General features: G+C 40.2%; 45 protein-coding genes and 2 pseudogenes. 20 read left to right on the top strand and 27 right to left on the bottom strand.

Features of this window, described 5'->3' with window-relative positions; all coding sequences use genetic code 11:
* Positions 1-70: 70 nt before the first annotated feature.
* Together UYI_RS0109680 and UYI_RS0109675 are read right to left on the bottom strand one after the other, a co-directional pair.
* Positions 71-742, bottom strand: a complete 672-nt coding sequence (locus UYI_RS0109680) for a DUF2232 domain-containing protein (RefSeq protein ID WP_016866466.1) — start codon at positions 740-742, stop codon at positions 71-73.
* Positions 743-842: 100 nt separating this feature from the next.
* On the bottom strand, positions 843-1541 hold the full coding sequence (locus tag UYI_RS0109675; RefSeq protein ID WP_016866465.1) for a Crp/Fnr family transcriptional regulator: 699 nt from the start codon (positions 1539-1541) through the stop codon (positions 843-845).
* A gap of 430 nt (positions 1542-1971) precedes the next feature.
* Between UYI_RS0109675 and UYI_RS0109670 the strand changes: the two genes are divergently transcribed.
* The 7 genes from UYI_RS0109670 (at position 1972) to UYI_RS0109635 (ending at position 12906) form a co-directional block, all read left to right on the top strand.
* Positions 1972-6180: an acetate and sugar kinases/Hsc70/actin family protein gene (locus UYI_RS0109670; protein WP_016866464.1), complete on the top strand. Its 4209-nt coding sequence runs from the start codon at positions 1972-1974 to the stop codon at positions 6178-6180.
* 63 nt (positions 6181-6243) lie between these two features.
* Positions 6244-7641, top strand: coding sequence for an amidase (locus tag UYI_RS0109665; protein WP_016866463.1), 1398 nt, complete (start codon positions 6244-6246; stop codon positions 7639-7641).
* Between the two features lie 469 nt (positions 7642-8110).
* Positions 8111-8419 carry a hypothetical protein gene (locus UYI_RS0109660; RefSeq protein WP_016866462.1) on the top strand — a complete coding sequence of 103 codons (309 nt, stop codon included), beginning with the start codon at positions 8111-8113 and terminating at the stop codon, positions 8417-8419.
* Positions 8420-8477: 58 nt separating this feature from the next.
* The gene (locus UYI_RS0109655; protein WP_016866461.1) at positions 8478-8855 is read left to right on the top strand and encodes a YtxH domain-containing protein; all 378 of its coding nucleotides are present in this window, start codon (positions 8478-8480) and stop codon (positions 8853-8855) included.
* Between the two features lie 14 nt (positions 8856-8869).
* Entirely contained in the window at positions 8870-9418 is a 549-nt protein-coding gene (locus UYI_RS0109650; protein ID WP_016866460.1) for a DUF948 domain-containing protein, read from the top strand.
* A 1121-nt stretch (positions 9419-10539) separates the two neighbouring features.
* Complete coding sequence (locus tag UYI_RS0109640; RefSeq protein ID WP_016866458.1) at positions 10540-11784, top strand: aminoglycoside phosphotransferase family protein; 1245 nt, start codon at positions 10540-10542, stop codon at positions 11782-11784.
* Between the two features lie 33 nt (positions 11785-11817).
* A complete protein-coding gene (locus UYI_RS0109635) occupies positions 11818-12906 on the top strand; it encodes a T3SS effector HopA1 family protein (RefSeq protein ID WP_016866457.1) in 1089 nt (362 codons plus the stop codon).
* Positions 12907-12924: 18 nt separating this feature from the next.
* Here the strand turns inward: UYI_RS0109635 and cobS are convergent, their stop codons facing one another.
* Positions 12925-13698 carry an adenosylcobinamide-GDP ribazoletransferase gene (gene cobS / locus UYI_RS0109630; RefSeq protein WP_016866456.1) on the bottom strand — a complete coding sequence of 258 codons (774 nt, stop codon included), beginning with the start codon at positions 13696-13698 and terminating at the stop codon, positions 12925-12927.
* Positions 13699-14142: 444 nt separating this feature from the next.
* Between cobS and UYI_RS0109625 the strand changes: the two genes are divergently transcribed.
* The 3 genes from UYI_RS0109625 (at position 14143) to UYI_RS0109615 (ending at position 17758) form a co-directional block, all read left to right on the top strand.
* A complete protein-coding gene (locus UYI_RS0109625; protein ID WP_026085852.1) occupies positions 14143-14595 on the top strand; it encodes a hypothetical protein in 453 nt (150 codons plus the stop codon).
* Between the two features lie 376 nt (positions 14596-14971).
* Positions 14972-15400 carry a transposase gene (locus tag UYI_RS32355; RefSeq protein ID WP_016866454.1) on the top strand — a complete coding sequence of 143 codons (429 nt, stop codon included), beginning with the start codon at positions 14972-14974 and terminating at the stop codon, positions 15398-15400.
* 165 nt (positions 15401-15565) lie between these two features.
* A complete protein-coding gene (locus tag UYI_RS0109615) occupies positions 15566-17758 on the top strand; it encodes a CHASE2 domain-containing protein (RefSeq protein WP_016866453.1) in 2193 nt (730 codons plus the stop codon).
* Positions 17759-17944: 186 nt separating this feature from the next.
* Here UYI_RS0109615 and UYI_RS32350 read toward each other — a convergent pair whose 3' ends face one another.
* From UYI_RS32350 to trxB, 4 genes are all read right to left on the bottom strand, one after another.
* On the bottom strand, positions 17945-18862 hold the full coding sequence (locus tag UYI_RS32350; protein WP_016866452.1) for an ROK family protein: 918 nt from the start codon (positions 18860-18862) through the stop codon (positions 17945-17947).
* A 160-nt stretch (positions 18863-19022) separates the two neighbouring features.
* The gene (locus UYI_RS0109605) at positions 19023-19220 is read right to left on the bottom strand and encodes a hypothetical protein (protein WP_016866451.1); all 198 of its coding nucleotides are present in this window, start codon (positions 19218-19220) and stop codon (positions 19023-19025) included.
* Positions 19221-19343: 123 nt separating this feature from the next.
* Positions 19344-20240: an ABC transporter permease gene (locus UYI_RS0109600; RefSeq protein ID WP_016866450.1), complete on the bottom strand. Its 897-nt coding sequence runs from the start codon at positions 20238-20240 to the stop codon at positions 19344-19346.
* 374 nt (positions 20241-20614) lie between these two features.
* Entirely contained in the window at positions 20615-21982 is a 1368-nt protein-coding gene (gene trxB, locus UYI_RS0109595; protein ID WP_026085851.1) for a thioredoxin-disulfide reductase, read from the bottom strand.
* Between the two features lie 457 nt (positions 21983-22439).
* Between trxB and UYI_RS0109590 the strand changes: the two genes are divergently transcribed.
* Together UYI_RS0109590 and UYI_RS0109585 are read left to right on the top strand one after the other, a co-directional pair.
* Positions 22440-23006, top strand: coding sequence for a type IV pilin-like G/H family protein (locus tag UYI_RS0109590; RefSeq protein WP_016866448.1), 567 nt, complete (start codon positions 22440-22442; stop codon positions 23004-23006).
* A 307-nt stretch (positions 23007-23313) separates the two neighbouring features.
* Positions 23314-25539, top strand: coding sequence for an O-linked N-acetylglucosamine transferase, SPINDLY family protein (locus tag UYI_RS0109585; protein WP_016866447.1), 2226 nt, complete (start codon positions 23314-23316; stop codon positions 25537-25539).
* A gap of 8 nt (positions 25540-25547) precedes the next feature.
* Here UYI_RS0109585 and UYI_RS0109580 read toward each other — a convergent pair whose 3' ends face one another.
* The 8 genes and pseudogenes from UYI_RS0109580 to UYI_RS0109545 form a co-directional block, all read right to left on the bottom strand.
* Positions 25548-28589, bottom strand: a complete 3042-nt coding sequence (locus UYI_RS0109580) for a tetratricopeptide repeat protein (RefSeq protein WP_016866446.1) — start codon at positions 28587-28589, stop codon at positions 25548-25550.
* Between the two features lie 78 nt (positions 28590-28667).
* Positions 28668-31226 carry a glycosyltransferase gene (locus tag UYI_RS32345; protein ID WP_051035556.1) on the bottom strand — a complete coding sequence of 853 codons (2559 nt, stop codon included), beginning with the start codon at positions 31224-31226 and terminating at the stop codon, positions 28668-28670.
* A 19-nt stretch (positions 31227-31245) separates the two neighbouring features.
* On the bottom strand, positions 31246-31839 hold the full coding sequence (locus UYI_RS0109570; protein WP_026085849.1) for a hypothetical protein: 594 nt from the start codon (positions 31837-31839) through the stop codon (positions 31246-31248).
* A 105-nt stretch (positions 31840-31944) separates the two neighbouring features.
* Positions 31945-32346, bottom strand: a complete 402-nt coding sequence (locus UYI_RS0109565; protein WP_016866445.1) for a tetratricopeptide repeat protein — start codon at positions 32344-32346, stop codon at positions 31945-31947.
* 100 nt (positions 32347-32446) lie between these two features.
* The gene (locus tag UYI_RS38290) at positions 32447-32686 is read right to left on the bottom strand and encodes a hypothetical protein (protein ID WP_219725360.1); all 240 of its coding nucleotides are present in this window, start codon (positions 32684-32686) and stop codon (positions 32447-32449) included.
* A gap of 173 nt (positions 32687-32859) precedes the next feature.
* A pseudogene (locus UYI_RS38285) lies at positions 32860-33003 on the bottom strand (DUF2887 domain-containing protein); the annotation flags it as partial.
* A gap of 217 nt (positions 33004-33220) precedes the next feature.
* Positions 33221-37177 carry a hypothetical protein gene (locus UYI_RS0109550; protein WP_016866442.1) on the bottom strand — a complete coding sequence of 1319 codons (3957 nt, stop codon included), beginning with the start codon at positions 37175-37177 and terminating at the stop codon, positions 33221-33223.
* Positions 37178-37319: 142 nt separating this feature from the next.
* Positions 37320-38252: a hypothetical protein gene (locus UYI_RS0109545; RefSeq protein ID WP_016866441.1), complete on the bottom strand. Its 933-nt coding sequence runs from the start codon at positions 38250-38252 to the stop codon at positions 37320-37322.
* Positions 38253-38585: 333 nt separating this feature from the next.
* Here UYI_RS0109545 and UYI_RS38280 point away from each other — a divergent pair, with 333 nt between their 5' ends.
* The 4 genes from UYI_RS38280 (at position 38586) to UYI_RS0109525 (ending at position 41826) form a co-directional block, all read left to right on the top strand.
* Positions 38586-40010 (top strand): caspase family protein, encoded by a 1425-nt coding sequence (locus tag UYI_RS38280; RefSeq protein WP_016866440.1) that lies wholly within the window; start codon positions 38586-38588, stop codon positions 40008-40010.
* A 69-nt stretch (positions 40011-40079) separates the two neighbouring features.
* On the top strand, positions 40080-40895 hold the full coding sequence (locus UYI_RS38275; RefSeq protein ID WP_016866439.1) for an nSTAND1 domain-containing NTPase: 816 nt from the start codon (positions 40080-40082) through the stop codon (positions 40893-40895).
* A gap of 15 nt (positions 40896-40910) precedes the next feature.
* Positions 40911-41258 carry a DUF4258 domain-containing protein gene (locus UYI_RS0109530; protein ID WP_016866438.1) on the top strand — a complete coding sequence of 116 codons (348 nt, stop codon included), beginning with the start codon at positions 40911-40913 and terminating at the stop codon, positions 41256-41258.
* 202 nt (positions 41259-41460) lie between these two features.
* Entirely contained in the window at positions 41461-41826 is a 366-nt protein-coding gene (locus UYI_RS0109525) for a hypothetical protein (RefSeq protein WP_200860550.1), read from the top strand.
* Positions 41827-41958: 132 nt separating this feature from the next.
* Here UYI_RS0109525 and UYI_RS0109520 read toward each other — a convergent pair whose 3' ends face one another.
* The 4 genes from UYI_RS0109520 to UYI_RS0109505 all read right to left on the bottom strand — a co-directional run bounded on the left by UYI_RS0109520 (position 41959) and on the right by UYI_RS0109505 (position 47497).
* Entirely contained in the window at positions 41959-42792 is an 834-nt protein-coding gene (locus tag UYI_RS0109520) for a DUF2382 domain-containing protein (protein WP_016866436.1), read from the bottom strand.
* Positions 42793-43125: 333 nt separating this feature from the next.
* Complete coding sequence (mgtE, locus tag UYI_RS0109515; protein ID WP_026085847.1) at positions 43126-44523, bottom strand: magnesium transporter; 1398 nt, start codon at positions 44521-44523, stop codon at positions 43126-43128.
* A 43-nt stretch (positions 44524-44566) separates the two neighbouring features.
* On the bottom strand, positions 44567-45718 hold the full coding sequence (locus UYI_RS0109510; RefSeq protein ID WP_016866434.1) for a baeRF7 domain-containing protein: 1152 nt from the start codon (positions 45716-45718) through the stop codon (positions 44567-44569).
* A gap of 501 nt (positions 45719-46219) precedes the next feature.
* Positions 46220-47497, bottom strand: coding sequence for a sensor histidine kinase (locus UYI_RS0109505; protein WP_016866433.1), 1278 nt, complete (start codon positions 47495-47497; stop codon positions 46220-46222).
* A 337-nt stretch (positions 47498-47834) separates the two neighbouring features.
* On the opposite strand from UYI_RS0109505, the gene UYI_RS0109500 reads away from it, so the two are divergent.
* A complete protein-coding gene (locus UYI_RS0109500; RefSeq protein ID WP_051035555.1) occupies positions 47835-48500 on the top strand; it encodes a hypothetical protein in 666 nt (221 codons plus the stop codon).
* On the opposite strand, the gene rppA is transcribed toward UYI_RS0109500, so the two are convergent.
* From rppA to UYI_RS0109475, 4 genes are all read right to left on the bottom strand, one after another.
* Complete coding sequence (gene rppA / locus UYI_RS0109495) at positions 48497-49186, bottom strand: two-component system response regulator RppA (protein ID WP_016866431.1); 690 nt, start codon at positions 49184-49186, stop codon at positions 48497-48499. The two genes, UYI_RS0109500 and rppA, sit on opposite strands and share 4 nt — an antisense overlap.
* Before the next feature lie 199 nt (positions 49187-49385).
* Positions 49386-49823 carry a YidH family protein gene (locus UYI_RS0109490; RefSeq protein ID WP_016866430.1) on the bottom strand — a complete coding sequence of 146 codons (438 nt, stop codon included), beginning with the start codon at positions 49821-49823 and terminating at the stop codon, positions 49386-49388.
* Between the two features lie 188 nt (positions 49824-50011).
* Positions 50012-50227, bottom strand: coding sequence for a chlorophyll a/b-binding protein (locus tag UYI_RS0109480; protein WP_016866428.1), 216 nt, complete (start codon positions 50225-50227; stop codon positions 50012-50014).
* Positions 50228-50400: 173 nt separating this feature from the next.
* Positions 50401-51072, bottom strand: a complete 672-nt coding sequence (locus UYI_RS0109475; RefSeq protein ID WP_035138377.1) for a hypothetical protein — start codon at positions 51070-51072, stop codon at positions 50401-50403.
* Positions 51073-51664: 592 nt separating this feature from the next.
* On the opposite strand from UYI_RS0109475, the gene UYI_RS0109465 reads away from it, so the two are divergent.
* The 3 genes from UYI_RS0109465 to UYI_RS32335 all read left to right on the top strand — a co-directional run bounded on the left by UYI_RS0109465 (position 51665) and on the right by UYI_RS32335 (position 53851).
* On the top strand, positions 51665-52051 hold the full coding sequence (locus UYI_RS0109465; protein WP_235147926.1) for a hypothetical protein: 387 nt from the start codon (positions 51665-51667) through the stop codon (positions 52049-52051).
* 597 nt (positions 52052-52648) lie between these two features.
* Entirely contained in the window at positions 52649-52852 is a 204-nt protein-coding gene (locus UYI_RS0109460) for an NblA/ycf18 family protein (protein ID WP_373278969.1), read from the top strand.
* 111 nt (positions 52853-52963) lie between these two features.
* The gene (locus UYI_RS32335; protein WP_016866423.1) at positions 52964-53851 is read left to right on the top strand and encodes a trypsin-like peptidase domain-containing protein; all 888 of its coding nucleotides are present in this window, start codon (positions 52964-52966) and stop codon (positions 53849-53851) included.
* Here UYI_RS32335 and UYI_RS38865 read toward each other — a convergent pair.
* From UYI_RS38865 to crtW, 4 genes and pseudogenes are all read right to left on the bottom strand, one after another.
* Positions 53768-54064, bottom strand: a pseudogene (locus UYI_RS38865) (vitamin K epoxide reductase family protein); the annotation flags it as partial. The gene UYI_RS32335 and the pseudogene UYI_RS38865 overlap by 84 nt on opposite strands.
* Positions 54065-54786: 722 nt before the next feature.
* A complete protein-coding gene (locus UYI_RS34705) occupies positions 54787-54936 on the bottom strand; it encodes a PsaJ protein (protein WP_071588823.1) in 150 nt (49 codons plus the stop codon).
* 500 nt (positions 54937-55436) lie between these two features.
* Positions 55437-56735: a glycosyltransferase gene (locus UYI_RS0109445; RefSeq protein ID WP_016866420.1), complete on the bottom strand. Its 1299-nt coding sequence runs from the start codon at positions 56733-56735 to the stop codon at positions 55437-55439.
* Positions 56736-56800: 65 nt separating this feature from the next.
* Positions 56801-57592, bottom strand: coding sequence for a beta-carotene ketolase CrtW (gene crtW, locus UYI_RS0109440; protein ID WP_016866419.1), 792 nt, complete (start codon positions 57590-57592; stop codon positions 56801-56803).
* Positions 57593-57671 lie beyond the last annotated feature (79 nt).

Raw genomic sequence — 57671 nt, 5'->3', positions numbered from 1 at the left:
TTAGTTGTTAGTTGTTAGTTGTTTGTTGGTAGGTACAAACAACAACCAACAAACAACCAGTAACTAACTATTATTCATAATCCATCAGAACTTGTACCCAGTGGGGAGGACGAGGGATGGGATTACCAAGGCGATCAAGTAATAGCCAGGCTGCTATATGGACGATAAATAGGTACAAAAAATTATTGAATATAATTAACGCGATCGCTCCCAAATTAATCAACGATGTACTGGGGGATGACAAAATTCCCAGCCTTAGGAAGATCCACTCTACTATTTCTGTAACTTGGTTAATAACATAGACCCAAAGGTCTTCCCCTGATAACAAAGACAGCAACCACAACCGAAAAAATACGCCCAAAGTACCCAATACAGTACCCAAGCTGATAGAAACAATCCAGGGGACGCGGCGATACCAAGCAGCCCCTAAAAGTACTCCCATAAAAGCAAAGGGCATGACAAACAACAAACTGCGGATTGGCCCCATTAATACCGACAACAGTAACCCAGAAGTTACAGCCGCCATCCATGCAGCTCTTTTGCCCCAACGTAGATAGACGAGAGCGATCGGCACTGGAAAAAATATCCGCAGTAATGGCCCTAAAGGAAAATAAAAATTAATAAACCAAATCAAGCTAGCAGTACTTGCTAAAAACGCCGTTTCCATCATCCGTAAAGGCGCATCTAGCTTTAATTGTGGTCGTCTTAAATTATCTTGTTGATCTACGGGTTTTTCTGTCATTAGTAATTAGTAATTAGTCATTGGTCAATTGTCAATAGTTAATAGTTTGTTGCTAATTACTAATTTATTGCGATTAACTATTAGCCATTCACAACTAACTTTACACAATCATTCTTTCTAAGGCTGACAAATCAGGGATACAAATTAGTTCCTGATCTCGTTTGATCAAGCCTTTTTTTTCTAACTTCGTTAATACTCTGGTTACAGTTTCCCGCGCCAGTCCACTTAAACTACTCAATTCCCGGTGAGGTAAATTAGGAATTTCGGTTCCTGTTTGCCCTTTTTTACCCTGTCCCTCTGCTAAAAACAATAACGTGTCTGCTACGCGAGACTGACTGTCAGATTCTCGCAACCGTAACCGCCGATTTACTTGTCGTAGGCGTCGTGCCATTAATTGTGCTAACCTTACTCCTGCCAAAGGTTCTGTTTGAAGTAACTTCAAAAAATCTTGGGCAGGCATACTACCAATGATGGTTCCAGTTAAAGTAATTACATCTGTAGAACGAGGCACTTCATCTAGTGCCGCCATTTCGCCAAATAATTCTCCCTTGCCGAGAATATTCAGCGTTACTTCTTTACCTTCAAGATTGTAAGTGCGAATTTTTACCCATCCCTCAATGATAAAATAAACAGAACCTCCCCAGTCGTTTTCCAGCAAAATCACCTGATTAGCTGGGTGAGTGCGAGTAACAAGATGAGTTAAAGCTACCTCGACAACAGTTTCGGGCAACCCTTGAAAAAAAGGAGCCGAATAAATCCAGGGATTGGCGGGTGTTTGCACGCTATATCGCTCTTCCATTACAACGTCTTATTGATCATTGATCAACACTGCAATCTACACAATAGACTTCATACAAAAAGTCAGTTGGTTTCTCTTTTCCTGCTTCTGCAAGAAGTTTAATACACAAAGCACGATTTTGAGCCTTAGCTTTTTCAACACAAGACTATCCAAGATCAACAATACTCAAGCTACTTAATTTTTGCTAGCTTAAGATTTTTAGTAAATATGTCCAATGCCAATGCCTTGTTGTCAAGTTAGACTCTCACGGCTAATTGCCCACAATGAGGAGATAAAGATTTGAACGAACACTCATGGAACACAGATGGATTAATCCCCGATCCCTGTTAAGACTCGCCTGATGCGTAACATAATGGCAGTAGTTATAACAAAGTAAAGTAATTCGCGCACCACCAGACGTGACGTACAGTTCTAGTTAAGGTGAATCAACGTGACTTTCCGCACAACCGAAATTCAAACACTAATCGCAGACATTGACAGCTTACTTTCCAACAAGCGCCTCTCCCGGTTTCTTGCCAGTGAGAAGGAACAGCCAAGACAGATATTAGAAAGAATTCGTAACTTTCTAGTTAGCTGTGCGGAAACAGAGGACAGCAGTACCCTAAAGGAGCAACAGCTAAAATCGCAGTCATCACCTTTATTAACAAAATTTATTAATCAAAATAATTACTCTTTGGCGGCACAACCAAATCAACCCAGCCAACAAGCAGGTAGCGAAGCCAACATACTATCGTCCTTGTTAGCACCATTGCAAGCAGAGTTACAAACACTGTTGCAAGAACGAGCAAATCTTGTTCAAGAAATTAAAGAGTTAGAGCAAAGGCGACTACAAAACTTTTCTCTAGCACAGCAGTTGGCAAATCAAGAACAGCTAATAGCAAATTTTTTGCAGGTGCTGAGTAATCGTCTCGGGGGCAATACACAGCCCAAAATGCCAATAAATATTCTCAATTCAACACCAGAAACTCCCCTGGCGCTTGGGGAGGCTAGTTCTTCCAGTACGAGTAATAAGGATAATACAGAACAATTTGCTTTTGCTAATTCACCTACATTAGAGCCACAGGATCAGTTAGAGCGATTAACACGCCTTGCTAGTGAATTAGATCAAAAATTACTCGCACTTGATGGAACGGTAAATGTAGTTTTTGAAGCTTTACAACGTAATATTCACACCTATCATGAGTCTCTTTCCCAAGCACTAGCAAGAATGTATAGCCAAGGCTTGCAAGGAGAACAGTTATTTAGCAATTTGATCAATAATTTGGCACAGCAGGCACAGCTACAATTTACTGCTAAAGAACCATTTACTATTGATATTCAAAAACAAACACTGGCAAATGACTCAAGAACTTTACAATCCAGCAATAAAATTGAGCAATTAAAAACTGATGGTCAAACAGCAGAAATTGATACAGTTATTGCTCAGCTTAATCAGGATACACCAAACTCTCCAGACACTGCTAGTGATTTCGCGATTGATCAATTACACCAAGATAGTTCTGTATCAATTCGTGACGAAGTAGATCAACTATATGCCAGTTTGTTTGGGGTTGACAATTTAGCTACAAGCAACCCAGAATTTTCTTCCCAACAGACAAATTTTGAAGTCATAGATTCAATCGAAAATTTGCTTGTAGAAGAGACAGCCACTAATCAAGAAAAGTCAGATTTCACAGAAGCATTATCTGTCGATGAGGTAAAACTTGCCAATCAAGAACAAGCAGAGACGTTTCTCCAAGAAGTCCTATTTGAAGTTGCAGACCCCACAGAATTACCTGTAGATGAACAAGCAAGCATCAATCAAGATGAAGGAGAATTAATTCTCCAAGAAGTCCTATTTGAAGTGGCAGAACCTAGAGATTTTTCTGTAGATGAACAAGCAACTATTAATCAAGATGAAGGAGAATTAATTCTCCAAGAAGTTCTGTTTGAAGTGGCAGAATCTACAGAATTATCTACAGATGAACAAGTCACTAATAATCAAGAAGAATTAGATTTAATTCTGCAAGAAGTGCTTTTTGAATGTGCAGATCCTACTGAAGAATTACCTGTAGATGCTGCTGCTTCTTCAGATAATATGAGTATTATTGATACTCAATCTGCACCTACAATTAATGAAATACAACCAGTTCAACCTCCTGTGTCTGCATCCGATCCTTGGTTTGACGAGCCAGATGCAGGGCTTTTAGAAGGTGGCAACATTCAGGTAGAAGATACACAAAAAGCTACTAATGAAAAGATTAGAGAGCAACTATTAGAATTATGGGAAAAAATCACGTTTACGGAAGCAGAGAATGAAACTCCGTCTTTACCAGTTGAAGAACCAACTGCTGATCAAATTACGAGTTTGAATAATTTATCGTTCAATACAAGCAATGAGCAGCCTTTAACGGTAAATTCTGTTCACGAATCTGTAATTTCGACAACGCCAGACCTAACTCCAACAGAAGAAAACAGTGGCGATCGCACTTTAAATGATTCTTCAGATAACTATATTCCGGCGTCACCACAAGAAAATTTATTAATCCAAGCAGAAAACCAGAATGCAGCTATCCCAGAAATTGCTTTGGATGCAGAACAATTGCTGCAATTAGACCAAGATTTGGCTAATTTTGGTGAACAGACTAATCCTCAATTACAACCTCTGACTGATTTAGAAATTCCAGACTCCGCTCATAGCGCTCAATCAGTTGAAACTGAAAATAAGGAATCTACAACAGTTTCTTCTGAACAGATGTTGTCAAGAGATTCTAACTTTGGAGACGATACGGAAATTAGATCCAATATAGGAGATTACGTTTGGTATCTGGGAATTGATATAGGGACAACGGGAATTTCTGCAACTTTATTAAATCGCTCCACAAACGAGATTTATCCTCTCTATTGGTCAACAGAGAACCAAGCAGAAACTGTATCTAAAACACGAACATTCCGTTTACCCGCAGAAGTTTATTTACCACCCGCACAGGAACAAGACACTACAACCTCTAATCTTTTTTCCGCGCAATTAAAACCTTATTTACAAATAGCCCTTCCCTACAAAAATGAACAGCAAAAATGGGAGCCAATATTGCAATTTAATGAAGTTGCTACGGTTCCTCTGGTTTGGGTTATACGATCGCTCTCCAAATTACTATCAACCCTAAAATTAGACCGCAGTAGCACCACTTTAGGTTTAACTGCGGCGGGAGTGGGTTTAAACCAACAAATCTTCCACAGTGCTATCAACAATTTAGCTGGCGTGATCTGTACCTGTCCATCTCACTGGGCAGAACAATATCGCTTTAATATCCGCGAAGCTTTGCTACTCAGTAAAATTATTCAGCATCCCCAACAAGTATTTTTTGTGGAAGAAGCGATCGCTAGTTTACTTTCTGAATTGGATGGCGCTAATGGTGAAATTATTCAATTTGGTAATAGCCAAGAATCTCATTCTGCCAAAACTAGTGAGTATCCTTTAGTGGGTAACACCCTTGTGATGAATATCGGTGCAGCAGCAACGGAAATGGCACTAGTTGATTTACCAGAAAGTCTGGAAGAATTAACTCACAGCGATTTTATGCTCCACAATTTTGCTTACGCTGGTAAGGGAATTGAGCAAGATATTATCTGCCAGTTGCTACTACCAACTAAATGGCGCAAACCACGTAATTCTTCCCATGAGGGTAACAACACAACCATTACCAGTAGTCCCTTGCAATGGCAACCGATGATTGCTGGTGTAGAACAGATGAGTTTTGCGAGTTTGGGGTTAGAAGAATTAAAATTACCACGACCAGGGGAACCAGACACAAGCGATCGCATTAAGTTACAGCAACGCCTAGAAAGTTCTGTTTTGGGCAAAGCGGTTTTGGACGCGGCAGTAGCCCTTAAGTTAATTTTACAACATCAAGAATCGTTTACTTTGGAATTGGCAGATCAGTGCTGGGTCTTGCAAAGGCGAGATTTAGAGAGCCAGGTATTTGTACCATTTGTGCGGCGGCTTAACCGTGAACTCAACAAATTATTAGTAGCAAAAGGCATACCTACAGAAGCAATTAATCAAGCGATCCTAACTGGTGGAACATCTAGTTTAGCTGCTGTTTCTCGTTGGCTGCGACAAAAACTCCCCAATGCAAAGATCATTCAGGATTTGTATTTGAATGAAAACGGTACTCCTAGTTGCAGTCGTGTAGCCTACGGTTTAGCTATGCTTCCTTTGCATCCCCAAGTTTTAGAAGTACCTAGACAACAGTACACTGACTATTTCCTGTTTACAGAATTGCTGCGACTCATACCAGACCGAGCCTTATCTTTTAATGAAATAATTCAGTTATTTGAGGCACGTGGTATCAACACCCGTAGTTGTCAACAACGCCTGTTAGCTTTCTTGGAGGGTGAACTACCTCCGGGTTTGCTCCCCAGCAATGTAGACTTTTCCTGGCTGAGTCTCACCTCGAGAGAAAATTTTGATTATAAAGCGATCGCTAATGCGCCTTTATTTGAAAAACAAGGAAGTCTCACATATCGTCCCAATTCTTCACAATTACAATCTCTACGTCGTCATCTTGATGCCATCAAGGGTAGTACTCAACAATCCTTAGAGGAACCCTATACAGTAAATTTTGTTATAAATGTTTCTTCACAACGTGTCCCCTGAATTCAGTGATCAGTAATAATATACCTTTTTACCTAGTCTGTAGCCCTTAGTTCCTTTTTGCTAATGAACTCAATCGACTTAGCCTTTACCCCAGCCCTTGAACAAGCACAATTGATCCGTCGTCGGGAAGTGTCGCCGCTAGAGTTGGTGCAGATATATCTAGAACGAATTCAACGTCTCAATCCTGAACTGGGGAGTTATTTTACGGTAACGGCAGAACAAGCGATCGCTGATGCTAAAGCCAAGACAGAAATGTTGGCAAATAGCAATGAACTACCACCGTTTTTTGGTGTACCAATTTCGATTAAAGACCTGAATCCGGTGGCGGGTGTCCCTTGTAGCTTTGGTAATCCGGCGTTAGTCAACAACATTCTTGATTTTGATGATGGTGTAGTAACGCGGATTAAGCAAGCCGGGTTTATTCTGCTTGGGAAAACTGCTACTTCCGAAATTGGTTCGTTTCCTTACACAGAGCCTACGGGTTTTCCGCCAGCGAGAAATCCTTGGAATTTAGAATATACTCCCGGTGGTTCTAGTGGTGGTGCAGCCGCAGCAGTTGCAGCTGGGTTGTGTGCGATCGCTCAAGGTTCTGATGGTGGTGGTTCAATTCGTGGTCCTGCGGCTTGTTGTGGTTTGGTGGGCATCAAGCCAGCCAGAGGACGAGTAACCCATGCACCTGTGGGCGATCGCCTCAGTGGAATTGCGACTAATGGCCCTATTGCCCGTACTGTGGCTGATGCAGCTGCCCTTTTAGATGTAATGTCTGGTTATGTCACAGGCGATCCTTATTGGTTAAGCGATCCTGAACCATCATTTTTGGTTGCCAGTAAAGAAAGAATTGGCAGACTGCGTATTGCCTATGGTACAGCTATTCCACCGATTGGTACAGCAGACGCTAATTGTCAGCAGGGCGTACTGCAAACAGTGAAATTACTAGAAGAACTTGGGCACACAGTCGAAGAAAAAAGCCCAGATTTTAGCGGTTTAGTAGAACCATTTCAGACCGTATGGCAAACGAGTGTAGCAACTTCCGGTCTTCCCCCTGAAGTTTTACAGCCGATGAATCGTTGGTTACTGGCACGCAATGGCTCTGCTGGCGAATACCTGCAAGCAGTTTATCAAATGCAGATGGTGTCGCGGCAAATTGTTGCCTTTTTTGATTCAGTAGATATACTATTGTTACCAGTATATTTACACTCACCTATTCGTGTGGGTGAATGGGCACACCTCACCCCGGAAGAAACATTTCAAAAGATCGTGAATTGGGTTGCTCCGTGTCCACCAGCCAATGCCACTGGCCTACCTGCGATCGCAATTCCAGTTGGTTTTGACACTAATGGCCTACCTATGAGTGTGCAGCTAGTTGGCAAACCTGCTGCCGAAGCCACTCTGATCAGTTTAGCCGCTCAAATAGAAATTGCAAAACCTTGGATTGAGCATCGTCCTACATTTGCTACTTGAATCATAAAATACCTCGTTAGGAAATCCACCCCTTCTAGGGGTGTAGGAGAAAAAACCTCTTTCATCTTTGGCGGTGAAACTTGTTTCATTTGGACTGCCTTGAAAATGGGTGTGGGGGAGCCACTGCGGGGGGTTCCAAGAGTTGTAGCACGTGGCGTCACCTGGCGTCACCTGGCGTTGTAGGGGAAGAGAAATTTTGATCCTTCATTGTGAACTTTGTTCATGGAGTCTCTTGCAAAAGTACCTTTTACAAGAGGTAGAGAACAGGCAACTCTTAAGACTTGGCACTGTTCCCTGTTTCCCGTTAACAGTTCCCGACTTCTGCAAGAAGTCTATTGCTAAAACCATTGCTCTACAGAGATTTTCAATGTAGGTTAAATGATGAATTGAAGCTCTGTCGCTATGATGAAGTCAGAACCTAGTCAAGCCCAAAAATTTTTCTCAATGCTGGTGCTGGAAAAGGTAAGCAATGGTTAAAGTGGTTGTCGGAATCAACACGCTCATCTCGCTAATCTTACTGTACGCCACTTGGCGAATATGGCGACTGCGGTTGAAACTAGCTAGGCTCACTAACTGGTTTATTCTGGCTGAGCGTTGCAGCCATATGTTATTTTCTCCAGCACCCCAGGCTCTTGACATCAGCCGACAGAGTATTCATAACCTGCGGCAAACCAACCAAGCGCTAGAGCTACAAATTCAACAATTGCAGCAATTTTATAGCATATTATCTGTTGGACAGAGATTCTGGCGTTGGTATTTTCCGAGAAAAGTTAAATAATTCAGGGCTTGCAAGGCGTGAAAACCCCATAAAATGGGTGTAAGGAGAGAAGAGTAAAATGTCTAATAACCGTTCTGGAGAATTTATTGGCGGTTTAATGCTAGGAGCAACCATCGGTGCTTTGACTGGTTTGCTTATGGCTCCGCGTACAGGCCGCGAAACGCGTAAACTGTTGAAAAAATCTGCTGACGCACTGCCAGAATTGGCAGAAGATTTATCAACTAGTGTCCAGATTCAGGCTGATCGCCTGTCTGCCAATGCACTGCGAAACTGGGATGAGACTTTAGAACGACTACGGGAAGCGATCGCAGCTGGTATTGATGCTAGTCAACGGGAAAGCCAAGCAATGAAACGGAAAAATCCACCAGACGTGCAAACTACGACTAGTAGCACCGTGGCTGACTCAGATTCTCTTCCCAAGCATGTAGATAACTAATAAACGACATAATTGTGAGTGAACCGCTGTTTTGGCTGGGACTATCTATACTCCTGGTGGCCATCAGTCTGACTGCTGTTTTGGTGGTGGCGATACCAGCTTTGCAGGAGTTAGCACGTGCTGCTCGTAGTGCTGAAAAGTTATTTGATACCCTCTCGCGAGAGTTACCACCGACTCTGGATGCTATTCGCACGACAGGCTTGGAAATTACTGAGTTGACTGATGATGTGAGTGAAGGAGTTAAAAGTGCTTCTGGGGTTGTCAAACAAGTTGATCAAAGCTTGAACAGCGCCAAACAGCAGGCTCAAAATATTCAAATCAATACGCGCAGTGTATTTGTTGGCATCAAAGCAGCATGGAAAAGTTTTACCCGCTCTAAACCTGCAAAAAGGACAAGCGATCGCTTGTTGATGAATCAAAAAGGAACACTAAAATCAAGAGAAAGAGAATCACTCAGACAGTATAATCGCTCTACAAAATCAGAACTGTATCGAAATCAAGAAAGCTACAAAGATACCGCCGACTGGGAAAGTAATGACACCCAGGATTGGCAAGAAGAATAGAGCCATTGTCAATGGTCAATGGTCAATTGTCAATTGTCATTTGTCATTAGTTGTTATTTCCACTCCTCACACTCCTCACACCTCCCACACTCCTCACACCCCCTATCTCCCCCATCTCCCCACCGCCCCTAATCCCCAGAGGGGACCCCGAGTTCCCCATTGCCCCCCAACCCCACAAAGTGGGGACCCCTAGCCCCCCACTGCCCCTAATCCCCACGACCGACAGGGAGTGGGGGCCCCGAGTTCCCCACCTCCCACTCTCTTCCATAGATTCAGTAATTACTACACTGCTGAAAGGTTCTATGGTGAATTAATATTTCTTTATAAAATAAGTATTTAATATCAAGCAACTTGCCTTCTCCAGTTGTTTATCTGTTTTTTTCAATGTTTATTCAGGTTATTAAAAAGCATGAAAAGAAATCAAAATCAATGTTCAGTAATGCAAAAATAATATAGTGTAAGGGTAATTACTTATTTATTAATTAGCTATTCTAGCTAGTAGATTTACAAAAAAATTGAAGTTCATCCGGAACTACGCAATAATTCCTGTACTAGCAAATGCTCTTTAAAGTAAGTTTCAGTTAATCTCTCTTTATTGAAACTTAAAAATATAATTACTAAACCTAGTGCAGAATCGCGGCAATAAACCGACAGCTTACAATAAATAAGTCAAAAGCTTAGAAGAAAGAGATTTTGACTTTTTTACAGACGTGAACCCATAACGTCTGTAAAGACATTTAACTGACTCGGTAGCAGTATTAGCTTGAGCATAGGAGTGGGTTTGAGTGTACATTTGGTGATTGAGATTTAAAAATTTAACTTCTAGACCTATATGTACAGTAGTGATTGATCAATAAATTACTATCCATAACCGGCAAATATCAACTAGATATCATTCAAAGAATTTAAAATTTTAAATTTTTCAAGAAGCAAAATTTAAAGGTGAGTAAAGGCTGCATTGCCATTTTGGCAAGTTTTTATTGACAATATAGGATATTAGTAGATAGTAACAAACAATATTCTTACTCACGCGTTTTTACTACTTAGCTAATACTACTTAAACCAAGCGAATAACAAGATAGCTACTTCTCTAAGCAGTTTTACGAGTTAGGAAATAATATATGGTATTTTCACTGCATTCTCCAAATCATCATCTGATCGAGCATCTGGAAAACTTAGGACTATGTAGTTTAGAGGATGATGTTGTTGCAGACTGTGAACTAGTAGGAAGTCAAAAGAAAAATATAAATTTACTGGTAAATGTGGGAAGCGATCGCAAATTTTTAGTAAAGCAGGAACGTCATATAGAGCATAATGGTATTCCCCAGGAATTGTTTAATGAATGGTTATTTCATCAGTTGTTGCAGCAGTTTCCAGTCTTAGGAAACATTGCGGAAATCGGATCATCATTACTTCATTTTGATGAAGAGCAATCGATACTAGTTCGCAACTATCTAACGGAATATTTTGAATTAGAGAATTTCTATCAACAAAACGATATTTACCCGCCAGAAATTGCCACTGCCATTGGTGCTAGCTTGGGTGTGCTGCATCGCGCTACATTTAATCAGCGTGAGTATCGTGATTTTATGGCAACTGCTCCCCAAGGGCAATTTCGCTATCAGTTTTACAATCCAGTGCAAGGAATAGAGTCATTTAGTTCCGAGATTTTTGGTAGTGTTCCTACTGATGCACTCAAGTTTTATGTTCTTTATCAACGCTATGAAAGTTTAGAAGCAGCGATCGCAGAATTAGCATCTCTATGGCAACCTTGCTGCTTAACTCACAACGATCTCAAATTAGAAAACATCTTGGTGCATTCTCGGTGGGAACAACTAGATAACTGCCTGATCCGTATCATTGACTGGAAAACTTGCAGTTGGGGAGATCCAGCATTTGATTTAGGAACCTTATTAGCCAGCTATTTGAGAATTTGGTTAGAAAGTTTGGTGGTAGATCCGTCCATCAAGTTAGAAGAATCTCTAGAATTGGCAGCAACACCACTAGAAATTCTTCACCCTTCTATAGTTGCCTTAGTTCAAGCTTATCTCGATGCTTTTCCCAGCATTCTGGAATATCATTGCGACTTCATCCAGCGAATAGTGCAATATACTGGCTTGATGCTAATTCATCAGTTGCAAGCAACAATTCAAAACCGGAAATATTTTGATAACAGCGGCATTGTAACGCTACAAGTTGCCAAAAGCCTACTTACACGACCACAAGAATCTATAATGACAGTTTTTGGAATCTCCGAGTCAGAAATTATCAAACCTTTTGTGAAATTTACCAAACATCCCCAAACTGAAAAAGAACAGAATTTAGTCCGAATTTATTACAGTAAAACCCGTTTGCGTGGGTGTTGATGAAAAAAGAGGTAGACGGGGAAATTTAAAGTCATGCTAGATTGTTCTGACCAGCATCTACAAAATTCTCTACTCGATATTGCCGACAATATTCAGATTGAGGCTAACTTTTGCATTTACCATCCCAACTATCAGTCTTTTGCTTTGCCAAGTCAATTGGTACAAAGATTTCAGAAACATTCTCAAGCAATACAGTATAAATATCTCACCTTATTACTCAGAAATTTTATCTACGGTATTTATTACAATGGCTCTTTGCAAAGTGTTTTAGCAGTAAATGCTGAACCTAGCAATTTTTTACCCCACAAAAGTTTAGAAAATAATTCCGTCCTGGGGATTGATTGGCAATTATATGAGCAATTGCACTCTCACAATCACGGTACTGGTTATTATGATCCTGGTTGGCAGGTATTGCGACGCGAACCAGATGGCAGTTTAGCCGTGAGTAAAGGCGGTTTAACATTACATATTGAAAGCGAACGCCATCTAGAACCAATGATCCGATCTGTTCGGGTTGGCGATTTGATCAACATTTGGATGCCAAAAAATCGCTTGCAAAATGGTTGCTACATCGCAGTTAGTAATGTTGCCCAAAAACTAGGAGAGAATCCTGATAGCGATTTGGGAGAAGGACGGATCTACTTTAATTTAACTCCAACCGGAGCGATCGCTCTCATGGAGAACTTGACATCACAGCTAAATGCTGCTGGTATTGCATTTAGCTTTCAAGTTCCGTATAATCCCTCTGCTTATAGACGCTTTGATTCAGCGGTTCTTTACTTTGAACGCCACAACTATTGGGTAGTGCGAGAAGTTTTACAAGCTGTGTATAAACAACAGCAATCTCATTTTCATTCAGAAATTCCCTTATTTACCAAATATTTAGCACCAGGGTTGAGTTTAGCTGAAGAACCAGCCCAAAAATTTGTTGTTCAAGAAAGTTTTGGTATAAATCGTTGCCAAATTGTTGCTAATGCCTTGTTGGAAGCTTGGCAGAAAGGGCAAAACTCTACCCAACAAAGAATACAAAATATCTGCCAACATTTTGCGCGTTTGGGAATAGATTTACAGCGTCCCTACCTTAACCCTAGTTCTGAGGATGTGTATATTCCTTTAATGTAAGAATAAAGCCAAAATCTTTCACAATACTGTCATCACGCATAAAAACAAAGCTTCTGTCCATTCCACAACAGCACCATAGGTATCACCAGTATGCCCGCCTAGTTTGTGATTAAACCAGGCTCCAACACTTGTTGCGATCGCAATTCCAGCAAGTATCATTGTTGTGGCAAAAAATATTTGATGTCGGTTGAGAAAAATTTGCCAACCACTCACAGCTATTAATAAAAATAGGGTTGGTAGCCAGTCTTTGTATGAACGAATAGCCTGTTTATGAAAAGCACCCTTACCAGTGGGTTTCAGGCAAGGGTAGCGGGCTATTGCCATAATTTGCCCCCAGCGCCCCCACCCAGCAGCTGCCATGAGAATTAAGCAACGATTGTGTTCTAAATCTGTGAGTGCTGTTGTTTTAAGTAACACCAAAGCGATCGCTGCCATTGCCCCAAATGCACCTGTTGCGCTATCTGCCATCACTTCTAGCCTCCGCTTAGGATCACCCACAGCTAACCCATCAGCAGTATCCATTGCTCCATCTAAATGCAGTCCTCCAGTAATAGCAATCCAAGCACATACCACCAAGGCACTACGGGTTAGTACTGGCACACCTAAATAAATCATCAGAGCATCAAATAACCCTAAAATTCCTCCAATCATTAGTCCGATTACAGGGGCAAAACGGGCTACTCCTTGGAAATTCCAAGCGTACATATATGGCAGAGGAATTATTGTATAAAATACAACTGCACTTCTGATACCAAATAGTAGTTGTTTCCACCACTGACACTTGTTGCTCATAGTAGTTACGCTAGTTGTTAGTTGTTACTCAAATGACAAGTGACAATGACGCTCGTAATTCCGGCACAAACCTTAAATTCCTCTTTAAAAATTTAAATAAGATTTACCAGTATGGGTAACTTCACTCAAAAATTTTGTTATGCTTATCTCAGTAAAATATTTGTTAACTAGTATAAAAAACTACTTTAAGATTATGTAAAAAATAGCCATTATGAACTAGATATACTAGGACGCCTCAAAAAAGCAATAGGTAAGAAGACGTATATAAAAATCCGCTTTTCTGATGTTTTGTCAACAAAAAATAATTTATTGTGCCTAATTAGGTGATCGCCCTACAAAATTGATCAATATTTAGATAATTATTAAATAGTAGGCGTCAATCAGCAAGGATAATCGACTGTTTAGCTATGTAGTTTTCATCTACACTCCGAAAGCCATTGAATTATGAGTCACCATCTACCCGAAAGCAAGATACCAGCTCCATGCATCATCAATACAGGTGTGGTTGTCAACAAGCTCGATATGCGGCGATTACTGACAGATTTAGGTCGTGTTCGCTATTCCTACACCCAAGACGGTGAATGCAAGAGCGACGGTGAAGGGAATGTGATGGAAGTATTTGCCAACCCGCAACGATCCACCCTCGTTGCTAACCATGCCCTTTATCTGAACGTTTGTAGTTTTGATTACTTGGAATTAAAACAGTCACCACAAAAAGAAACTTACTTTGACTTAGTACAAGAAGGAAGTTGTCTGCGCCTGATTCCTCTTTCTACTCCTATGCAAGAGCGACATGAGCGTTCCTTAAATGTCAGCGCCATAGAAGCAATGATGGAGCAGGTACTCTCAGCCAGATGGGATGCAGAAATTGACGATGATCCTTGCGATCCGTTTTAAGCTGTTATGCACTTCCATATACATACCCCTCACGCTCCAATCTTGCCCTGGTTCTCCCAGATTTTACAAGGTAGCCCGAAGCATGAAAGGGGATCACAATAGTCATAACCTCCTCTGTTGTGCATCCTTGATTTACAAGGACGCACTCCAGCCATTGATGGTAGCTGCGGTACTTGTGTCGTGGCACCACTCCTGCATTATAGACAATTAGCCAATAAAAGTTGCCTGCGAGGATGGTCGCTTGTGGCTATTTTTTTGATTTGTGCTAACGTCAGATGCGGCTTATATACATTGAATTTTTCTCGTCGACTTACTTAGAATGCGGATTGGTATTAGTAAATAATATTTTGGCAGGATAGAGAAAACAACGCTTCAAATGCCAAAACTGTGGACGACAATTTGTCGAAAGTCCAACGCGACAACAGATTGTCACAGTTTTCTCCTCCTAAATTTTAATCAAACTGCGGGTGTTCCAAAGTTTAAAAAGAAAGGCAAGCGCGACTCTTTCACGTTAGAAGGTACAGTTAAAATTCTTGGAAGCAACAAGATTCAAGTACCTGTGATTGGCATCCTCAAGACTTACGAACGACTGCCACAAGTCCTAATCAAGTCTTGTACAATCTCTCGCCAATCTGACAGATGGTTTATCAGTTTTCGGTTTGACGTAGAGCAACAGAACTTAAACAATACAAGCATTGTAGGCGTTGATCTAGGTGTCAAAAACCTCGCAACTCTTTCAACTGGTGAGGTGATTGTAGGTGCAAATTCATATAAAAAATACGAAGCATGGGTAAGTCTTTTATAACGGTTAAGTCATAGAGAATTTGCGAAATAACGTGCAACGACTGTGAAGTCTTAAATAGCCAACAATCAGCAACCACCTACTAATTGCTACATTGATAAATACTTGGGATAATTTCTTATTCCCTATTTGCACCATCTACCAATTTTGGCCTATAGCCACCAAGCCGTGATTACACTATTTAGGAAACTCCGCACCGCTTTAGCGACAAAAGATAGACGTCCTCAGGACAATACCAGCCGCAACTGGCTGCAAACTATTTTTATAACCAGTGTGGGAGTTACTATCTTAGTGCTGGGAGTTCGCCATCTGAAATGGTTGCAGACTTGGGAATTAGCCGCTTACGACCAAATGATCAGGCTACGCCCAGCTGAACCACCAGATCCCCATCTGTTACTAGTTACTGTCACTGAAGAGGATTTAGGATCACAAGATTTTTCCCTACCAGATGACATCATCAATCAGCTATTGGTCAAAATCCAGTCTTATCAACCTCGTGTGATTGGGTTAAGTATTGATCGTTCCAAACAGAAAAATTTAGGAACTGGTCTTTCAAATCTAGATAATATTATCACTTACTGCACATTCAGCAGTATGGGCAGCCCAGAAATTCCACCACCACCAAATTTCCCCATTGACCAAATCGGCTTTAGTGATGTAATTTCTGACGATGAAGATGTGATTGTCCGTCGCAGTTTGTTATTCGCTGCTTCCAATGATAAAAAATGTAAAACACAATTTTCCTTTGCTGCCCTATTAGCAATTCATTACCTAGAAAGACAAGGTATTAAATCTTATTTCACTGATCTAAACCATTTTTATATAGGTAAAAGTCTATTTCCGCGTTTATCAAAAGATGCTGGTAGCTATGAAAACATAGATGCGGCAGGTTATCAAATTCTACTAAATTACCGTGACCCTTCTGAGTTTGCCAAACAAGTCACTCTTACACAAGTTTTACAGGGCAAAGTAGACCCTAATTGGATCAAAGACCGTCTCGTCATCATTGGTACTACTGCCCGTAGTGTTCATCCAGGCTTTTATACACCCTACAGTGGTTCAGCGAAGTATCCGCAAAGGATAGCACCTGTTTATATTCATGCACAGGTGGCAAGTCAGATTATCAGTACAGCATTGAGCGATCGCCCCCTAATTTGGTACTTACCAAACTGGGCTGAAGCTGTTTGGGTGTGGGGGTGGTCGCTAGTGGGTGGTGTTTTAGCATGGCAGTTGCGATATCCCCTACGTCTAGGTTTGGCTGGTAGTGTGTCTTTGGGTAGCTTGGTGGGTGTTTGCTATTTACTATTTTTGCAAGGGGCGTGGTTGCCAGTTATACCGCCTGCTGTGGCTTTGGTGTTGAGTGGTGTTAGTGTTATGGCTTACAGTACTTACCAAACTCAACAACACACGAAAATAATTGTTTTACAAGTTGAAAAACAAAAAGAAGCTATAGAACAATTAAATACACTTTTAAAAGAAACTACACGTATTTATGATAAACACGTTCATTCCGGGACAACAGTTGATAACACAGAAAAAGCCACTGGTGACTTTATTTTAGGTGGGCGTTATCAAATTCATAAAGTACTGGGTTCGGGTGGATTTGGTTGTACTTATTTAGCAAAAGATAACCAACGCCCTGGCAATCCCATTTGTGTAGTCAAACAACTCATGCCAGCCCGCCGAGATACAAGATTTATGCAAGTTGCCAGAAGATTATTTGATGCAGAAGCAGAAATTTTAGAAGTTTTAGGTAAGCATCATCAAATTCCAGAATTATTGGCATATTTTGAAGAGAATAACGAATTCTATTTAGTACAAGAATATATTTCGGGACATGCCCTTAGCGAGGAATTACCACCACATTACGATACCAAAACTGAATCTGAAGTAATTGAGATGCTAAAAGGGATATTAGAAGTATTAGCATTTGTTCATGAACATCGTGTGATTCATCGCGATATCAAACCCAGTAATATTATTAGATGCGATACAGATAATCGCTTAGTGCTAATTGATTTTGGTGCAGTGAAGATGATGCAACCACAAACTGCTGACCAAACGGAATTAGCCACAGTAGCAATTGGCACACGCGGTTACGCACCACCAGAACAATTTGCTGGTCATCCGCGATTATCCAGTGATATTTATGCTGTGGGGATGATTGCCATTCAAGCACTTACCGGGATACCACCCCACGAACTTCATCCTCATCCTGAAACTGGTACTGTGGAATGGCGTCATAGAGTAAAAGTAAGCGAGAAACTAGCAGAAATTTTGGATAAAATGGTACGCTATCACTTTAGCGATCGCTATCAATCTGCTGCTGAAGTGCTACAAGATTTGCAAAAAATTGAATAAGTTGGTTGGTTGTTGGTTGTTGGTTGTTGGTTGGTGGTTGTTAGTGGTTGGTTGTTAGTTATTTCCAATGCCCAATTCCCCATGCCCAATGCCCACTCCCCACACTCCCCACACTCCCCACACTCCTCACACTCCCCATTGCCCCCCAACCCCACAAAGTGGGACCCCTAGCCCCCCATCACCCCATCACCCCATCACCCCATCTCCCCATCTCCCCCTCTCCACCATCCCCCACGCCAACCTCGCTGCACCCAGCATCCCCGCAGAATTCCCTAATGCGGCTGGCAAGATTTGTAAATCTACGCGAGATGTGGGTAAGACTCGTTTTTCAATTTCCGCTTTAGCAGCTGGTAAAAAAAACTTAGCGCTAGCACTAACACCCCCACCAATAATGATCGCTTGTGGTGTCAGTACGTAAATTAAACTTGTTAAACCAATACCTAAATTTCTACCGTATTCTTGCCAAAATTTTAAGGCGGCGGCATCTCCCGATTGTGCCAAAACGCTTAATTCTGATGGTTCTTTCCCAGTGCAGCGACGAATTGCTGTAATTGAAACATGCTGTTCTAATGAACCCTTGTTGCCACTATTACACATGGGACCATCTGGGTTAAATGTGATTAAACCCAACTCCCCAGCAGCACCGTAATGTCCGACAAATAATTTACCATCAATAATAATTGCCCCACCAACGCCAGTCCCCAAAGTTAATAAAATGAAATTTTGAAAGTGGCGACCGGTTCCTAGCCAAGCTTCTCCTAAACCTGCACAATTGGCATCATTATCAAGAATGGTCGGTTTGCCAATTTTCGCTTCTAAAGCGTCGGCAAGAGGAACATCAACCCATCCTGGCAGGTTAATAGCTAATTTGGCAATGCGCCTAGTTGCATCCGCAGGACCGGGAGTACCAACACCAATAGCAACAGCCTGGCTGAGTGGATCTAATTGGGCGATCGCATCTACCATTGTTGCTATAACTGCTTTTGGGGTTGCTGGTTGAGGAGTTGCTACAGTCAAGGATTTTAGGCAAGTGCCATCAGCTGTAAACCGTCCCAGCTTAATTGCTGTTCCCCCCAAGTCAATACCAATTATTTCTGGTGTCACTACACTTTTTTAGTTAGTGGTTAGTGGTTAGTGGTTAGTAGTTAGTAGTTAGTAGTTAGTGGTTAGTTGTCCAAACAACAATCAACGAACAACAACCAACAAACAACTATCTGTAGTGGTTAGTTATTCAAATAACAATCAACGAACAACCAACAAACAACTATCTGTCATTACTATGTTTTTGAATTATTTCACTTGCATATGGTGTAGTTCGAGTTACATACATAACTGGAGTTGAACCCACATTTGCTTGCACCTGCCAAGATGTAACTGGCCCACCTCTTAAAATACCAGCTAAAGCAACGGAAAGCATAAAACCGCCAGCCGTGGCAGCAACTAAAGAAAGTTTATCGTTCACACAAATCTCTCGCTAAAAACTACAACAAATTTCCAGAATAGCAAATCGAACCTAGTGTTCTTGGTTAGTTGTTGCTTGTTGGTTGGAACAAACAACAAACAACTAACAACAAACAACCAATGACTATTTCCGGATTCCATTTTCTTTCCGCAAACGCGGATTGACAAATTCGTTTAACCCCTCACCGAGTAGTGATAACCCTACAACCATCAATGTTAAACCCAAGCCAGGGAAGAGAGTAGTCCACCAAATGCCTGTGGGTAGTGCTTCCAAAGCTTGTTTTAAGTCGCGTCCCCATTCTGGTACTTCTTCGGGTAATCCTAAACCTAAAAATCCCAAACCACCTAACACTAAAATTGCATCGGCGGCGTTGAGAGTGAAGAGTACGGGTACGCTTTGAATGACGTTAAAAAAGAGGTAGCGAGAAAGGACTTGCCAGGTGTTAGCACCGATCGCTTGGGCTGCTTCGATATATACTTCTGTTTTGACACTGACCGTATGATTGCGAACTACACGGTAATATTGGGGAATGTAAGCAATACTAATGGCGATCGCAGCATTCAATATCCCCCGTCCCACTACAAACGCTAGTGTTACCGAAAGCAATAACCCTGGTAATGTGTAGATACTATCCATCAAGAACAGCAAGGTTTTATCTAATTTACCACCAACATAGCCACTCACCATTCCCAATGGCACACCCACAACCATACTTAATGCTGTTGCTAGCAAAACTACTTGCAACGCTGCTTGGATGCCAAATATTGTGCGTGAGAAGACATCATAACCAAGACGACTAGTACCAAACCAATGTTTGGCTGACGGTGGACTATGAATGGGGTTACTCAAAAAATCTGTGGGGTCTTGTAGCCATCCCCAAGCCTGAAATAGAGGAGCAAATAAGGCTAAAAATATGAATAAAATAGTAATCACTAAACCCACAACCATTAATTTTTGGGAGAGGTTAGGACTTTTAGGAAAATTTAAAATTCTTGGCGGTTGAGTTTTTACAACAGTCATAGGTTTGGGGAAGACGCACCATGACGCGTCTGCAAAATTCTGATTTGAGTTATGAGTGTTGGGGTTTGAGGGCTGTTTTGTCAAGCATAAAGTGGGGTGCGTTAATGAAGTGTAACGCACCTTCATTTCTATTTTATGAATCGAACACAGATGCACACAGATGAACACCGATGATTTATCTGTGTTTATAGGTGTTCATCGGTGTTCGTGATTATATTGATTTTTGTTGTGGCTGGGATTTATAACCAATAGTCCAATAGTTTTGGGAAAGCGAACACAGATGCACACGGATACACACCGATGATTTATCTGTGTTCATCGGTGTTCATCGGTGTTCGTAATCACCCAATATCTCTTTTTGTCAGAGTTTACAGCTACAAATAACTTTCAATCAACTGTCGATACTCGCTCTTTTGCTTCACGCCTTTGAGTTCTTTTAACAGTTCCTTATTCTTAAAGAACTGAACTGTGGGAGTTCCGGTAATGCCCGCATTTTCAGCAATTTCTCGGTCTTTGTCGATATCAATTTCTACAAAGTGAATTTTGCCGTCAAATTCATCTACTACTTTATTGAGTATGGGTTTGAGGGTATGGCAAGGGCCACAACCGGGGGCGACGTATTTGACAACAATCAAGCGATCGCTTTCGTGGAAAAGCTTCCGCAGAGAATAACTTCCCTCATGACGTGTTGCATTTAAATCAAATTCATCGTCAGTGGGAGTTTTGTTTGCAGCTGGCTGAGGCTGTAATTCATTATCTGGAGTTTGCACTACCTGATGGAACTCCTGAATTAGACCATGAGCAGACAACCACCGTTCTGCTAACATCGCTGCCATACAACCACTACCGGCTGCGGTGATTGCTTGACGATATTCATGATCCTGCACGTCACCAGCAGCAAAAACACCTTCTACACTTGTTTCTGGTGAACCAGGTTTGGTGACAATGTAACCTACCTCATCGAGTTCTATTTGTCCTTTAAATAAGGAGGTGTTGGGAGTGTGACCAATGGCGTAGAATAGTCCTTTAACGTGCAGTTCACTTTCTTCGCCAGTTTTATTATTGCGAATTCTCACCCCTTCCATGTGACCGTTACCAAACACGTCTACAGGTTCGGTGTTCCAGTGAACATGGATTTTGGGATTACTCAAAACTCGGTCTTGCATGGCTTTAGAAGCCCGCATCTTATCCGAGCGTACCAGCAAGTTCACCTTAGAACCATATTTAGTTAGATAAATTGCTTCTTCTGCTGCTGAGTCGCCACCACCCACCACAGCTAATTCAGCACCGTGAAATATTGGCGTAGCACCATCGCAAATCGCACAAGCAGAAATACCCCGACTCCAGAATTGATGCTCATTAGCTAAACCCAAACGCCTAGCTGTTGCACCTGTGGCAATAATTAAACTATGGGTTTTAAATTCCCGTTCTGTTGAGCGGACTGTAAATGGACGCTGTTTTAAATCTACTTCAATGACGTCTTCTGTATATAGCTCAGCACCCCAACGTTCCGCTTGAGCCTTCATTAAATCCATCAGTTCTGGTCCAGTAATTCCTTTGGGAAAGCCAGGAAAGTTTTCTACTTCCGTTGTTGTCATCAACTGTCCACCAGGCAAACCCCCGGCTTGGAAGCCCTCAAATACAATTGGTTTTAGGTTGGCACGTCCCGCGTAAATAGCAGCTGTGTAGCCCGCTGGGCCAGAACCTATAATTACCACGTTTTCTACTTTTGGGTTAGTCATGATGGCGATAAACAAACTCATAACGACTACGTATAATCTAGCATAACAAATATTTTGGTTAGTAGTTAGTAGGGGCGAAGCTATGGGCTGAGTATCTTTGCTGAAAACTAAATATCTTGGTACAAATGCTACCCTTCGGGAAGCCGCTTCCCGTCTACGCCGGTACAGTGGTTAGTAGTTGGTTGTTGGTTGTTGGTTGTTGATTGTTAGTGTTCTCCCATGTCCCCCAAGTCGTCCCCCTTGTCTCCCTTGTCTCTCCCACCCCCCCACACCCCTCACACTCCTCATACTCCCCCCACTACCCCTAATCCCCACCAGGGGCCCCGAGTTCCTCACCCCTTTTCCCCGCTGGCGAGAAAAACTTTTTACCAAAGTGATATGAAAGCGATCGCAAGTGGGTAAGTTACTTTTAGAACACAGTAATCACCTATAACATCCCCACTTTAAGGAGAAACCCATGCTCAAGCCAGAACTGCAAGCCAAATTCCTCCAGCATCTCAACAATCGTAAGAAAAAGAATGACGAAGGTTTTACACTTATTGAACTATTAGTGGTAGTAATTATTATCGGTGTATTGGCAGCGATCGCGTTACCTTCACTACTCAACCAAATCAGCAAAGCCCGTCAATCAGAAGCAAAACAAAACGTTGGTGCTGTAAACAGGGCGCAGCAAGCATTTTATTTGGAAAACGCCAACAAATTCACTACTTCAATTTCGGAACTGGGTATTGGTATCAAAACTCAAACCGAAAATTACATATACGAAGCTAGCAGCAATAATGTAAGCGAAATTGTCACCAATAAAGCTAGAACAAAAGCAGCTAAGCTGAAGTCTTATGCTGGTGTTGTCTATACCTCAACTCAATTAGTGAACAACATCAACGAACCAATTACCTTAGTAACGCTATGCGAAGCTGTGGATGCCACAACAACGGCAGCAGCAAACGGTGAAACTGTAGGTGAGGGTACGGCTAACGGAGCTTGTCCTAGCATTAATAGCAAACAAATGAAAACCATTCAGTAGGCATTGCATTAATAACCTTCCTTTTGAGTTAGATATTTATTGAATAGTGAGTAGTGATTACTACTCACTTTTTAACATATTAGTGTAATTACTGCTGTATACAGCTATTTCATTTACTGAGATTTTACACCATATCAAAAATCACCATAAGTTAGAAACCTATTACTTTGCCACACAAACTTTGCTAGGTAAACCAACTTCTCATTTTATCCTCTCCTCCTCTTTCTCTGCGATCTCTGCGCCTCTGCGGTTTTTTATTTCACCCCTATAAAGAGGACTAAAACCCTTTGTTGCCCAAAAATTAACTATGACTTTAGATGTTTCTTTAACTCATAACACCAATTACCACGAACAAGGTTATCAGTATCTAATTCAGGGAGATTACTATCAGGCTCAAAATCTGTATGAACAGGCTATTGCAGCAGAACCAAATGTCAAATCTCACTATTGGCATTTAGGGCTAGTATTGCTATTACAACAACAAGAGGCGGAAGCCCAAACTACTTGGCTGATGGCTATGATAGAGGGCGAATCAGAAGAAGTAGAACAGTGGACACTGGAATTAATACAAGTACTGCAAACAGAAGCCGAACGGCGTTTTGAAATAGCAGATTATTCCACTGCTTGGTTAATACGACAGCACATCCAAGAAATTCAGCCTACAGATATCAATAATTTATTACATCTAACTCAACTGGCTATCAAGCAGGAAACTTTAACTAATGAGCAGCTAATTAATTTTGGACTAATTTCTTTACTAGAGGCGGAACCACCTCTAGATTTAGATGCAGATTTATTACTGCAAATTCTGCAATATATTTTAGATGCATCACCTTTGTTACCAGTATCTTTGGAATTAGCAGCAGCTTGTATACCCCATCTTCCACCCCTACCATTACTGTGTCTTTTACTAAGGGCATCAGTTACAGTTGCATATTCACTGCAACAACCAGAGGAAGGAACACGGCTAGCAGAGTTATGTTTAGCTATAGATCCAAAAAATCCAGAAGTTTTAAGACATTTGTCTGCTTGTTATCAAAATTCTGGAAAGCATTCTCAAGGTATAGAAATAGCCAAGCAGTATTATTCCTTGATGGAAAATTTGCTTGATAAAGTGCAAGCAAATCATATGGTGCTACGTGGGTTGATGCAAGCTGGAGGATATTGGCAAGAAGCAATCTCAGTTTTACAACGACATGAATCATTAATGTTGTCGTTAATAGCAGAACAACCAATATTAACCGATCAACCTCACATGTGTCGGCTGCTAACTTCGACTTTTTTCTTTCCTTACTGGCGGAATGAGGCGGAAAGTAATAGGTTAATTCACAATCAAATAGCGAAATTATTTCAATCGAGTCTGCAAAATGGTGCTGATCAGCTAAAGAAAAAATATCATCAACAAATTGCATTAAAAAAAAGCTCTGCTAATCAAGTAAAAAAGTTAAAAGTTGGATATCTATCGGCTTATTTAAAAAGACATTCAGTAGGCTGGCTAGCGCGATGGTTGTTTGAATATCATAATCGCGATCGCTTTGAAATTTATGGTTATTTCGTCAGCTATAAAGATACGAATCATCCATTACAAGAATGGTATGTTAATCAAGTTGATCAAGCACGTAAACTAGGAACTAATAGCTGGGAAATTGCTGAGCAGATTTATCAGGATGAAATTGATATTTTGATTGATTTAGACAGCATTACATTGGATATTAGCTGTGAGGTATTAGCACTAAAACCTGCTCCCGTTCAAGTCACTTGGTTGGGTTGGGATGCTTCAGGTATACCAACAATAGATTACTATATAGCCGACCCCTACGTTTTACCAGAAACAGCCCAAAATTACTATCAAGAAAAAATCTGGCGTTTACCTGAAACTTACATAGCAGTAGATGGTTTTGAGGTGGGTGTACCAAGTTTACGTCGTGAACATTTAGATATTCCTGATGATGCAGTTGTTTATTTGAGCGCTCAAGGTAATTACAAACGACATCCTGATACAGTGCGACTGCAAATGCAAATTATTAAACAAGTACCAAATAGTTATTTTTTAATTAAAGGATTTGCGAATGAAGAAGCAGCAAAAGATTTCTTTAGGCAAATTGCAAGTGAAGAAGGAGTAAGTGGGAAACAATTGCGGTTTTTACCAGACGTTCCTTTGGAAGCAGTGCATCGTGCTAACTTGAGTATTGCAGATGTCGTCTTAGATACCTATCCCTACAATGGAGCTACCACCACATTAGAAACTCTGTGGATGTGCATCCCTTTAGTAACAAGAGTCGGACAACAATTTGCTGCTCGTAATAGCTACACAATGATGGTAAATGCTGGTGTGACAGAAGGCATTGCTTGGACAGATGAAGAATATGTGGAGTGGGGTGTGCGCTTAGGAAAAGATGCTGCATTACGCCAAAAAATAGCTTGGGTGCTGTATCAGTCGCGACGCACAGCACCCTTATGGAATGGGGAACGGTTTAGCCGTCATATGGAGGAAGCTTACGAGGAGATGTGGCAAAGGTACATTGGTTCGTAGTGAGTGCTTTAGCGCTCAGACTTTTCTTTAACTACATATCGAAAGAAATTATCAAGGGCTTCTACACAAGTTTTGTCATTATAAAGATAGGAATGGCGCTGCATCATTCGTTCAACAATACTATTTCTCCATTCCCGATCAAGCCCTAACTTCACAGCTAATTCTATATATTCAGTTTCATTTTGAGCAATAGTATCTGTGACACCAAGCATTTCTAAAATGGCACAGGAATGACGACCACGCATAAATTCACCTGGACAAGTTACAATTGGTAAATTGCAGGCGATCGCTTCTAATGTAGAATTACCTCCATTCCAATCAAACGTGTCTAGAAACACATCTGAGACTAAGTTTAAATTTAAATAGCCTGATGTTTTTTGTCGAGGTACAATTACACAATATTCCTCACTATTTAAGCCGTACTTAGCAAAAGCCTTTTGTAAGCGTTGGCGGAATTTTTCGGTGATATGAATGCTAGTGTGAGCTAAAAAAGCAAATTGGGCTTGAGGTAATTTTTCAGCAATTGCTGCAAAGATATAATCATATTGGGGTAAATATTTAAATAAAGATTGACACGATAAATATACTACAGCATCATCGCGTAATTGATAGTCTGAACGAGTTTTGCTAGGTTGCGGAATAACTGGTTTAGGATAGCAAAAACCGAGATTAGGCAAGCGAATTAATTGCTCTGAATAGTGTTCTTGGGCGTTTGCTGGCTCCATCAAATCACTAGATAAATAATAATCAATCGTTGGTAAACCAGAAGTAACGGGATGTCCCCATGCTGTACACTGAACAGGAGCAAGTCGTAATCCTGCTATCTGAGTTGTGAGGGGAGCCATGCCAATGTCTGGAAAAATTAGTATGTGTAATTTATCTGCTATTATTTGATGACATACTGCTTCTAAATCTTCTGGTATGTGATGGAAAAAATCACTAGATAATTGAAATTGTTGAGTAATTTTATCTACAATTGGGCTTGTATGGTAACAATAAATTTCAATGTCTTGTCTGTTATGATTTTTTATCCATCCTAATGCCCATCTAGCACCATTATGGCTCCTTAAATAATAAGAAGCATAGCCAACGCGTATTTTTTCTCCTTTTTCTAAAGATGGCATTGGCACAGTACTAACCCATTCAGGATAGTTAGCAGCCATGACTTTATGCACAAACTGACCATATTTTTTTTGTAGGTCTATATCATTTTTGCATTGATATTGTAAGTAAAAATTTGTTTTTATACCGATACCCTTTAAAGCACTTTTTCTGGCTTCGGGAGTATCTAAAGATGTCTGCTGAATTAATTCTTCTAAACCTTGGGTAAAACGCTGCCTGTAATTATATATTTCTGCTGGATGGTCATATAATATTGGTAGTATACGTTGTTTTTCTAACTTAAAAGTCAATATATTCGGTAGTATTTTCGAGGCTTCATTAACAACTGCGATCGCTTCTTCTGTACGTCCAAATTCTTGTAATGCTAAAGCCAGAGATAAAAATATTTCCGGTGATTTGGGATAGAGTTGTAAACCTTGCTGATAAGTTTGAAGGGCTTCTTGAGCTTGATTTAAACCTTGATAGCATTCAGCTAAAGCAATATAAAAAAACTCATCCCCTGTTTTATATTTGAGAAATTGCTGATACTGATTAATTGCTTCTTGATATTCTCCTTGGCGATAATAGGCATAACCATAGTAACGTGCAGCTTCAGCGGGATCTTTTTTCGCTTCTAATGCCACTGCTAAGTTATAAAGAATATCAGAATTGCGGGGTTTTAAATGCAGAGCTTGTTCATAGATTGCTACAGCCTCATCTATTTGCTGTCGTTCCATGAGTACGTTACCCAGGTTAAGATAGGCACCAAAATGCTTGGGATTTGCTGCGATCGCTTGTCGGTAAATTGACTCTGCTTCGTCTACTTTTCCTTGTCCTAGTAAAATATTTCCTAAATTGTTGTAGGGATCAATTGCTTCTGGTTCTAAAGCAATTGCATGTTGATATGCTTCAATTGCATGGGAAATAGCACCTATTTTTTCTAGTACCACTCCCATAGTGTAATAATGTACAGCTTGTGATGGTTGCAGTTCTATGGATTTAAGTAAAGAATTCAGTGCTTGTTGGTATCTATTTGTGGTGTAATATAAACTTCCCAGATTTAGCCAAATATCTGCCTGATTATGGTTCCACTCTAATAATTGCTTATATTTATTTTCAGCTTCTTCAAAACAGCCATAATTGTGTAATGCAATTGCTTCTCTTTTTAAATTATTAAATTCTTTTTTCTGATTTTCAAACTCTAACTGCCAGTTATGTAGTTCTTGAATAAATACTTTATTTTGACGCTCTTTAATCAAGGAAAAATCATAGTTATATTCCCTGTCGATATCCCAGCTTAAAACTTGGATACCATTCCAAAACGTATTATGGTTTTCTTCTGGCGTAGGCAAGTCTAGCAGCATTTGGCATTGAGGATGACCAGCGATAAAGTCCCAGTTCGCTTGCTGCACACCACTGTTGTTACTATTACCAACAATAATTAAAGCTTGATTTGCAAGAAAAGGTTTAACTAAAAGTAGTCCTAATATTTGCTCTCTATAATCATTTGTGGCGCTAGAAAAATAGATACCTATTTTATTTTCAGTTTCAAATTCTCTGAGTTCGTAAAAAAAATCTTCAAAATCTTGATTACAAATCACAACTTGCTCATCTAAACCAAATACTGATAAGTTATAATTTATTTTTTCAATTATTTCATCACTATTGTTATATTGAGAAAAATCATCTATTGCATAAGCCATTTTTTGGAGATGGTTATGAAGTGCAGCAATTAAATTTGTACCTTGGCAGCAACCAACTTCACAATAAATTTCTTTATTGTCCATGCATTCAACTGCAAAGTTGAGCAATTGCATAATATTTACTGTAGTTGTACCTTTAGCTTGCTCAATTAATTGCTGAAATTGATGCGATTTGACAGATACAGAATCTTTACCCCAGTTATAATACAGTTTAGGTAAATGAGTAATAAATTTTTGAGAGTCCATAGCTGAAAATTAAATATATAAATATGTTTGTAGTGAATGTTTTAGCACTTAAAAATTTAATAAGCTCTAAAGTGCTTACTACAAACTAAATTCTAGATTGTAAGACGTTAAATTTTCTGCTCTAATTTGTGCGATCACATCTTTATCTTCATAGGACAAAATTATTCTGGCTTGGATGTGAGAAAGCAAAGCTTGCCACTGTATTTCACCCAGTTCACTTACTAAAGAAATTTCTGGCCCTTGGCTGAGATCTAAATCTTCTTCCATGAGTAAGTTCATCGTTACACTAGATAAAAATAGTTCTGCATCGTCGTATGAAATGTTGCTAGTTGTAACTAGCAAAGTTATACTTCTATTTTCAGAATGAGTTGCGATCGCTTTGATTACTGCTTGTAATTCCCAACCTATTTTTTCTTCTGGCTGTAACCAATCTGGAAAAATAATGAGATTATTATCCTTAAGTTTTAAAGGCAGCAAAGTTGCATCAATTAAGGCAGAACTTACAGTGTTTGCCATTTGCGACCAAGAAAACTGTTTTACTCGTTTTAAACCAGCAGCAATTACTGATTTACGAATACTGGGTTTTTGTACTTCACCAAGTGCATCTGCTAGTTCATCAGCATTTTCGTGATTCACATATATTGCAGCTTCTCCCGCAACTTCTGGTATAGAACCATTAGGACAGGTGATCACTGGACAACCACATGCCATTGCTTCCAAAATAGGTAAACCAAATCCTTCATATTTAGATGGATAAACTAGTGCAACAGCACCAGAATAAGCTGTTGCTAATTCTTCATCCTCAAGTTCTAAGATATGAACTACACTACCTGATGTGTAATTTCTCAATTCTGGATTTAATAATGAATCACTTCCTGTACAGACAATTTCAAATCCTTCTCTATTACTAAGTTGGGAGAAAGCCTTAAAAAATAAAATTCTATTTTTACGATTATCATCTATTCCAACCAACATAAAATATGGTTTGATAATTCCATATTTTTTCTTAAACGAACTAATATCTTCAGAACTAGCTGGTGAAAATATTTGAGCATCAACTCCATTTTTAGCAACTATTACCGACTCTAAGGAAATGTGTGGGAAAAACTTAACTAGATCCTGCGCTGTGTTTTCAGAAACTGCAATATGAATAGCTGCATGTCGAATACTGTGGTGCTTATTTCGCCAAACAGAAAGATTGAGATTCCAGCCTATAGCTTCTGGAATCATGTCATGTGCTAAGAATACGGATGGTGTGGAAATTGGAGTTGTGTAGTAACTGGAAATGAATAAGTCAGCACCAAATTGATCGCATATCTGCTGTAGCATTTCGCGATCGCCTTCTGTATTACCATAGCCATAAGCTGGGAAGTTGATATAGCGAATACCAGAAAGATGAGGTGCAGTTCCCGCTCGATCCAGTAAAATAATGTATTTGGCAAATCCATTCTTGATCCACTCCTCAAGCAAGTTAGTCCATACCCGTGTAATCCCTGCTTTTTCTAAGATTTGGAAAGCTACACCATCAAAAACAATTGTTGGAGATGTAGTTTTTAAATCACTGGGTTCTTCTTCTAATGCTTGGTAAAGTTTAGTTAATGCAGATTGGCTGGTTTCATTTCCCTGCTTTTGCTCGGCGTAATTAGATAGTTCAACTAAAAATTTTTCTGAATCAATTGATTTGAGGAGAGAAATTAAAGAACTTATAACTTCTGGAGAATCACTACAATTTAGTCCTGACCAAATCTGAGCTATTGCTGCTTCCATATCACTCATTGCTAGCATTCTTCTAGCAGTGCTAATAGCAACGAAAGCATAATTTTTTCTAGCTTGATTGGATAATTGAGTAGCAAAGGCTTTTGGCAAATAGGATTCAGATATTTCAATCGCTCTTAATGCGTTAGCAATATTAGCACCCGATCTTATTAATGTAGAAGTATGGGAAGCAGAATGTCTGCGATAGTATGCTAGTGGCTGTGTTTCAAACCAAACTGGGTAATGGACTGCAATTCGTTTCCACATTTCCCAATCAGCAGTGTGAAATAATTCTAAATGAAATCCCCCCAATTTTTCATAAACGCTGCGTCTAACTACGATTGAAGGTGTTTCAATTCGCTGGGAAATAGCAAGGCGTTCTATCCAGTTATAAATAATACCCGCAGTTTCCCTTTCCAGTACAGATAACCATTGCCATTCACCATTCTCATCTACAAAAATATGACGACAAAAAGCTGCTCCCACTGTGGGTTCTTTTTCCAATGATTTCCGCAAACGACTATAAAACCCTGGTAAAACCATGTCATCACCATGCAGAATATGTACCCAATGACCTTTAGCGCGTTGAATGCAAGTATTAAAGTTAGGTATTGGCCCCATATTTTGAGGTTGGCGGAAGAAAGAAACTCGACCTTTCCCTATTTCTCTAACTATTGCTTCCGGATCATCTTTAGTAGAGTAATCATCTACTACCTCAATCTGCATTTGGTCAGGCCCTGGATCTTGTGCTAGAACACTTTTGAGGGTTTCTATTAAATAGTTGGCACAGTTGTAGGTGGGAATCATCACAGACCAAAAAGGTCTTTTTGTTCCTTCATAAATTGGAAATATAGAAGGTATGAAAACTTGATCAGATAGCATTTATGTATTGGTAATTTTTTCAAACTATTTGATGCAAATCATAGTCAATAAAATTTTCAACACCAATGGAGTTGATAGCAAACTTGTTCTCGTTTACTAATGGAACACGACCCTGAATACAAGGAATTAATGCTTTCCACTGTATTTCGTTCAATTTACCAATTAGAGAAATTTGTAATTCATTGTCAATTACAATAACGTTATTGATCATCAAATCCATAGCTATGCTATATAAGAAAATTTCTACATCTTTGTCAGAAATATCGCTATTTTCAATCAGCAAGGTTATCTTATTTTTTTGAGGATGATTTGATAGACTTATTATGATGTTTGTTAACTCTTCATAAAGTATTTCTTCTGAGTGTGACCAGCTTGGAAAGATGATGAGATTAATCTCTTTTAGCTTCAGGCGCGTTCTAAGAGTTTTCTGTTCTGATTTATATAGTAATTTTTGAAATGAGTTAGCAATTTCTTTTGATATAGACTGAGAACTTAAGAAATTTATTTCATCCAATTCCAAGAAGTGATTAATTGTATTTATTCCCATTTTATGTATATGTTTAGAGGTTGTAATTTGAACTCTTGCAAGTTGATGTAGAGATAGTAAATACATTTGGTTACTTATATTTGAGTTATTATACTTCTAAAACAATTGTGTTATGTTGTTTGATTTGAATACTTGATTAAAAGCATTTAGATAGCAGTTAATTACGTATGATTATTTAGCTTTTTCTTTGTTATCCACTTGCTTTTTCAAGCCATCCAACGCATCTTTGTAATCTTGGCGTTCTGGATTCAATTTCACTAACTTTTCCAAAGGTGCAACTGCGCCCTTGAGATCTCCTAACTGTATCCGTGTTTTTACTAACCCCTCCAATGCAGTTCGATTTTCTGGTTCTCGCTGCAATACCACCTCAAAACCCTTACTTTGTTGCTGCAATGAAACCTCAATAGAATCGGTTTTGGGTTGGGAATTTTGAGTAGCATTCTCCAGTGTAGGAACGATGGCAAATGCTCCTGAACCAACAAAAGATACAATTGACACCCAGGTTAAAATCTTCTTGAATCGCTCAATTTTCTTTTGTCGGGCAATTACGTATTCTTCTCCAGAACCAGCCATATTTCAACAGTCACTGCGGTAAATACTTAAGTACCGACAAGCCTCCTGTTAAGAGAATACCCAGTGCCTCTAAAAAACTAACATTTGGGCTAAGAATTTTTTACCCCAAGTTCAAAAGCCTATTCTGAATGTAGAGACGAATAAGCAAAGATGAATTATTTAGCAGTGTCCGACTCGCTATTTTTTCCTGTATTGTTTTTGTAGATTCTGCTACCTGTCTTACTGACTCTATATCTAACTTTAGTGCCTCCGCTATTTGTTCTACAGTTGCACCTAAGCTCAACATAAAAGGAACTGCTTCTAACTTACCTTCTAATACCAATTCAATTAATGATTGCAACACATCCTTGGATAAAGACGCGATTCATCGCGTCTCTACAAGGTGGCCTATCTGTCGCATTCTTTTGGCGAATTGGTATAACTTGGCTTCTTGATATACTTTGGTTTGCTTTAACTCGCTTAATCCCAACATTTGCTTAATCTCCTTCCGACTTTTCAAGATGAAATATTACTTTTAGGGAGAAATACCCCATCGATACGGAAAGCAAGTTGTTTGACTTCAACCGATGAAAATTGGTAGGCGATCGCAGTTTCGGGTGGTTGGTTGATGAGTTCAAAGAAGATACTGGGAAAGCTTTGGAACAAGGGATAAAATATCGTATCTGTTTTTACGTTGTTCGATCAGATGAGGTTTGTGGCACAGCTTTTGATTTTACTTGATGTTTGATTTGATGCAGCAGTTATAAGTTTACTCACTTACTACTCGACCATATCAGTTCTGAGGGGTTGCGAGGGGTGAGATCCCCGACTTTTTTTCAAAAGTCGGGGATCTCGCAGCCTATCAAAATTCAAAATCAATATGGTTGAGTACTACTTACTGCCAATCTTGAAATTTATCGCTTGTATTGCGGAGTAGGGAATTTAACTGGGCGCGATGAGTTTCAAAGTTGGCGGCGATGGAAATGAAGATGATACCCACTACTAAGCCAATAATCCATTTAAAAAATGAGTAGCGCAAGCTAAAAAGCACTAACTGATAAAAAGCAGTAATCAAAAAGGTAGCTGTGCCAACATACAGAAAAGCCCGCACTCGCAAACCTAAGCCTGCAAAGATAGCGATGAGACTGAATATTCCTGGTATTAAGGCTGTATCTTGATGAAATAAAATCGCCCATCCGCAAATTAAGCCGCTACTCAGCAGTCGCCAGTAGTGACGGCTGGCTTTCATGTCTGGTTGTCTTAGTTGGGGATCAAATTGGGCAACATATAGTAGAGATAAGCCGATTACTGTCACATACCATAAACTATCATTCAAACCCAAGACAGCAAACCAACGGAAAATAGCCCAATCAATCAACGCCACACTGATGTAGGTGACACGGAATTGATTGCTAAATATGCCAAGGAAAGCGTAAAATCCGGCTGTTAGCAGCAAAGCAATTGGATGAATTTGTAGTCTGGTTTCCCATAAAAGTATTAGTGGTATGATGTAGGCGGCTCTTTGCCAAGGTCTTTTTGACCAGCCCCAGGTTTCCCAAGGTAAAATATACAGGAAATAGGCAACGATACAAGCGATCGCAGCATTCCAAGGTACTAACGGTCCAGCAAACCATTGTCCCACAGCCGTTTCTCGCCAAAATATCCTCATGGCAGCTACTTCTAATAACCCCAGGTAAACCCAGATTTCATCGGGTGTAACGACTGAGGCAAAGTTACTGTTGTTTTCTCTGTGCTGTGGGAATCTTCCCTGAAAGATGGCGTAACGAATCAAAAATATGCCTGTTCCTAAACCCAAGAGGCGGTTAACTTGGATGGGTGCAGTTATAGCTACTATCAATAAAAAGCTACTCCAAGCCCAATGCAAATGGGCAATCACTTTTAATTCTTGTGGTGTCAGTCGTAAATAATTGACCAGCCAAGGTGACAATATACGATAGGCATACATAATAGTTGTGCCTAAAGCTGACATGGCAATTAAACCATCGCCCCATGCACCCCCCGCAGCTTGCAGCATTTGATAGAACAACAGTTCATAGGCAGAAATTGATATACCCAGAATTCCCAAGTAAACTAGGGGTTTAAATTCTTGCCGCCGTCGCCCGACTCCAATCACAATTACAGCTACACTCAAAGAAGCCAAACCTGTCCACTCTGTAAAGGTGTTCAAGCGCAGCAGTAAACTGAAGCCTGCATAAATAAGCGGGAGAATGTGAAAGCTGCTAGGCAATCTTTCTAGGCGGTGTCTGCGTTGCCACCATTCCCCAAATAGTTGAGAAAATAAACCCAAGGCGATATTGGCGATCGCAATTTGCATAATAGAGCGATCGCCAAAAGCCAGCAACTCGGCAATTAATAATTCTAAACACCAACCAATGCCATAAAAGGCAGAATTTGTTGGTTGTCGCCAACTACGATAAATAATGGCTGCCAGAATAATCACATTAGCAACTACATACAACAATCCAGGAGTTGCAATACGCTGGTAAACCCAGACACAGTGCAGTGTCAAACTCAATAACTCTACACCAGTTAATGCGATCGCCCATCTGTCTGTGGCAACTTTATATATACTTGCTAATTCGTTACCTCTATGTTGCAGTGCTGTGCGAGTTAGCCATAATCCTAGAATAGTTATTGCCCCAACTACAAACCACCCCTGTGCTGATAAATTCGGCAAACCTGGTACACCTTCCCACAGCAAGGCGGCGATCGCACTCAAAACAAAACCGACTGTAATTACCGCATAAGTTTTGTGTCTTAAAAAACTAGTATTTACAAACATCAAAGCCGCAGCAACTGCCAAAGCGATTAATCTCACTCTGGCTAGCGGTAAAGTTAGTAACTGGATAATTCCTAAACCGATCACACTCAAAATCACGCTGAGATTGCGTCGTTCTCCGGAACTGCGACTAGCAACACCTGTAAGAGTTAAGGGAGTAATTAACCAAGCTATCCCCCAACTCGCATTATTGACAGCGTAGTTTCTCCAGGCAGATTCAGCATTTACCCAAAATAGGTAAAAGCTAATCACAGCTAGTCCCAAACCAATATACCAAGCACTACGTCGCCACCAACCTTCACCAAGACTAAATAGCCACTCGGCTACCATCATGACTAACAAAATCGTTGCCCAAATTTCATTATTCAGATTTGGGAACAACCAATCAATGATGGAACAAAGTGTTAGTACTCCCGTGATGTGAGTGAGATATATCAGGGTTGGCGAGGTGGGGGGAGTGGGGCGGCGTTGGGTGACAACTGCTAAAGTGATTGTGGAAAGGATTAGATTTAGCGATCGCAATGCTGGGTTCACTAAAGCAATCACGGTTAAGGCAGAAGCAAAACCCAATGTTAACTTTTCGCCAAACTTAGCTATTTCTCTTCTACCGACGTGGTGTAGCTTGTCTGTCAGCACCACCATCAAAATTACATAGGGAAATAAAGCGATACTGAGTAAAGCCCAAGCTTCATTTTGAGAGTTGGTGAGTTGGGTTGCTGTGGCGATCACCCTTTGTTGTAAAGCATCAGGTACTAACCGCCAACCTAGCCAAATTGCCTGCAAACCGATTGCAAAAATAGCTACAAAGTCACGCTTGTAGTTATATAGTTGCAAACGACGGGCGAAAAACCACAAACCCAAGCCACTTACAGCTATTGCTTGCCCAGGATGAGATGCTACCGAAACCAACCAACCGAGGAATAATAATATACCACCGATTAGTTGCCAAGGCAATGTCGAGGTAGGGTGATGGGGTGATGGGGTGATGGGGTGATGGGTTGAATTCTCCCCATCTCCCAACCTCCCCACCTCCCTATCTATTAATATGAACGACCTATGACGATTAACTTGTTGCTGTGCCAACCAAGTTAGCAGCGAGCCGCAAATACCAACAGCTAACCCCAACTGCCTCACATCTAGGTGCTGAATAAAAATTCCCCTGACTAACAATACCAGCAAGGCATAAACCACAACCAAAGCAGATAAACTAATGCCGTTACCACTTTGTCTATCTGTTTGTCGTGATAGCAAACGAGTTTGATAAACCGTAATGAGAGTTGTTCCTACAACTGCGAGATAAAGGGCTATTAAGGGAAATGTTGGTAAATTCCAGCCCCAGTGCAGATAACTTAAGCCGAGAATATTTATTAGAAATAATTTTTGATTTGCTAAATTGGCAGCAAATAGGCGACTTTTGCCGATCAAAACTGTAATCGCAGTTAGACAAATAGAAGCGATCGCTACTACAATCCAATTCACAAGATTCTGCCACAACCCAAAGCGATCCATCGCCCAAAAATTTATTGGCACTAACAAAAGCGTGACAATTAATAATGTCTGTGCCGTCAGTCTTAAATTACTTTGCTTGGCTGTCCACAAACTCATTCCCCCAAAACTCAGGGTATAAGCAAACAAAACCCCATACTGTCCTGATGCAGGAAATCTTTCCCACTGACTAGCTGCAAGTACTCCAGAAGACAGCACTACTAGAAATACACCCAAAAATAGCAGCCAACGCACACTTAATTCTGATAGAAGTGACTGCAATATTTCTGTTGCAAAATTCGGTTTTACTGGTTCTGGTGGTGGCTGAAGTCTGCTAGCAGTTACAGGTTCTACAGATGTAGATGTGACAGTTGCTTTCTCTGGTTCAGGTTGAATCTGAGATTCCAATACTACTTTGCAAACAAGATATTCTCGACACAGTTGCCTAACTTGGGCATCAGATATCAAACCCAAGCGTAACCAGGTATCGAGTCCTTGCAGTAACTGCGGATGGTAGGATGGCAGCCTAATTTCAATTTTGAGTGGGCGATCGAGTGGGGATGACATAAGTAGTAGCAATGCAGCTAAGATACTTAAATCATCAGTTTCCCCAACTGTATTTTCGCTCTAGCTGTGCCACTTATGTTGCTGACTGTCGTTAATTTTTATTTACTTTAATTTACATCCGATCAGCTTCGCTCTCTATCAACTAAAGATTTACAGATACGACATTAAAATCTCGATAGAAAACTCGCCAGTTATCTTGAGCGTGTAGCTGTTCCCATACTTGTTCTAAATGCTTACCTTGCCATTCCAAAACAGGATTCTCTGGGTTGGGATTCAGCCAAGGTAAGTTTAAAGCTTTATCAATGACAATCCCGATATATTCTTCTTTGCCAACGCTATCAAACTGAATATCTTCGCACATGGCATTTTGTAAAGGTATCAAGGTGCTTTTCTCCATGAGTTGATAGCTAGGAGCAAAAGCTTGAGAAGGTGTAACTAGATATTTAGTTGTATTGCCTTGGGCATCTAACCCCCGATTGAACAACAGTAGATAACTTCCTGGATTATCGAGATTGATTTTTAAGCTCAACGGAGTATTAATCGGAATAATCTCTTTAGGCAAGGCTTGGGGAATTTTCATTCCTTTAGAAGCATATTCAACCGAGCGATCGCAAAACTGTATCCACTCTACATTAGTTTGCGCTCTTTGTTTCCAATTTTCCCAAATATAGTCTTGTAGCCAACGAGAATATTTTATGTCCCATAACCATTCATAAGCAATCTGCCAAGGACTTTTTATGTCAGATGTTTTTCTACCAGGGTTTCCTTTTTGATTACCCAAGCCAAGCTGTTGTTCGGTAATACCATCTTGAGCTAGTTCATCTCGAAATCCACGATATATTTTTTCTATTACTTCTTTAATATGCTGATTAATTCCTGATGCGTAATCTTTACCTTGCATCTGGGTTAATCCTTGAGCGATTTCAGTACTTTTGAGTGAGTAATTATTAGTATTAAATCGTCCAATAAAAGTTCCATACTGAAGCTCCGGACGTACATTCCCAGGAAAAATTTGTTCGCTTACGTATTCCAAATATTCTTTTTCTAAAGATGGCATTTTTTCAACCAAAAACATTTAATTATTATTTTAAATTAGCTTGAGAATATCTTCGGAATTTATTTAAATTTATTTTTATTTATCTCGTTTTATTTAATTTGATTTACAAAATACACCAGATTATAGTATTTTAGTTAATAGTGAAAATTCTATTTTATTCTCAAAATAAAATAATATTGACAAATTATGTGAGGTATGATTATACAACTAAAAAAGGCTGTATAAATATTTTTTTAGATATGACTTGAACACCTGAAACCAATATGATTTGGGAAGTCGAACCGATACCTCAAAACTTTCGTCAGGAAATCTTGATTTTTAAATATTTAACCTAAGCATTGAAGGTTTTAGATGTCTGCAATAGTAAGTAATCCTAGCAAACAAAAGTTAGAACTAGATCAGGCTAAACTCTGGATAGTTTTAGTCGGAGTAAACCATTACCAAGATAGTCAAATTCCCGACCTTCGATACTGTGCTAATGACTGTAAAGAGTTAGCAGAAACGTTCAAAATAGCTACTCAAAAGTTTCAGAAAACAGAAATTATTCCTCTTTACGATGGCGGGAACAAGCCTCCTAATTTATCAGAAATCATTACCAGTATCCACCAGTTTCGTTTAGCTAAACCAGAAGATACAGTTTTATTTTACTTTTCAGGACATGGTTATCTCGATTCTAATAACCGGCCAATTTTATGTGTGGCGGATACAAGTTTAGAAGATTTGACAAGAACGGGATTAAAGTTAGATATTCTATTAAACGAACTCAGACAATGTGATGCACGGCGTCAACTTGTTTGGTTAGATGCTTGTCAAGAACAAGAACAACAGGATAACACAATTCGACAAAATCCTACCGGTCAACTGTTAACAATCTTGGAACAGCAAGCAGAACAAAGTCAAGACTTTTATGCTATGCTTTCCTGCAATAAGACAGAACGTTCTTGGGAAATTCCAGAATTAAAACATGGCTTATTTACCTACTGTCTCATTGAAGGTTTACAGGGAAAAGCAGCTAACACTGAAGGTAAGATTGATGCAGACGGCTTGTTTAGGTATGTCGAACGCACTAGTAAGAAATTTATTGAATATAAGAAAAATTTTGTAGATGGAGATGATTTTTCTAAAGGGATGGGTGGAATCTTAAGAGAATCATCTACTAAATTAAAACTAAATCGGTTTCCTGCAAATGCTTCTCAAACTCCTCAGCGTATTGCTAGAGGTAGTGGGGAATTAATTATTGGATTAGCTACTACTTCTACTCAGAGAAAAGCTTTAATTATCGATAATTTATCTTCTTCGGAAGCGGATATTCGCCTATGTAGAATATTGCAAGCTAGAGGAAGCTTTACAGTTGATTATTGTTTTGTTCGTGATCAGCAAAAGCAAAACCTTCAGCAGATTATTGCTAGTTATTTACAGGAGGAAAATCAGAAAACAGTCCTGTTGTATTTAGCAGGAACAATTGAATATACTAACCCAGAAACATACGAGTTAATTTGCCATCAAGAAACCAGAATCAATCTTAACTGGCTTGGTCAACAGTTACAAGATTCCCCTGTAAAAGAAATTATTATTATTGCTGATATTTTAGATACAAGCGGGACTACTAAAAATTTTATTGACATCTTGCAACCCAGTCAGGATATATCCCTGTGTTTGATTACGGTAACTACTTTTGTACCTAATAACAGAAAGTTCCTCCATCAATTAGTAACCATCTTAGAAAATGCAGGAGACTCGGAAAGGGAATTTTGGGTTTCGGAATTAATTCTCTAATTACAAAAATGGCGCGATTCCCAAACAGATATTAATTTAAAACTGTGGTTATCGGGTTCTACTGAAGTGATGGAAATTCTCTCAGTAGAAGTACAACGTTCCTATGATGAGATATTTGAAATCGATGTTTGTCCTTATAAAAGTTTAGAAGCTTTTACCCAAGATGATGCTTACTTTTTTCACGGTCGAGAAGAATTAATTGCAGAAATTATCCAGAAATTGCAATCTACTTCATTCTTAGCCCTAATAGGGGCTTCGGGTAGTGGGAAATCTTCTGTAGTTAGGGCGGGAGTTATACCCCAGCTATTAACAGAAGGGTTATTTGATTCTGAATTAGAACAGTATAAATCATGTCAATCTTGGGTCATTTTTCCAGGAGATAACCCTGTAGCTGCTTTAGCAAAAACATTAGCATCAGATAACCCAGAGTTTTTAGAAGGAGTTCTACATTTAGGAGTTGATGCTTTAGTGTCATGGTTGCACCAACAACCTAAATCAGTATCGGTGTTAGTAATTGACCAGTTTGAAGAGTTGTTTACCCTAACAGCAAAAACAGACCGTGTTAATTTTCTCATTCTTATTTTAGGTGCAATCAAAAAAGCTAGGGACTATTTCAAAGTAATTATCACTCTCAGAAGTGATTTTCTTGATGAATGCTTGGAAATGAGCGAATTAGCCCCTTTAATTACAAGATATCAAGTATTAGTCCCATCTTGTCGTCTCGAAGATCAACAATATCGTCAAATTATTGCCCAACCCGCGCAAAAAGTTGGTTTAGAAGTAGAAGATGGTTTAATTGCGCTTCTACTGGGAGAATTAAAATTTTTATTTATCTCCAATTTACCTTTATTTTGGAGAGGTTTTACCATGCCTTCAGTTGAATAAAGCAAGGTAAAATCCATGAAATTCCAAAAGGAACTCAGTCAATTAATTAGTTCCGATGACATCATCAACAATCTACCCCGAATCGAAATTTTTTGTTGTGCGAAAGACCACAATCACTTTAACCGACGCTTGCAACAAAGAGCAATTAATTGGGACATGATTAAACTAGCAATAGCTTACGGTAAATTTCAATATCATTCCCAAGCCCGAACCTGGACGCTATTAGATAAAAGCTTAAAGTCCACACCCTACGAAAGATTTATAGATAAATTAAGAGGACTAAGAATTATTGCTGCCAATTACTCTTGTGATGACACTCTCAAACTCAGCACCGCTTATTGGGCATACGACTTGAGAAGATAATTTCTCAAATTTCTTTTTATTTATTTACATCCCATTTTTTTTGATTTAGCCATCATTTACTGTGTTTTTAGTCACCAAAACGAAGCTAACTATGCTTACTACTTCAATCACTAACTTTATCAAACCCTCTTCCAATTCTTTAACGGCTATCAAAAAGATACTCTTAAGTGTCACCCTTTCTCTGACTTGCTTGAATCCAGGCGTGGCATTAGCTCAATATAACTACCAAATTCAACAATTGCTACAACTTAGGGAAAATTACAAAATCCAAGCAGAAAATTTAGAGGCAGAAATGGGTTTTTATATGCCAGCAAATCCAAAAGCCTCCGCTGCTGTGTTGGTTTCAGGAGTAGGAATTGCAGCAATTTTAGAACAAAATCTAGATCCAACTACAAAAGTCTTCTTGATAGGTCTAGGAACAGTTGGTACTAATTATTGTTTGAATCGTGATAATTTTCAACATTGTGCTAAAGTTGCAGCTAATTTAACTTCATATGCTGTCCAACTCAACAACTATAATAAACAAATAAACTATATAACACAGCGAATAAATTCATTAAGAAGATAGAGAAAGCTTCTAAATGGAAGACTCGAACCCGAACCCGGTCGGGGATTGGGGGAGGGAACCCCCTTTGGAGCGCACTGACTTATGAATTACCGACACGGGCGGATAATATTAATTGTTCAACCGAACATGACATTACTTGTCCACAATGGGACGACCCTGGGTATCTATGTCAAGCTCTTCGCGTCGAATATTTTCTTGAGCTTGAACTGTGTCATGTTCTACAACTTTCTTAACTCGGACTTCTTCGCGGACAACAGCTTCTTTGTGAATATCGGGTGTTTCTTCGTAAATTTCCATGCGAGCTGCTTCACCTTCACGAAAGGCCTGATCTGGACTGGTTGGTGTAGCATTAGTAGGATTTGTGCGCTCAATAACAACTCGCTCTTTTTCAACGGGAACTGATACACGCGCTGTATCCGTTTCTACGTGTTTCCCAACGGTAACTTCACCAGTCTTGCGACGTTGTTTGTTAGCAATTAACCGTTCTTCGTATAGTTTTAAAGTTTGACTATCCTGTCTGTTAATGTCGTAAAGTGAAGGTTCTTGCTCGTAGTTGTAACTGCTGCGGTCATAAGCAGCAGGCTGAGTCATACCATAAGTAGCAACTGAGCCACGATACACTCCGCGTACTTGCTCTTCATAGTCGTAATCAACCCTTTCCAAGCTATCAAAGTCGGGCAGGTTTTCTACTTGCTCTTTAGTCAGACCTTTGGCATAAATTCGTTTGTCAGTGTAACGAATGTCAGCAAGACCGACTGGTAGTAAAACTTTTTTACCAAAAACCCAGAAGCCTGTGTCTACTACAAAATAGCGGAATTTACCTGTTTGTTCATCAACTAAAATATCGTGAACTGAACCAACTTTTTCATTTGTTTGAGCATAAACATCAAAAGATTTGATGTCATCAATGTCAGAGCCATCTTCACGATAGTCGGGGTAGAAATCTTCTAATTTTACAAGTGCCATTTGTTTTTTCTCCAACTTTTTTATCTGTTACCTACTATGGTAAAAATATTTATTCAACTATCTTCTAACTATGGGATGATTAACTATTAAAAATTTATCAAGCTGAAGAATTTTTCATCGATAACCCCTCTGTCTACGTTGATTATGCTGCCTATCGGAATGTAGTTGTGGAGAGCCTTGAGCTTCGTTTTGATGATTGCGCTACACGCAAACAGCATACTCTTTGGGCATGAGCGGAGAGCGTGGATTTTGGCATGAACTGTTTCTTTTAACAGTCTCTAAATTTGTCTTAAGCTCATAATAAAAATCAATTGACTAGTACTGGCACCTTCTTTATAGTTGTAAAATTGCTCTTGCTAGCATGAGATAAATAAAAACTCCTAAAACATCTACAATAGAAGTAATAAAGGGGGCTGACATTAAGGCTGGATCTAAACCGATCGCACCAAATAAAAAAGGTAAGCCAGAACCTGACACCGCAGCTAAGATAGTGATAGTAAGCAAACTCGTCCCTACAGTCATGGCGATGGGCAAACTACCTTCCAGCAAGTAAGCCCAGAAAATCACTGCTATCCCTAGCATCACCCCTAATAGTGCCCCTGTAATTGTTTCTCGCGTCACTACTTGCAAAGCTTTTTTGATGCCAACTTCCCTAAGATTCAAACCTCGAATTACCACTGTGGAAGACTGCGCTCCCACATTTCCACCTGTGTCAATTAATAAGGGAATAAAGGCAGCTAAGGCAACAACTTGTTCTAAAACATTCTCCTGAGCGCTGATGACAGCAGTAGTGCCAGTATTGGCAATTAAGAGGACAAATAGCCAGACAACCCGTTTACGAGCTGCTGTCAACACGTTTGCCTGGAAATAGTTATCGCCTCCAGCTTCCACCCCACCCAAAGTGTAAATATCTTCCGTGGTTTCTTGCTCTAAGACATCTAGCACGTCATCCACAGTCACAATACCAACTAGACGCTGTTCGGTATCCACTACAGGCACAGCTACTAAGTCGTAGCGTTGGATAATTTGCGCTACTTCTTCTTGATCTGTATCTGTGTGGACGAATATCACATCACGAGTCATAATTTCACCCAGCCTTTGTTCTGGCTGGGCAATCACTAAATCCCTAAAGGAAAGAGTTCCCGTGAGGCGGCGTTCTCTGTCAGTTACGTAAAGATAATAGATAATTTCAGTGGCACTAGCTAAAACGCGAACCCGCTCGATCGCTTGGCTAACTGTTAAATCTTCCTTTACAGAAAGATACTCTGTAGTCATGATCCGCCCAGCAGTGCCCTCTTTGTAACCTAGAATTAGGGCTGTAGCTTCGCGTTGGGCTGGACTGAGTTGTTGCAATAGCTGCTGGACAACAATGGCGGGTAACTCATCAAATAGTCGCGCTCGATCATCCGGCGACATCTTATCTACTATCTCCAGAACTTCTTGTTGCCTCAATTCTGCAATCAAGGACTGCTGGATACTGGAGTCGAGATATTCATAGACTTCAATAGCCTCTTGTTTGGAAAGTAAGCGAAAAGCTATAGCCTGCATAGCTTTTGGCAAACCCTCGATCGCTTGGGCAATATCCGCAGGTTGTACAGGTACCAATAAAGCTTTTGCTCCCTGGAAGTTTTTTTGTTGTAGCAGTGCTTGGAGTTGCGATCGCACTAACTCCACAAGTTCTTGCCGGGACACACTGGGTTGCCGTGAAGAGGAAGGTGGATTCTCGCTCAAAAGACACCTCCTTAATCAAGATTTACAGTGACACAACATTAAGTTAGTAGCGGAACACAGCAGCTATCGGTGTATTATCTGGTACAGCTTGCGGCTCAACTGCATAAACTGTTCCACCGTTTAATAAAGTATGAATAGCAGCAAAATCCATTAAATCCTCGTCACCAATTTCTTTGTGTTGATGCAATTCAACTTGATTCTCATCCGGAGTAAAATGTCCCCATTGCTGGACACCAACCGCAACAAACAAAGTATCAACTAGCTTATAGTAAGCCATAGGAACAATTTCTTTAATGTTGTTACTTGTTTGCCCTGTACCTGCTAATTCTTGATAGCGAACAGCATCTGCCTGTTGAGCTTGCTCAAAGTAAGGCTGGACAATTTTCCAAGCTAACGAGTGTAACTCTTCTGCTTTTAACTCGTCTGGATTACCTGTAACTCCTTCATCCATCAAATGGGGATAGGTATTCGCTTCTTTGTAAATTGAAAACAGATATTCAACCCCGGCCAATACTAAAGGTGTTTGCTGATTCTTGAGCAATTCTTGCAGTCCTTCATTCACCAGACGAAAGTATCGCAGGATATTATCTTTTTCCTCATCATTACCAGCACCATGACCATGAAATATTGCAGCGCGATCGCCACCGCCTGCTTGTGGTGTACCAGTATGGAACTGTAACTGTTTATCAGCAGTATCATATTTCAGCGCCTCGGCAAGACTTTGAGGCACGTTTTCTAACTCAATCTCATTCACACTATAACGTGTACCTTGAAATAATCTCACTTGATTTTGACTGAGAGCTAGGATATAAAATTGTCCATCACCTGTCAGTAGAGATAGTAATGGCTTCAGGTGAAAGCGGTCATTAACAACTACTAATTCTGCAAAATTAAGTGGTAAACAGTAATAGCTAAACATATTTTTAGATATAAAAATTGCCAGTCCATCACTTTGGTGCTGCCAAAATTCATATTTATCAATTTCTTGTACTGGTTGAAGCAAATCTCTGGCATCTTGAGCGCGAAGACCACTGTTGATCAGTTGTTCCTCTGCTTCTCGCATCAAATTTTTAAATCTAATGGGATTTTGTTGCGTTTCTGCCCCCAACTTAATAGTAGGCATATAAAGTGAGACACAATATCCGTCTGGTTGTTCTACTAGAGTTTTTAGTTCATCAATAGACAACAATTTCATGTCTTTTCCTCCTGAATCAACATACCTAATATTTAATTTTTGGATTGACACCTAAAAATAAAAAAGTAAATCAGTAATTCACCTTTTTCATTTGCAGTTTAGTTAAATATTTAATCCCAGTTGTCATTCAAGATTTTCGTGGCGATGCAGTATAGAGACAAATGGGGAGAGAAAAAGTCAAAAGCTAAAAATCACAAGAATTTTTTATTTTGAACTTTTTACTTTCCCCCATTTCTCTATCAGTCAAAACACGTATGGGTTTGAAACCCATTACACACAACAGTTAGAGGTCTAAAGGAGTGTAAGTAATCTCCTTCTCTAGCTATCTTCAGTATTGCTAAAAAATGTGAACAGAAAGTGACAACACCAACTAATATCAAGTTCGACTCATTGCTTACAATATTATGCCTCACTGTTGGTGATTGGTTTTTCCCATTACCGATTACCTATTACCAGCCCACGCGACAGTATAAGTATTCAAGCGAACATGATATAATGTGGCTATTTGAGTGGCAGAATGATTTGAAAAGTTGACCCCTTGTCGACTACACTTTTGACAGTAATATGACCACCGTGTGCAGAGATGATTTGTTGGACAATGGATAACCCTAAGCCATATCCGCCAGTTTTGCGCGATCGCTTTTTATCCACCCGATAAAATCGCTCAAAAATATGCGGTAAATCAGCTTCAGGAATACCGATACCATTGTCTATCACTTCAATCACAGCCCAATGTGACTGGGTGAATAGTCGCAGTTGCACTTGACCTCCAGCGGGAGTATATTTGCAGGCATTATCGAGCAAATTAACTACTGCTTGACGCAGCAAGCCGACATCACCCAGCACAATCACACTGGCAATTGGTAAAGTGTAAGTTAGATTCAGATGTTTTGCAGCCTCTTGTGTTGTATATTCATCTGCTATCTGTAGAAGCTCACTCTTTAAGTCAACTTTTTGCAAAGATTCAGAAGATAATCGACCTGCATGACGCGCTAGAAGCAGCAGATTGTTCATCAAAGTATTCATTGATTTGGCGACATCGAAAATCTTCCCAAAGCGCTGACGCTGTGCCTCTGTATGATTAGATTTAGATAATAAGCCATACTGGGCATTGCTAATAATAGCTGACAAAGGCGATCGCAATTCATGGGAAGCATCAGATGTGAAGCGTTGTAGCTGGTTGTAGCTGTCACGAATTGGTTGCATTGCTATTCCCCCTAAATACCAACCGGCCAAACCGATAACCCCCAAAGTTACTGGTACTGTCAAAAGCAAAACCAGGCGTAGCTGAGTCAGATTATTTTGGACAGATGTCAGTGGCGTTGCAACTTGAAGATAACCGATTAATAAACTATCCTGGTAGACGGGCAGCGTTAACTCACGGAGCCAAGTAACGGTAGGCACTCCCTTTGAGGAATGAAACGTAATCTTGAGAGTTTGAAAACTAAGGGTTGCTTTAACCTGTGCTTCTGGATCTGTACCGAAAAATTGCACTAGTTGCCCTTTAGTATCGTACCAACGCGCATACACAAATTCAGTACCCTGTGGTGGTACGTTACTTCCTAACAGCGGCACATTTTCCAGGTCTAGCTGTTTTTTACGCAGGTCGTACTTTGCGTTCACTGCCATAACTCTAGATTTTTTATAGAGTAGGCGATCAAGATCCTCTAGCTCATCTAAGACTGCTTGGTAGTAAAGGACTCCCGCAAAAATAACCAAAATGCTCCCCATCGTTAGGGTAAACCACAGAGCTAAATTGCTGCGACTACGATGAAACATTAGGCTTTGGTGAGAACGGGGACACGGGGAGACACAAATAAGTGGTTAGGCAAAATAAAAGTTAACGGGGAACATGAAACAGGGAACAGCATAGAGAATGTGTAATTTGTTTAGGTACTTACGAGGACGTGGGGAAAGTTTGTTTCAAAAATATCTCTGTGTTGCTGCATCTTTGAAGTTTGGGCATTTCCCTAGCCCGTAAAAAACGTGCCATTCGGTTAAGGCAGAATCCTCTACTATGTAGGGTAGAAAAGCCAAACCTACCAGCATATCTTCCAACAGTGAGATTCTAAGGGAGCGCGAGTATGAAAATGTAGAGACGTGAGATATCAGGTCTATGCTCAGGATTAATTCTAAATGGTATTACCCAGATTTTCATCTACCAACTCGTTGCCGTATGTCCTTGTCCCAATTATTGCAAAAACTGCACTCTTCCAAGCTAGAATATTTGCTGCCTCTGCCACTGCTCCTAATTGCTTTTGGACTTGGTGGGGAATCTCTAACAAATCTACTATTGAGTCGTTCTTACACTACACTAGACAAGCTGCAAGCTGATACGCACACAGCCAAAGTACAGTTTGCTGCCAATGTGCTAGTAACCGAAGTTGAAATTGAAAAAGAGCGGGAGTTTACCGAGGTTGAACTTCAAACCGCAAACTCTGTACTCAAAAAGTTAATATTCAAAGTTCCAGCTACAGAATTAAACTCTCTCAAAGCCATTATTGCTCAAGAACTGGGAGTGTCTGGTGAACTAAAAACTCTGCAAGCTGATACACAAATACAAGTGAAGTCTGCGGTTCAAGTGCTAGGAATCCTAGCTGAAATAGAAAAAAAGCGGGGATTTGCCAAAGTCGAGGTCAATACCGCCAACTCTATACTTAAAAAATTAGAATTTGAGTTTCCAGTCACAGAATTAAACTCTCTAAAAGCCATGATCACTGAGGAACTGGGACTTTCCCGTGAAGACGCCAGGATCTTCGTAAGCTATCGGATAAAAAATTAACAAGCATTTAAGTTATCTGGTGCTTTCAAACTATAACCCATACCGTAGACAGTTTTAATCCAATCCGCTGCACCGACTAACTGTAAGCGATGCCGCAACTTGCGTACAAGCACAGTCAATGCATTACTTTCCGGTTCCGTACCCCACTCCCACAATGCTTCTTCAATCTGCTCACGGGTTAAGACTTGGTTGCGGTGACGCATCAGGTACTCTAGCAATTGAGCTTCTCGTGGTGATAATTCCACACTGACTTGATTGCGTTTAACAGTTAAGTTGTTTAAATGCAATTGTAAATCTGCAACACTGAGAATATCTCCCACCCATTGGGGAGAACGCCTCCCTAAAGCACGTACCCGCGCTAAGAGTTCCACCAAGTCAGCAGGTTTGACAAGATAGTCATCTGCTCCGGCATCTAAACCCGTGACTTTATCCAGTGTAGTATCCTTAGCAGTGAGCATCAACACTGGTGCAGTTTTGCCAAGAAGTCGATATTGACGGCAAAGACTTAACCCGCTAATTGTGGGCAACATCCAGTCCAAAATTAACAAGTCATAATCTTTTTTGGACAATAACCACTGTGCAGTTTCTCCATCTTCAACGCCATCTACAATATATCCAGCTTCCGACAACACACCCTGCAATGGTTCTAATTGTTCGGGATCGTCTTCTACCAACAATATCCGCATAAAGTTCTCTGGCAACCAACGCAACGCCTGAATTGCCAGCCTCCTTGTTTATACTAGAAAAACCAAATTTACCTCTCGTCTTCCACCAGTGAGATTTTGAGATAGATTAAGGAGAACTTAAATTCTGGGGTGGGCGCCCACTTATACTTATAAAAGAGAACAAACAGGACGCAAAGCGCGAGGTATAAAAAATTAGAAGTCATCGCCAATTTCGAGACAGTGGCTGAGTTAATTTCCTTTGTGAAGGAGGTACTTTCTGCCGCATCATCAGTAAAGGAAGACTGAAAAATCCAAACAGCATAACTATTCCTGCTATCACCCAAACCATATAATGCATCGGTCGATAGTCGCCTTTCTCTATTTGCCAGTAAGCTTGGTTGTATCGCCATGCTGCAAAGGCAATAGTCATAATCCCAAAAATTACTAAAGCAATCCCTAAATTTTCGGAATTAAAAAAAGCGTGTGATGGTGGCTCTTGTTGTGCCAACGTTAAATTAAGCTGACGCAAAAATAGACCAAACCTAGCAATGGCAAAACCAAAACCAATCAATGCGATCGATGTTCTCAGCCAAGCCAGAAATGTACGCTCGTTTGCCTGATGCTCTCTTTGTCGGTCAACTTTGGGAATTTTGTTCATGAGTTGGGAGCAGAGTTCACAATAATAAAAGTTTCTTTTACTCCATCTGCTATCTGCCTTTCACGATAGAGCTGAGTTAACCACCAAGTATTTTGAGATAATGCACGCACAAAAAAATGTAGAGATATAAAAAACTTTACATCTCTACATAAATTAAAAAAACGTCAGTGATATGACAACCTAGTTACTTACAGGTTGGCAAAAAGACCAAATACACCGTGTCCTGTGAACACTTCTAATGCAATCAGAGACACAAAGCCAATCATTGCCAAACGACCGTTAAGCAATTCAGCATAGGGAGTGAATCCAGTGCGATCGCCTTGTTCATCTACGTAAACTCTTGGCTCGATCGCAAAGTTGTTCATTTTACCTTGGTCGTCAACAATAGCACTGTTTGTACGCATGGATAATTCCTAATGAATAAATGGGATTATTACATTTATGTAAAGAATGTTAACAATAAAGTTAAAAAATGTAAAGAAAATAAGATGAGTGATTAGGGCGATCATCAAAGAAATAAAAATATGCGCCCTTAAATTAATGTGTGGGGATTTTCCCGTTCCCCTTTCCCCATTCCCTATTCCCCATTCGCCAACACTAATCTTCCTTCCTTATACGCTTGTCGCAAAGCAATGGCTTCTGCCACAATTTGTTGGGCAGTTAATCCTTCAGAATCCATCATCTTTTGCAGAGTTACGCCTGTATGCTCATACTCAGAATGAATTGGTGGAATTTGGCAGTAGCGTCCACCATTCTTTGTCCGTCGCCAAATACTCGGTTTTTCAGGTTTTGGTTGTCTGGGAGTGCGGCGCTGTTTGACTAAAGAACGTACAGCCTCTTGGGTGATTGCAGTTATGTCCAATAAAGCATCTATTACTGGCTTGTACTTGTTATGGTTATTTGCTAGCTGATATACAGTCAATGGCTCAATTTGTGCTAAATCCTGGGGTGCAAACTTACCAAATACCGCAGCAATCTTGAGATACTTTTTTTCTTCACCTTTCCAACCTCGATCAACAAGTAGCTTTCTGTACTCCTTAGGTGAGAGTTTCTGTTTTTGGTCTGCTAACCAAAAGGCATGATGCAAAATTGTCTTGGTAACATCAGCAAGCGAAAGCACTTGAAAGTTTTCGACACTAACACTGTCAGAATGATTTGCTTTTTCCTCAGGGTATTGCTCAAACTTTGATAGAGCAATTACTGTTTCGTCAACTTGCTCTGCAATTATGCTCTGCACTCGTGTCATCATAGTATTGACCTCGTAAAAACTTTCCAGTATGCACAACAAATCCATCGCCTTTGTTGACTAAAGGCGATCGCACCGGGTGCTGTCAGCATAGCTATCTGTGCAACTCCATCAAGTTGCCACTATGCGTATACGCACCATCACACTAAAGCTGGTGAAAGTTTGAAAATAAATTTGCTAACTAGAACAATTGTACTACTAAAAGAGAAAGAAAAAACCCCAGTAATACTCAAATTTTGGGGAAGATGATAAAAGCTTTATACATAATTATCCTCTGGGCAATGCCAACGCCCCTGACCGCACAAGACGAAAATCACATCTATGTCTGTCCTAAATCACAATTTTCTACCTGGAGAATTGCCGTAAGAATTTGAAGAGACTTATAGAAATTGAGAATTCGAGGTAACGACAATGACTTTTAATTTAAGTGACGCCATTCAAGTTGTTCTGATTGCTTTTGTTGCTAGCACAGTGCTGTCTTCAGCTATTTGCTGGACACTGCCTAAATCTAACAAAGCTTAAGGTATGGCAAAAGTGCCTTTCACGGCTATCAATTCCGACACTAAGAGCCGTCTTTGTCGGTGTAGTGCTATTTGTGGTGTTATGGATTGCCTTTGGAGCAATGGCACAGGTGGTATGGTTACAGTGGTGGCTAATTCCAGTGCGTTTAGTGTTATTTCCCTTACTGGCACTCGTTTGTTTTCCTTGGTTTTTAGCATCGGGAGTAGCACAACAAAATCTGAAGTTGGGAAAACGAATTTTATGGTGGCTCGGACAAAGTACGGTTTTAGTAGGGGGGTTTATCTTGGTGCTTTACCTATTGCCTCAACTTAGTTTTATTTACCTTTTATTGCCCCTATTTCCGATCTTGATGCTAATTTTCTCCTTTGCTGCTAAGTTACTCAATGAACCTTGGAGTTATGGAATTGGCAGTGCAATGTTCTTTGGTTGGATATTGGCAGCCGCTTTTCCTTTAGCTTGAAAATAGAGATCGGGGAACTCACCGGCCCCCACTCCCTACGGTCGTGGGGATTAGGGGCAACGGGGATTAGCTTAACAGCAAACCCATCATCCATCGCCTTGCACGGTGTTCCATGAGTATACTAGTTCACCAAATTGATTTTGATAGGTCGGCCAGATCCCCGACTTTTTTAAAAAAGTCGGGGATCTGACGCCTCGCAAGCTGTCAAAACTTGTGTGGTAGAGAGTACCTTACGGAAGCCTATGAGCGCGTCTACGTTCTTTCATTCCCTCGTTGTGGGCGCGATCACCCCTGAGGTTCTTTCTTGAAAATGGGTATGGGGTGTAGTCTGAGTACAAAGTACATGCTTCGTGTTCTGCTATACAGACTTTTAGTACGATAATCATCCTTGAGATTGAATGAGTTTAAACCTATAGAGAGGGCATTCTAGGGTCAGGGGTGAATAATATCGAAATATCTAGCTAATGTTGAGAAATATTAAAGAAGTATTAATAATGCAAAATCACAATAAATTCTCCACTCTCACCAATTAACTTAAACTTTTGTCGACCTACTCATCGAGTTAATCAAGACTTAGAAATACAAGGTAAGGTAAATATGTTTATGAATCAATCAACTGAATTATCCTTGGAGCAACAATTCAGTTCAAGAGTGTTTGCAGATTACGTGCGGCAGATGTCCCGCGAACAGGCTATTGAGTTTCTGATTGACCTGCACGAGCATATGATGCTCAAAGAAAATATGTACAAGTCTTTGATAGAGCATAACTGGGGAATTGATTCAGATCTGATGTCTGCGTAGGACCAGAAACGCACACTGGTTCTACCTATTAAAGTATGACTTTTTGCTAGAGAAATGCTATCGAGTCAAACCTGATAGATCAGAACTGATCCCAACCGAGGAATAAAGAATATGGACGGCGATCGCGCCAGCGCTGAGTTGTCAGTTGGCAACCAGACAAATCCTGACTCAAGTCAGAAGACACAACAGATTCAACTGACAGTTTTTCAGCACTGGTTACAGAAATTATCTACTTACACACTCATCCTGTTAATAAGCATTGGTATGGTATTGTTCCAGGGTTGGTCAAGCCCTGCTTATGCTTATGGCAGCACTCTTGTTGCACAGATTGATCCAGAATCTAATTTTGTCACAGCAGCTGTAGAAAAAGTAGAGTCTGCTGTGGTTCAGGTGAATGTCTCCCGCACTTTAGGGGGGGATGTGCCAGATGTCCTCAAACCCTTTCTGGGTGGTGTTCGAGCAGTTCCACCTTCCGCACAAATTTTGCGGGGAATTGGCTCCGGTTTTGTGATTGATCCCACTGGTTTAATTCTGACTAATGCTCATGTTGTCAACCAGGCAGATACAGTGACCGTATCCTTTCAAGATGGTCGGATTTTAGCAGGTAAAGTTTTAGGGAAAGATCCAGTGACTGATGTCGCTGTGATTCAAGTACAAGCAGGGGATAATTTACCAACGGTGGTTATGGGTGATTCCGATAAAGTGCGACAGGGACAATGGGCGATCGCAATTGGTAATCCTCTCGGTTTACAGGAAACGGTAACGGTTGGCGTGATTAGTGGAACTGAGCGCTCCTGCGGTATTCTGATCTTGGCGTCCAAGCAGGGTACGAATAGCACTAACAACTTCAGGTACTGCAAGCACCAAGGACGCGAAAGAGCAAACCGTCGCAACCTGACAGTATTCACAAAAGGCTTTGTTTTCGCTCCACTCCTCTTGAGCAAGCTTAACATTAATGGCAGAGTCAAGCAGGATCTTGACACCCATTGCAATTGGTAGCAAAGGATTGCGCCGTGCGCGATCAAGACCACCAGCAGCAGCCAGCCAGGCGGTGATGCCATAATTAATCACCATTAACGGCCCATCGGGTGAGTTGAATCGGCTGTAAGCATAGTCAGATGCGTCTACTTTGTCTGCGTTAAAAATCGGCACTGGTGGATCAGGCAAATGAGGAATAATCCCAGTCTGGTAGAGGGTAACGAGTTGTCCCATTGAACCTCCGAGCATAGACAAGCCGATTATTGCTTGCCGACGGGTCATATTAGGGTTTTTTCCCTGACGCAGTTCCTGACTCAGTTGTTTTGGTTCCATAAAGCGCAATCCTTGCTGAACTTATGTATTAATGATTTTTGGTTACAAACACTTAGATTTATCAATGCCAACATTTTTTCAAGACAGCATATTTGTGCGTGCCATCTTCAGATTGAAATGCAGTAAATAGACAAAGTATGACACTACAAAGTTGTGTAAACTTGTTATAATAAAATCAAGGCTGTAGTGAGGAAAATAATCTCTAAATTGCTGTACTTTTACCTGAAAAAATCTTAGATAAAGAGTATGTGCAAATTTGTCAAGTGATATGCATCAAAACCTATAACTTTGTATCTATTATAACAACATAACTTTATACTAGCCTATTAATAGACTGATCTATAGATAGATACAAAGGTTTTGTAACCAAGTTAGTATTCTTTCTGGAAGAAGAGAAACATTTAAGTCATACCTCACTTTACCCCTTGAGGAAAAAATCGCTCCTCTAGGGGTATTTTTATCAGTTATCAGTTATCAGTTATCAGTTGTCAGTAAAGAGTGCCTCTTCGCTTGGATTTGAGTCCCTATCAATTGATTGAATGCGTTGGTGTGTTGTAAAACTGCACCATAAACCTGTTCACTGAATAACTGTTAACTGTTCACTGATTTAATTTTGCAGATTTTTATGGTATTGGATGGAAGAGAAGGTCAGGGAAAATGAAGTTAAATATGGCCCAGGTCGAGAAGGCAATTGAAACCGCTAAAACAGCAAGTACTGGTGCAAGAGAAATATATCGGAGTAAATAGCTTCTTTGGTCACTTGATTTTTGCATTTTTCATTCTCCAAAATTAACATTACCACTTTCATATTTCTCTGTTATTGATATAAAAAATATCAAAAACAAGCAGAATATTTTTGAAATTTAATTTTCCAGAAATACAAATTAAATTTCACTATTCAATAAATTATTTAATAATAATTAATCAAGCTTCTAACTCAAGAGATAGATCAAGATTAAATAACTTAGTTATTTTGTATACCCAAAAACTTTCAAATTTCAGAAGTGAAACTAATCCAAAATCCGTCTTGAAAAGTTTGAGCGCCCCAAGCCCTAGCTCAAACTTTTCGCAAAATCCAAAATCGAATCACTGATACAGATTGAAATTGCTTGTGCAATATTGAAGGGTTGGTTTTGATTCATGAAGGCAGAAGTAGGAAGGCAGCTAGCTATGCTGAAGGGAACCCACGCGCTGCCGAGTGGGATTGAAGCAAGGACGCTTTATACCTCGCGCTGCGCGTCTTGGTATAATTCTTTTTCGCGCATTGGGCAGCCTACCCACGACTGATGTTTTTATTCATACTTCCAGCCTTCTGCCCTCTGCCTTTCTTTGTAACTTGCTCAACAATATCTGCTGCTCGTTTGACACCGCCTGAAAGTTGAATTGACTGCTGAATTCTAGGCGCATTCTTTTTGTAGGAATCTTCTGTTAACACGCGCTTAATTGCCGATCGCAAAGTGGAAATGCTCAGTTTCGCTAGGGGAAACACTTCTCCTACTCCGGTTGAACGAATTCGTGCGCCAGTTCCTGGTTGTTCAAATGTGATCGGAATCGCTACCAAAGGTACACCATAGGTAAGAGAATCCAATGTTGTATTCATGCCCGCATGAGTAATCGTGAGACTAGCATGAGCCAGTACATCAGGTTGGGGAGCATACTCGACTACTAAGGGGGAACCTGGTAGCGATCGCACAACTTCTGCACTCATCCCACCCCCGTGAGCAATTACCAGTTGCACATCCAGTCCAAGGCTCGCAGTTGCAATTGCTGAAAATACTTCTTGTTTGGTATTTTGTACACTTCCCAAAGACGCATAAATCATGGGTTGTCCGGTCAACTTTTCATAGGGAAAAGAAACTAATTTTGGTGAAGCATTTCGCAAAGGGCCGACATAATGCAGATGTGATGGCAAATTAGGAATAGGAAACTCAAACAACCCAGGCTGTTGACTAATATGAGCAAGCCGTGCATTGGAAGCATAGATGTGGCGGTATTCGGGTAACTTCCACTCCTGGCGGTAGCGATTAATTGCTTGTAAAATCGGTTGACAACTGCGATCTAAAAAGTAATAGGCTACCTGATTGCGAATCTTTGCCCAGTGTGTATTCTGGTAATTCCAGGGAGTAAAGAAAGGGGGAACATCACCTCGGCGGTGAATTACCTGGCCGCAGGAAATGCAGATAAACGGGAGATTGAGATATTCTGCTACTGTTTCACCCACAGGTTCAAGTTGATCCACCAACAAGACTTCGATCCCCGCCGTTGCGATCGCTTTGGGTGCATCTTGGCAAACTATTTCTACCATTTGCTGGCAAAAGTCAAGAGAGTAACGCAGCGCCTCTATAGCACTGAGTTTCCCCAGTTGCACAAAGGTTTCAGACATTGAGCCTGGCTGATAGATGGTTTTGCCAATTGGATAAAAGTTTACACCCTCTGATTCCACCTTCGATTCTAAATCTGGAATTTGCACAAAGGTGACACGATGACCACGTGATTGCAGTTCTCGTGCTAGGGCTGCTTGGGGATTGATGTGTCCGGGATAAGGTGGGCAAATAATGCCAAAGTGAGTCATTCGATTTTGGATTTTGGATTTTGGATTTCTAATGATGTCAGGTCTTTAAGTTTGCTTCCTCGACATCAAGCGGGATCTTTTAGCGATCGCAGTGATATTCTTTGTTTATAAACAGCGGGAAGTTGCCACCAAGGTACATGGGAATACTCGTGATGTTCTTGGTGGTAGCCAAAGTGGTAGCAACTGATGAATGACCAAAAAACTGGTAATGGAATCGTTTGAGCGCAATGAGGACGAACGTAGCCTTGTTCGGGTTCTCGATGGGGCAAAAACGTACCAAAATAAAACAGTTGAACGGAACTGAGAATTGCAGGGACAATCCAAAATAGTAAGAGATTTGTTTCAGAAATTAGTAAAACGTATTTAGCCAAATTATAGGCGATAGTCATTCCGAGAAATTGAGTCCAACTCCAGTATTCCTTCATGAATTGGAAATACCAAAAAATTACATTGCTTGTGTTGCCATCATGATAATCTGGGTCACGTTCGCTAGCAGGATGATGATGATGTAGCCAATGTTTTTTCAAAAGCTGACGGTATGAAAAAAAGCCATAAAGCAATACAGCTAATGTACCGATGAAATTATTAATTTTCTTGTGTTGGCGGCAAACTGACCCATGCATAGCATCATGGGCAGTTATGAACAGTCCCGTATAGAGAAATGTTTGCCAAACTACTGTGATTGGTATCAACCAATTGGGAAATTTGGTAGTATCAATGCAAAGTAGCAAAGCCAAACTAGCTACCCACAGACTAATAATGACTAAAGCAATTATCAGTCCATAAATAGTATTTTGTTTCGGGGTAAATTTCGCAAAATCTACAGTATACAGAAGCGAGCGATCGCAGATATTCAAACTGATACTCCTCGTTGAATCAATTCAAGTATTGATAGCAGCACTTGTGCTTCGATTTCCTTAGCTTGAAGAAGGCAGA

The organism is Fischerella muscicola PCC 7414 (assembly GCF_000317205.1).
In the GTDB taxonomy this organism is placed as follows: Bacteria; Cyanobacteriota; Cyanobacteriia; order Cyanobacteriales; family Nostocaceae; genus Fischerella; species Fischerella muscicola.
Note: the sequence above shows the minus strand (reverse complement) of the source record. Positions and strands in the feature narration are given on the sequence as shown.

Bases quoted from the DNA above. Each gene is read 5' to 3' on its own strand.
- UYI_RS0109625 (WP_026085852.1), top strand. From the start codon at position 14,143: ATGAGTCACCATCTACCCGAAAGCAAGATACCAGCTCCATGCATCATC.
- UYI_RS0109460 (WP_373278969.1), top strand. From the start codon at position 52,649: ATGTTTATGAATCAATCAACTGAATTATCCTTGGAGCAACAATTCAGT.
- UYI_RS38275 (WP_016866439.1), top strand. From the start codon at position 40,080: ATGGAAATTCTCTCAGTAGAAGTACAACGTTCCTATGATGAGATATTT.
- UYI_RS0109580 (WP_016866446.1), bottom strand. From the start codon at position 28,589: ATGGACTCTCAAAAATTTATTACTCATTTACCTAAACTGTATTATAAC.
- UYI_RS32345 (WP_051035556.1), bottom strand. From the start codon at position 31,226: ATGCTATCTGATCAAGTTTTCATACCTTCTATATTTCCAATTTATGAA.
- UYI_RS0109660 (WP_016866462.1), top strand. From the start codon at position 8,111: ATGGTTAAAGTGGTTGTCGGAATCAACACGCTCATCTCGCTAATCTTA.
- UYI_RS34705 (WP_071588823.1), bottom strand. From the start codon at position 54,936: ATGCAAAAATCAAGTGACCAAAGAAGCTATTTACTCCGATATATTTCT.
- UYI_RS0109480 (WP_016866428.1), bottom strand. From the start codon at position 50,227: ATGCGTACAAACAGTGCTATTGTTGACGACCAAGGTAAAATGAACAAC.
- UYI_RS0109585 (WP_016866447.1), top strand. From the start codon at position 23,314: ATGACTTTAGATGTTTCTTTAACTCATAACACCAATTACCACGAACAA.
- UYI_RS32335 (WP_016866423.1), top strand. From the start codon at position 52,964: ATGGACGGCGATCGCGCCAGCGCTGAGTTGTCAGTTGGCAACCAGACA.
- UYI_RS0109520 (WP_016866436.1), bottom strand. From the start codon at position 42,792: ATGGCACTTGTAAAATTAGAAGATTTCTACCCCGACTATCGTGAAGAT.
- UYI_RS0109505 (WP_016866433.1), bottom strand. From the start codon at position 47,497: ATGTTTCATCGTAGTCGCAGCAATTTAGCTCTGTGGTTTACCCTAACG.
- UYI_RS0109545 (WP_016866441.1), bottom strand. From the start codon at position 38,252: ATGTTTTTGGTTGAAAAAATGCCATCTTTAGAAAAAGAATATTTGGAA.
- UYI_RS0109530 (WP_016866438.1), top strand. From the start codon at position 40,911: ATGAAATTCCAAAAGGAACTCAGTCAATTAATTAGTTCCGATGACATC.
- UYI_RS0109500 (WP_051035555.1), top strand. From the start codon at position 47,835: ATGCTCAGGATTAATTCTAAATGGTATTACCCAGATTTTCATCTACCA.
- UYI_RS0109510 (WP_016866434.1), bottom strand. From the start codon at position 45,718: ATGAAATTGTTGTCTATTGATGAACTAAAAACTCTAGTAGAACAACCA.
- UYI_RS0109570 (WP_026085849.1), bottom strand. From the start codon at position 31,839: ATGTATTTACTATCTCTACATCAACTTGCAAGAGTTCAAATTACAACC.
- UYI_RS0109490 (WP_016866430.1), bottom strand. From the start codon at position 49,823: ATGAACAAAATTCCCAAAGTTGACCGACAAAGAGAGCATCAGGCAAAC.
- UYI_RS0109565 (WP_016866445.1), bottom strand. From the start codon at position 32,346: ATGGCTGGTTCTGGAGAAGAATACGTAATTGCCCGACAAAAGAAAATT.
- UYI_RS32355 (WP_016866454.1), top strand. From the start codon at position 14,972: ATGCCAAAACTGTGGACGACAATTTGTCGAAAGTCCAACGCGACAACA.
- cobS (WP_016866456.1), bottom strand. From the start codon at position 13,698: ATGAGCAACAAGTGTCAGTGGTGGAAACAACTACTATTTGGTATCAGA.
- rppA (WP_016866431.1), bottom strand. From the start codon at position 49,186: ATGCGGATATTGTTGGTAGAAGACGATCCCGAACAATTAGAACCATTG.
- trxB (WP_026085851.1), bottom strand. From the start codon at position 21,982: ATGACTAACCCAAAAGTAGAAAACGTGGTAATTATAGGTTCTGGCCCA.
- UYI_RS0109640 (WP_016866458.1), top strand. From the start codon at position 10,540: ATGGTATTTTCACTGCATTCTCCAAATCATCATCTGATCGAGCATCTG.
- UYI_RS0109600 (WP_016866450.1), bottom strand. From the start codon at position 20,240: ATGACTGTTGTAAAAACTCAACCGCCAAGAATTTTAAATTTTCCTAAA.
- UYI_RS0109675 (WP_016866465.1), bottom strand. From the start codon at position 1,541: ATGGAAGAGCGATATAGCGTGCAAACACCCGCCAATCCCTGGATTTAT.
- UYI_RS0109550 (WP_016866442.1), bottom strand. From the start codon at position 37,177: ATGTCATCCCCACTCGATCGCCCACTCAAAATTGAAATTAGGCTGCCA.
- UYI_RS0109680 (WP_016866466.1), bottom strand. From the start codon at position 742: ATGACAGAAAAACCCGTAGATCAACAAGATAATTTAAGACGACCACAA.
- UYI_RS38280 (WP_016866440.1), top strand. From the start codon at position 38,586: ATGTCTGCAATAGTAAGTAATCCTAGCAAACAAAAGTTAGAACTAGAT.
- UYI_RS0109635 (WP_016866457.1), top strand. From the start codon at position 11,818: ATGCTAGATTGTTCTGACCAGCATCTACAAAATTCTCTACTCGATATT.
- UYI_RS0109445 (WP_016866420.1), bottom strand. From the start codon at position 56,735: ATGACTCACTTTGGCATTATTTGCCCACCTTATCCCGGACACATCAAT.
- UYI_RS0109475 (WP_035138377.1), bottom strand. From the start codon at position 51,072: ATGATGACACGAGTGCAGAGCATAATTGCAGAGCAAGTTGACGAAACA.
- UYI_RS0109665 (WP_016866463.1), top strand. From the start codon at position 6,244: ATGAACTCAATCGACTTAGCCTTTACCCCAGCCCTTGAACAAGCACAA.
- UYI_RS0109655 (WP_016866461.1), top strand. From the start codon at position 8,478: ATGTCTAATAACCGTTCTGGAGAATTTATTGGCGGTTTAATGCTAGGA.
- UYI_RS0109590 (WP_016866448.1), top strand. From the start codon at position 22,440: ATGCTCAAGCCAGAACTGCAAGCCAAATTCCTCCAGCATCTCAACAAT.